The 57671-nt window shown below is 60.8% G+C and carries 50 protein-coding genes (1 of these 50 running past the window's edge); 35 read left to right on the top strand and 15 right to left on the bottom strand.

Annotated features, from left to right (window positions below; translation table 11 throughout):
• Positions 1-1368: the 5' portion of a class I adenylate-forming enzyme family protein gene (locus AC1DCM_RS23865; RefSeq protein ID WP_477519955.1), read on the bottom strand. Its footprint begins 201 nt before the window's first position; the window shows 1368 of its 1569 coding nt (coding positions 1-1368); the start codon lies at positions 1366-1368; the stop codon falls past the left edge of the window.
• 246 nt (positions 1369-1614) lie between these two features.
• Here AC1DCM_RS23865 and AC1DCM_RS23860 point away from each other — a divergent pair, with 246 nt between their 5' ends.
• The 13 genes from AC1DCM_RS23860 (at position 1615) to AC1DCM_RS23800 (ending at position 17320) form a co-directional block, all read left to right on the top strand.
• The gene (locus AC1DCM_RS23860) at positions 1615-2760 is read left to right on the top strand and encodes an acyl-CoA dehydrogenase family protein (protein WP_477519954.1); all 1146 of its coding nucleotides are present in this window, start codon (positions 1615-1617) and stop codon (positions 2758-2760) included.
• Entirely contained in the window at positions 2757-3659 is a 903-nt protein-coding gene (locus tag AC1DCM_RS23855) for an acyl-CoA dehydrogenase family protein (RefSeq protein WP_477519953.1), read from the top strand. The genes AC1DCM_RS23860 and AC1DCM_RS23855 overlap by 4 nt, the downstream gene beginning before the upstream one ends.
• Positions 3660-3932: 273 nt before the next feature.
• The gene (locus AC1DCM_RS23850) at positions 3933-4781 is read left to right on the top strand and encodes an enoyl-CoA hydratase-related protein (RefSeq protein ID WP_477519952.1); all 849 of its coding nucleotides are present in this window, start codon (positions 3933-3935) and stop codon (positions 4779-4781) included.
• The gene (locus AC1DCM_RS23845) at positions 4778-5686 is read left to right on the top strand and encodes a cyclase family protein (RefSeq protein ID WP_477519951.1); all 909 of its coding nucleotides are present in this window, start codon (positions 4778-4780) and stop codon (positions 5684-5686) included. The genes AC1DCM_RS23850 and AC1DCM_RS23845 overlap by 4 nt, the downstream gene beginning before the upstream one ends.
• Before the next feature lie 63 nt (positions 5687-5749).
• A complete protein-coding gene (locus AC1DCM_RS23840) occupies positions 5750-7807 on the top strand; it encodes a 3-hydroxyacyl-CoA dehydrogenase NAD-binding domain-containing protein (RefSeq protein WP_477519950.1) in 2058 nt (685 codons plus the stop codon).
• Between the two features lie 178 nt (positions 7808-7985).
• The gene (locus AC1DCM_RS23835; RefSeq protein WP_477519949.1) at positions 7986-9596 is read left to right on the top strand and encodes a bifunctional 3-(3-hydroxy-phenyl)propionate/3-hydroxycinnamic acid hydroxylase; all 1611 of its coding nucleotides are present in this window, start codon (positions 7986-7988) and stop codon (positions 9594-9596) included.
• A gap of 44 nt (positions 9597-9640) precedes the next feature.
• On the top strand, positions 9641-10624 hold the full coding sequence (locus tag AC1DCM_RS23830; protein WP_477519948.1) for an alpha/beta hydrolase: 984 nt from the start codon (positions 9641-9643) through the stop codon (positions 10622-10624).
• Positions 10625-10644: 20 nt separating this feature from the next.
• The gene (locus AC1DCM_RS23825; RefSeq protein WP_477519947.1) at positions 10645-11562 is read left to right on the top strand and encodes a VOC family protein; all 918 of its coding nucleotides are present in this window, start codon (positions 10645-10647) and stop codon (positions 11560-11562) included.
• A gap of 26 nt (positions 11563-11588) precedes the next feature.
• A complete protein-coding gene (locus AC1DCM_RS23820) occupies positions 11589-13202 on the top strand; it encodes an SMP-30/gluconolactonase/LRE family protein (protein WP_477519946.1) in 1614 nt (537 codons plus the stop codon).
• Between the two features lie 109 nt (positions 13203-13311).
• Complete coding sequence (locus tag AC1DCM_RS23815) at positions 13312-14073, top strand: SDR family NAD(P)-dependent oxidoreductase (protein ID WP_477519945.1); 762 nt, start codon at positions 13312-13314, stop codon at positions 14071-14073.
• A 75-nt stretch (positions 14074-14148) separates the two neighbouring features.
• On the top strand, positions 14149-14925 hold the full coding sequence (locus AC1DCM_RS23810) for an electron transfer flavoprotein subunit beta/FixA family protein (protein WP_477519944.1): 777 nt from the start codon (positions 14149-14151) through the stop codon (positions 14923-14925).
• Between the two features lie 10 nt (positions 14926-14935).
• Positions 14936-15904 (top strand): electron transfer flavoprotein subunit alpha/FixB family protein, encoded by a 969-nt coding sequence (locus AC1DCM_RS23805; RefSeq protein WP_477519943.1) that lies wholly within the window; start codon positions 14936-14938, stop codon positions 15902-15904.
• 324 nt (positions 15905-16228) lie between these two features.
• Positions 16229-17320: a cytochrome b/b6 domain-containing protein gene (locus tag AC1DCM_RS23800; protein WP_477519942.1), complete on the top strand. Its 1092-nt coding sequence runs from the start codon at positions 16229-16231 to the stop codon at positions 17318-17320.
• A 495-nt stretch (positions 17321-17815) separates the two neighbouring features.
• On the opposite strand, the gene AC1DCM_RS23795 is transcribed toward AC1DCM_RS23800, so the two are convergent.
• The 3 genes from AC1DCM_RS23795 to AC1DCM_RS23785 form a co-directional block, all read right to left on the bottom strand.
• On the bottom strand, positions 17816-18304 hold the full coding sequence (locus AC1DCM_RS23795; protein WP_477519941.1) for a transposase: 489 nt from the start codon (positions 18302-18304) through the stop codon (positions 17816-17818).
• Positions 18305-18977: 673 nt separating this feature from the next.
• A complete protein-coding gene (locus AC1DCM_RS23790; RefSeq protein ID WP_477519940.1) occupies positions 18978-19376 on the bottom strand; it encodes a nuclear transport factor 2 family protein in 399 nt (132 codons plus the stop codon).
• A gap of 376 nt (positions 19377-19752) precedes the next feature.
• Positions 19753-20685, bottom strand: a complete 933-nt coding sequence (locus AC1DCM_RS23785; protein ID WP_477519939.1) for a zinc-binding dehydrogenase — start codon at positions 20683-20685, stop codon at positions 19753-19755.
• A 545-nt stretch (positions 20686-21230) separates the two neighbouring features.
• Between AC1DCM_RS23785 and AC1DCM_RS23780 the strand changes: the two genes are divergently transcribed.
• The 13 genes from AC1DCM_RS23780 (at position 21231) to AC1DCM_RS23720 (ending at position 36577) form a co-directional block, all read left to right on the top strand.
• Positions 21231-21707 (top strand): nuclear transport factor 2 family protein, encoded by a 477-nt coding sequence (locus tag AC1DCM_RS23780; RefSeq protein WP_477519938.1) that lies wholly within the window; start codon positions 21231-21233, stop codon positions 21705-21707.
• 153 nt (positions 21708-21860) lie between these two features.
• Positions 21861-22496, top strand: a complete 636-nt coding sequence (locus AC1DCM_RS23775; RefSeq protein WP_477519937.1) for a TetR/AcrR family transcriptional regulator — start codon at positions 21861-21863, stop codon at positions 22494-22496.
• Between the two features lie 277 nt (positions 22497-22773).
• A protein-coding gene (locus AC1DCM_RS23770) for an IS3 family transposase (RefSeq protein ID WP_477519936.1) occupies positions 22774-23921 on the top strand; the annotation gives its coding sequence in 2 pieces (ribosomal slippage) (positions 22774-23047 and positions 23047-23921; 1149 coding nt in all).
• Between the two features lie 163 nt (positions 23922-24084).
• Positions 24085-25425, top strand: a complete 1341-nt coding sequence (locus AC1DCM_RS23765; protein WP_477519935.1) for an FAD-binding oxidoreductase — start codon at positions 24085-24087, stop codon at positions 25423-25425.
• A gap of 1243 nt (positions 25426-26668) precedes the next feature.
• The gene (locus tag AC1DCM_RS23760) at positions 26669-27835 is read left to right on the top strand and encodes a sugar ABC transporter substrate-binding protein (RefSeq protein ID WP_477519934.1); all 1167 of its coding nucleotides are present in this window, start codon (positions 26669-26671) and stop codon (positions 27833-27835) included.
• A 159-nt stretch (positions 27836-27994) separates the two neighbouring features.
• Complete coding sequence (locus AC1DCM_RS23755; protein WP_477519933.1) at positions 27995-28834, top strand: SDR family oxidoreductase; 840 nt, start codon at positions 27995-27997, stop codon at positions 28832-28834.
• 62 nt (positions 28835-28896) lie between these two features.
• On the top strand, positions 28897-29364 hold the full coding sequence (locus AC1DCM_RS23750) for a VOC family protein (RefSeq protein ID WP_477519932.1): 468 nt from the start codon (positions 28897-28899) through the stop codon (positions 29362-29364).
• A gap of 197 nt (positions 29365-29561) precedes the next feature.
• The gene (locus tag AC1DCM_RS23745; protein WP_477519931.1) at positions 29562-31217 is read left to right on the top strand and encodes an FAD-binding protein; all 1656 of its coding nucleotides are present in this window, start codon (positions 29562-29564) and stop codon (positions 31215-31217) included.
• Positions 31218-31474: 257 nt separating this feature from the next.
• Positions 31475-32902 (top strand): NAD(P)/FAD-dependent oxidoreductase, encoded by a 1428-nt coding sequence (locus tag AC1DCM_RS23740; RefSeq protein WP_477519930.1) that lies wholly within the window; start codon positions 31475-31477, stop codon positions 32900-32902.
• Positions 32903-32914: 12 nt separating this feature from the next.
• Entirely contained in the window at positions 32915-34090 is a 1176-nt protein-coding gene (locus AC1DCM_RS23735; RefSeq protein WP_477519929.1) for an epoxide hydrolase family protein, read from the top strand.
• A gap of 438 nt (positions 34091-34528) precedes the next feature.
• Entirely contained in the window at positions 34529-34846 is a 318-nt protein-coding gene (locus tag AC1DCM_RS23730) for a 2Fe-2S iron-sulfur cluster-binding protein (protein ID WP_477519928.1), read from the top strand.
• Between the two features lie 14 nt (positions 34847-34860).
• On the top strand, positions 34861-36105 hold the full coding sequence (locus AC1DCM_RS23725; protein ID WP_477519927.1) for an NAD(P)/FAD-dependent oxidoreductase: 1245 nt from the start codon (positions 34861-34863) through the stop codon (positions 36103-36105).
• A gap of 304 nt (positions 36106-36409) precedes the next feature.
• Complete coding sequence (locus tag AC1DCM_RS23720; RefSeq protein ID WP_477519926.1) at positions 36410-36577, top strand: hypothetical protein; 168 nt, start codon at positions 36410-36412, stop codon at positions 36575-36577.
• A 218-nt stretch (positions 36578-36795) separates the two neighbouring features.
• Here the strand turns inward: AC1DCM_RS23720 and AC1DCM_RS23715 are convergent, their stop codons facing one another.
• On the bottom strand, positions 36796-37275 hold the full coding sequence (locus AC1DCM_RS23715) for a flavodoxin domain-containing protein (protein ID WP_477519925.1): 480 nt from the start codon (positions 37273-37275) through the stop codon (positions 36796-36798).
• A complete protein-coding gene (locus AC1DCM_RS23710) occupies positions 37272-37781 on the bottom strand; it encodes an HtaA domain-containing protein (protein WP_477519924.1) in 510 nt (169 codons plus the stop codon). Before AC1DCM_RS23710 ends, AC1DCM_RS23715 begins: the two co-directional genes overlap by 4 nt.
• Positions 37782-38282: 501 nt before the next feature.
• On the opposite strand from AC1DCM_RS23710, the gene AC1DCM_RS23705 reads away from it, so the two are divergent.
• Positions 38283-39476 (top strand): NAD(P)/FAD-dependent oxidoreductase, encoded by a 1194-nt coding sequence (locus tag AC1DCM_RS23705; protein WP_477519923.1) that lies wholly within the window; start codon positions 38283-38285, stop codon positions 39474-39476.
• Positions 39477-39855: 379 nt separating this feature from the next.
• Here the strand turns inward: AC1DCM_RS23705 and AC1DCM_RS23700 are convergent, their stop codons facing one another.
• The 5 genes from AC1DCM_RS23700 to AC1DCM_RS23680 all read right to left on the bottom strand — a co-directional run bounded on the left by AC1DCM_RS23700 (position 39856) and on the right by AC1DCM_RS23680 (position 45772).
• Positions 39856-40728: a 3-hydroxyacyl-CoA dehydrogenase family protein gene (locus AC1DCM_RS23700; RefSeq protein WP_477519922.1), complete on the bottom strand. Its 873-nt coding sequence runs from the start codon at positions 40726-40728 to the stop codon at positions 39856-39858.
• Positions 40725-41528 (bottom strand): enoyl-CoA hydratase/isomerase family protein, encoded by an 804-nt coding sequence (locus tag AC1DCM_RS23695; RefSeq protein ID WP_477519921.1) that lies wholly within the window; start codon positions 41526-41528, stop codon positions 40725-40727. The genes AC1DCM_RS23700 and AC1DCM_RS23695 overlap by 4 nt, the downstream gene beginning before the upstream one ends.
• On the bottom strand, positions 41528-42751 hold the full coding sequence (locus tag AC1DCM_RS23690; protein ID WP_477519920.1) for a thiolase family protein: 1224 nt from the start codon (positions 42749-42751) through the stop codon (positions 41528-41530). The genes AC1DCM_RS23695 and AC1DCM_RS23690 overlap by 1 nt, the downstream gene beginning before the upstream one ends.
• Before the next feature lie 130 nt (positions 42752-42881).
• A complete protein-coding gene (locus AC1DCM_RS23685; RefSeq protein ID WP_477519919.1) occupies positions 42882-43772 on the bottom strand; it encodes an SDR family oxidoreductase in 891 nt (296 codons plus the stop codon).
• A 773-nt stretch (positions 43773-44545) separates the two neighbouring features.
• Positions 44546-45772: a cytochrome P450 gene (locus AC1DCM_RS23680; RefSeq protein WP_477519918.1), complete on the bottom strand. Its 1227-nt coding sequence runs from the start codon at positions 45770-45772 to the stop codon at positions 44546-44548.
• 432 nt (positions 45773-46204) lie between these two features.
• On the opposite strand from AC1DCM_RS23680, the gene AC1DCM_RS23675 reads away from it, so the two are divergent.
• Positions 46205-47761, top strand: a complete 1557-nt coding sequence (locus tag AC1DCM_RS23675; protein WP_477519917.1) for a sugar ABC transporter ATP-binding protein — start codon at positions 46205-46207, stop codon at positions 47759-47761.
• Complete coding sequence (locus tag AC1DCM_RS23670) at positions 47751-48788, top strand: ABC transporter permease (protein ID WP_477519916.1); 1038 nt, start codon at positions 47751-47753, stop codon at positions 48786-48788. The genes AC1DCM_RS23675 and AC1DCM_RS23670 overlap by 11 nt, the downstream gene beginning before the upstream one ends.
• 489 nt (positions 48789-49277) lie before the next feature.
• Here the strand turns inward: AC1DCM_RS23670 and AC1DCM_RS23665 are convergent, their stop codons facing one another.
• A complete protein-coding gene (locus AC1DCM_RS23665) occupies positions 49278-49805 on the bottom strand; it encodes a MarR family winged helix-turn-helix transcriptional regulator (RefSeq protein WP_477519915.1) in 528 nt (175 codons plus the stop codon).
• Positions 49806-49972: 167 nt separating this feature from the next.
• Between AC1DCM_RS23665 and AC1DCM_RS23660 the strand changes: the two genes are divergently transcribed.
• The 3 genes from AC1DCM_RS23660 to AC1DCM_RS23650 all read left to right on the top strand — a co-directional run bounded on the left by AC1DCM_RS23660 (position 49973) and on the right by AC1DCM_RS23650 (position 51989).
• Positions 49973-50350, top strand: a complete 378-nt coding sequence (locus AC1DCM_RS23660; RefSeq protein WP_477519914.1) for a DoxX family protein — start codon at positions 49973-49975, stop codon at positions 50348-50350.
• Between the two features lie 84 nt (positions 50351-50434).
• Positions 50435-51307 (top strand): DODA-type extradiol aromatic ring-opening family dioxygenase, encoded by an 873-nt coding sequence (locus tag AC1DCM_RS23655; RefSeq protein ID WP_477519913.1) that lies wholly within the window; start codon positions 50435-50437, stop codon positions 51305-51307.
• 106 nt (positions 51308-51413) lie between these two features.
• Complete coding sequence (locus AC1DCM_RS23650) at positions 51414-51989, top strand: NADPH-dependent F420 reductase (protein WP_477519912.1); 576 nt, start codon at positions 51414-51416, stop codon at positions 51987-51989.
• 741 nt (positions 51990-52730) lie between these two features.
• Here the strand turns inward: AC1DCM_RS23650 and AC1DCM_RS23645 are convergent.
• Entirely contained in the window at positions 52731-53366 is a 636-nt protein-coding gene (locus tag AC1DCM_RS23645; RefSeq protein WP_477519911.1) for a TetR/AcrR family transcriptional regulator, read from the bottom strand.
• A gap of 584 nt (positions 53367-53950) precedes the next feature.
• Between AC1DCM_RS23645 and AC1DCM_RS23640 the strand changes: the two genes are divergently transcribed.
• A complete protein-coding gene (locus AC1DCM_RS23640; protein ID WP_477519910.1) occupies positions 53951-54289 on the top strand; it encodes a hypothetical protein in 339 nt (112 codons plus the stop codon).
• A gap of 60 nt (positions 54290-54349) precedes the next feature.
• Here AC1DCM_RS23640 and AC1DCM_RS23635 read toward each other — a convergent pair whose 3' ends face one another.
• Together AC1DCM_RS23635 and AC1DCM_RS23630 are read right to left on the bottom strand one after the other, a co-directional pair.
• Complete coding sequence (locus AC1DCM_RS23635) at positions 54350-54514, bottom strand: hypothetical protein (RefSeq protein ID WP_477519909.1); 165 nt, start codon at positions 54512-54514, stop codon at positions 54350-54352.
• 364 nt (positions 54515-54878) lie between these two features.
• Complete coding sequence (locus tag AC1DCM_RS23630; protein ID WP_477519908.1) at positions 54879-55280, bottom strand: hypothetical protein; 402 nt, start codon at positions 55278-55280, stop codon at positions 54879-54881.
• A 13-nt stretch (positions 55281-55293) separates the two neighbouring features.
• Here AC1DCM_RS23630 and AC1DCM_RS23625 point away from each other — a divergent pair, with 13 nt between their 5' ends.
• Positions 55294-56016 carry a (Fe-S)-binding protein gene (locus tag AC1DCM_RS23625; RefSeq protein ID WP_477519907.1) on the top strand — a complete coding sequence of 241 codons (723 nt, stop codon included), beginning with the start codon at positions 55294-55296 and terminating at the stop codon, positions 56014-56016.
• 58 nt (positions 56017-56074) lie between these two features.
• On the top strand, positions 56075-57499 hold the full coding sequence (locus AC1DCM_RS23620; RefSeq protein WP_477519906.1) for an IS1380 family transposase: 1425 nt from the start codon (positions 56075-56077) through the stop codon (positions 57497-57499).
• The last annotated feature ends 172 nt before the right edge of the window (positions 57500-57671 follow it).

The raw sequence follows: 57671 nt of genomic DNA, 5'->3' as shown, positions 1-57671 counted from the left end.
GACGACGGCGCACTCTAGCACTCCGGGAATCTGAAGAAGTACGCGCTCGATCTCGCTGGGGTAGATGTTCATACCGCCGGAGATTATGAGATCTGTGCGTCGGTCCAGCACTTCGATGTAGCCTTCCTCGTCTATCCTCCCGACGTCGCCGGTGTGATACCAGCCATCGCGAAAGGATTTGGCTGTAGCTTCTTCGTTGTTCCAGTACCCGTCGGCGAGAGAGCCGGAGCGCATGATCAGCTGACCGACGGAGCTGCCGTCGTGAGGAAGCTCGTTTCCCTGTTCGTCGATGAGTCTGACGACGGTTTCCGGTACGGGCCGACCGGTTGAGGAGAAGATTCCTGGTCTACGTTGGGAGTAGTCCAGTGCCGTAGTGGCAGCCACTAGTCCTCCTGAATTTTCTGTCATTCCCCACCCCTCGACCAGACGGGGGCCGATGGCATCAACAAGGAGTTCGAGATGTTCTTCGGGGGCCTTCGCGGTGCCGTGGAGCAGACTTTGCAGGGATGGCAGGGTGCGCCTTTGCTCGCGAACAATCGTGCAGAACTCGACGATTGGTGGGCCAGGCAGGACAGTGAACGTCGCGTGGCGCCGATCGATCGCATCAACGAGTCGCGGCGTGTCGAAACTGCTCATGAGAATCGTGGTCCCTCCCACTGCCAGATGGGGAAGCACGTGGGCGGGAATACCCGCAGAGGACGACATCGACAGCGCAAATATCTGGGTGCTCCCGATGCCGTAACGATTTGCGACTTGATTTGTGTGGATGATCGATCGAAGTGAACGGTGGGTCAACCTCGCTCCCTTAGCGAGACCTGTGGTGCCGCTCGTGTAGGCCAGAACTGCCAGGTCGTCAGAACTCGGGAAGGCCAGGGTCGGCGACACCGGCCGTCCGGAAGCGAGAAACTCCTCGTAGCCGTGTGAAGCGCAATCAAGGTTCGCTCCCGTCGTCACGGTCAGCTGAAGTGCTTCACGGTTTTCCAGCGCCTCGACCCGTTCTGCTGTGCTGTCGTCGAAGAAAAGAGCGACGGCGCCGGAGTCGTTGAGCATGTGCTGCGCCTCGAAGGATGTGTGCCGCACGTTGCACTGGACAACCACCATCCCGGCCTTCAGGCACGCCAAATATGCCTCCATGTATCGGATGTCATTATCCATCCAGATGGCTACACGATCGCCGGAAGTAATGCCTGAACCCAGCAGAGCATTCGCAATGCGGTTGCTGTTCTCATCGAGCTCGCCGTAGGTGACCCCGATGCCGTCTAGCATGCAAATCGCCATCCGGTTAGGCGTGCGTTGGGCTCCGATGCGCACAAGCGAACCGATGTTAAACGCGGCGGGATGAAGCAGTGGCCGTGTGGTGGTCATCATTGCCCTCCAAGCAGTGGTTCTGGTGTGAATGAGATAGAACGAATGCGATGATCCGATCCGCGTCATGCAGCAGAGCGGCGTGAATTCAACCATCATGTACCTCCGACTCGCTTGGATCGAAGATCAAGCAAGCCGGCTAGCAATTTAGGCTCTGCAATAGTGTATGCTACCAAACAACCATTCGGTTTGGAGAGCTCGCGAGTAATGAAGCGTTCGCGGGCCTGGCCGTGAGTGAAGGGTGACACTATGACGACCGTCAAACATGACGTTTGTGTAGGCGACGCGGATTTGATTGATTTTGCGCAGCGCGCTGAGGAATGGCTGCAGTCTGCGGTGCCCGAAGTCTGGCGCCAATCTCGCGGCGCTCTTAGCGCGGAAGAATCGGATGCGATCCGACGCGAGTGGGACCTTCAGCTGTGGCGCGGAGGATTTGCGGGCATAGCCTTTCCCAAAGATTTTGGGGGCCAGGGCCTAGGCCTGGCCGAGGACGTGATATTTCATGTGCTTGCCGCCAAGGCTCAGGCTCCAGACGGCTTTTCGCGCGTTGGTAAAACGCTGGTTGCCCCGATGGTCGTTCGCAGCGGAACCGATTGGCAGAAGGAACGCTATCTGCCGCCCTTGCTGCGCGGCGAGGAGTTGTGGTGCCAAGGGTTCTCCGAGCCCGACGCAGGATCTGATCTTGCGGGGGTAAAGACCCGCGCGGTGCGGGACGGTGACGGCTATCGAATCAGTGGGCGCAAGACCTGGACCACGTTCGCCCAGCACGCCGACCGAATCTTCGTTTTGGCAGTCACGGATTCGGATGCGCCGCGCTACAAGAACCTGAGCATGTTTCTTGTGGACATGCGTGCTCCCGGCGTTTCCGTCACTGACATCCGACAGATTTCCGGCGCGATCCACTTCGCCGAGACCCACTTCGACGGCGTATTCGTTTCGGAACAGGATCGTGTGGGGGGCGAAGGTGACGGGTGGAAAATAGCCATGGAGCTGCTCGGCGATGAACGGGGTGGCTCCGAGGCCGCTGCCCGGTATGTGGAAATCCGATCCGACCTGGATCTGCTTATCCGCACCTGCGGCGATCGGCCGGAGCTAGCGAACACTCTCGAGGAGCTCGACGAGCGTACCGAGACACTGCGCTGGCAGCTAGCAAAAGTCATTGATCTCGAGAGCATGGGCGGTGAGGCATTCGCGCGGGCGGTGTCAGTTCTCAAGGTCTTGTGGAGCGAGCTTTGGCAAGTTGTGGCGCGGGTGGGTTTCGAAGCTCACGTGCCTGCCGACAGGGAGCACTGGCGGTATCAGTTCTTCGAGTCGAAGGCCGTCTCTATCTACTCCGGCACGAATGAGATCCAGCGCAACCTCATTTCGGAGCGAGTCCTGGGGCTGCCGCGATGAACGTCCTCATTGACACGAAGGCCGGAGAAATCGGAGAGCTTGCGTCTGAGGCGATAGGCGAAATCATCGGACGGGCCACGGCTGGAACAAGCATCGCTGGCTACGCCGAAGGTGAATCGCCTCTGCGCTGGAACGCCCTGGAGGAAGGAGGATGGGACCTCGTCGGGATCCATGAGGACGGCGAAGGCGCCGAACTGCGCGACATCGTCGCCATCGCTCAGATTTGGGGAACCCGGCTGATCCCATTGCCGTTTTTGGAGACCGTGATCGCGAAACGTCACTCGGAGGCAGCCAGAAGTTGGGATGGCCCCGTGTCTTTCGCATTACCCACCTCGACCCTCGGGCTCGGGCAGCAGCGTTATGTCCCGTTCGGACAGTTCGAACGGCTGCGCCTCGTTACAACGCTTGGGGGCGGCTCTGATCAACTGGTTGCGGTGCCGGAAGGTCGTCCGGCCGGACTGGACCTTTGCGCCCGTGGTCTAGAAGTGGATGAGAGCCCGACGCAAATTTCCGAAACTGCTGCGCGGGAGCTCGCCGTCGTCTATGCGGCAAGCTCTGTCGGAGCCGCGAGGCGGCTGCTGGAACTAGGTGTCGCCTTCGCGAAGGAGCGAGAGCAGTTCGGCCGGCCTATCGGCTCGTTCCAGGCGGTCAAGCACCATCTGGCCGATGCTCTGATCGCCGTAGAAGAGGCCGACACGGCAGTCATTCGAGCGAGCTTGTCCGCTGAAGGTGTGAGGCAGACTACGGAATTCGTGGTCAAGCGCTGCATCGATGCGGCCGAACTCGTCCTTCAGGTGCACGGAGCACTGGGGTTCACCTGGGAGATGGGCCTGCACCACTACCTCCGCCATATGCTCATGGCGCAAGAGATCATCGGTGGCCTTCGCAGCCATCTGTGACCTCCCGGTTCGGGTTGTGCTGAGTCCACGAACGGTCCCGAACCGGCCGTGAGCTGGAATTCGTATGGCCTTTGCAACCCCCCGGCATCGACCGTGTTCTTTGCTGAAAAACCAATCGGTTGGTTGATTAGCTTTCTACCACTGAAGCCGTGGACAACCTGTGTGTTGGTCACTGTAACTGCCCGTTGTGGCCATCCTGGGCCGAACACCGACGGGTTCTTTGAAGAGGCCCAGTCAAGGGCGCCACCTCAACCCGGAGACGGGTCCCGACCTATGGGATTCACTGTGTCATATGAATGCATTCTGCTAGAGCAAGATGGGCCCGTTGCGTGGATTACGCTCAACCGGCCACAGCGCCTCAACGCGATGAACGATCAACTTTTGGCCGAACTCGATAGTGCGCTGCAGAGCCTCCGCGGAACGGCGAATCGGTTGGTTGTCATACGTGGCGCCGGACGCGCTTTTTGCGCGGGTTACGACGTGGCGCCCGATGCCGAAGAGATCGGATACGCATCTTCCCGCGGACCTGTGCAAGACCGTGACCGGCTACTGTCCAATATCGAACTGTGGACGCGGATATGGCGCCATGAGCAGCCGGTCATCGCCGCAGTCCACGGGCACTGCATCGGCGGTGGCACCCAATTGGCATCCCTATGCGACATAACGATCGTCGCCGAGGACGCATCGATCCAGTCATCTCCATCGCTGCCAATCGGTGGCGGATACCTCTCGCCACTGTGGGTGCATCTGGTGGGACCAAAACGCGCGAAGCTCATGTCCTTCGACGCGGGTCGGCGCATCTCGGGCACCCAGGCCGTGGAGTGGGGGTGGGCTACAGAGGCCGTCCCGGCGGACCAACTTGAAACATACGTCCGGGAGTTGGCCCATTCGATAGCCCGGACTCCGGGGAATCTCCTCCGCTTAAAAAAAGAAGCGATCAATCGAGTGGTCGAAATGGACGGACTGCTGACCTATGCGAGGACGGGAGCCGAGACCGATGCGCTGCTTCACCTCACTCCGGAGGTCACTCTCGCCCAGACCTGGATCAAAGAACTTGGACTTAAGGGCGCGATCCAGCGGTTCCGTGACAACGGCCTGCCCGATATCGAAGACCTGCAGTGAACACACCATATTTGGATCTTCCGGAACTTGGCGGGCTCAACGTCAGGCATTCCTGGGAGGTTCTGCCCTCGCCGGTAGGGACTCTTTCGTTCGTTGAGCCGGGCGATGTCACACGCGCCGCCAGGCTCGTCTCCACAGGCGCCACAATACCGCTGAACCTGCCCATCGACGCATTTGATCCACCGCTCTTCGGGCGGTCGCCAATGACGCATACCTTGTTGCATCCCAGCGGTAATGACGCCGAGGACCTGATCGATTCGTTCAACCCGCAGGCCTCATCCCAACTCGACGGCCTGGCGCACGTTCGTGCTCGCGAGTTCGGCTACTTCGGCGGAGTCCTTGAGCTATCCCAAGCCCGGGAGCGTATCGGTATCCAGCATGTCGCAAAACGAGGCATAGCTGCTCGCGGAGTTCTGCTGGATCTTGCCGAACGCGACATCAGCGACGGCATGTCGCCGTTCGACGGGCGCATGTACGACACCGGTCTCCTCAACGACGTGGCCGATGTGCAGGGGGTTGAGATCCGAGCCGGCGACGTTCTGCTCATCCGGACGGGCTGGGCGTCAAGCTATCTGCAGTTGCCGGTGTCCAATCGGATAAACCCCTCCAGCTGGAACGGCCTCAGAGCAGATGAGACCATGGCCGCATGGCTCTGGGATCACCGAATCGCCGCAGTGGGAGCCGACAACCCCGCTGTAGAATGCGCCCCCGGCGCGCGAGACATCGGTTCTTTGCACCGGCGCCTCCTACCTGGGCTCGGAATGTCGTTGTTCGAGCTGCTTGATTTGGACCGACTCAGCGAAATGTGCAGGCGACTGGAGCGATGGGAGTTCTTCTTCGTCTCCGTACCCCTGCATGTCGAGGGAGGCGTCAGCTCGCCAGCGAATGCGATGGCAATCCTCTGACTTAGTTGAACCCCAACCCGCGGCAGTTTCCCCGCGGGCCCTCAACGTCTGGAAAGAAGCACAATGCCTGTTGAAACCTCATGGTCGGGGTCGACCGCGATCCTGACATTAAGCAACCCGCCTGTGAATACCGGCGATGCCGCGCTCCGCCGTGACCTTCGAGACGCTCTGCTCAGCGCCGCGGCTGTTGCCGACCTTAGCGGGGTGGTCATCGAATCGTCGGGGCGCCACTTCTATGCGGGGTCAGACATCGGCGAGCTTGACGGTCCAATCGAGGAGCCGCAATTGACCGCGGTCATTGCCGTCATCGAAGCGATGCCAGTGCCGGTCGTCGCCTCGATCAACGGGCTTGCGCTCGGTGGCGGACTCGAGCTCGCCCTCGCCTGCGATGCGCGCATTGGGGACACGAGTGCGATCGTGGGATTTCCCGAGGTGACCCTCGGCATTATCCCGGGCGCAGGAGGTACTGTCCGAGCTGGACGTCTCATCGGTCCGGCTGCAGCGATCGATCTCGTCGCGTCGGGTCGGCGGGTCGACGCCAAGGAGGCAAAAGAACTGGGAATCCTCGACCGGGTCGTGGAGCCCGGCATGCTGCGCTACTCCGCCACCGAATGCGCGACCAGCCTGCTGGGCGTCAAGCGGCGCATCCGTGATCTTCCCGTTCCCACGTTCGATCCGATAGCCGTAGACGGCGTGGCCCAACGCGCTGCTAGGCGCGCGCGGCCGAATGTTCTCGAAGCCATCGCCATGGTGCACCGCGGCCTGACCCTCGGGCCGGATGAGGCACTTATCGAAGAGCGAGCCGTTTTCAACCGACTTCGACAGAGCGCCGAGGCCGCGAATCTTCGCTACTTGTTCTTCGCCAAGCGAACGGCCGCCAGAGCTCTATACACCTCGAGGAGCGGAAGAAAAATCGAGCGGATCGCAGTGGCCGGGGCCGGCACGATGGGTGCGGCGATCGCGCGGCTCCTTGATGCTTGCGGATTTTCCGTCACCGTCTTCGACCTGAACCCGTCCGCGCTGGAGCGAGTCGCGGCAACGAGCGCTATTACGACGACGAACCAACTCGACGATCTCGCCGATGCCGACCTCGTCATCGATGCAGTATTCGAGGACATGCAGGTTAAGCGGCAGTTCTTCACAGATCTGGAACCGCTGGTATCCGATGAAACGGTATTCGCCAGCAACACCTCGTATCTCGACCTCGAGCAGATTGCCAGCGTTCTCAAGTCTCCAGAGCGGTTCGCCGGTTTCCATTTCTTCAACCCAGCTGATCGCAACCCGCTGGTCGAGGTGGTTCGCACGGGGTTATCGAGTGAAGAGACCATCACCACACTCGCAGCTCTGGCACTCAAACTGGGAAAGACGGCGATTCCAGCGCGTGTGGGCGACGGATTCATCGCGAATCGTGTCTACGCAGACTACCGCTGCCAAGTCGAGTTCCTGTTGGAGGAAGGGGCGAGCCCGGAGGAAGTCGACGCGGCGATGCTCGATTTTGGCCTGCCGATCGGTCCGTTCGCCGTTGGCGACATGTCCGGCCTTGATATCGCCTGGGCGCGCCGGAAGCGCCTCGCAGCGACCCGCAACCCCGATCAGCGCTACGTCACGGTCCCCGATACGCTTTGCGAGCTGGGCCGCTTTGGCAAGAAAACGGGCGCCGGTTGGTATCACTATGCCAACGGCGCGGCTCGAGGGACCCCTGATCCACAAGTAGGCGCCATCATAGATGCGGCCCGGGCTGAAAAGGGGATCATTCCGCGGGCGATCACTGCCCAGGACATCCAATTACGGGTGCTCGGATCAATGGTGTGCGCTGCGGCGCTCGTGCTGCGCGCCGGCGTGGCTGACCGAGCCAGCGACATCGACATCGCGCTGACGGAAGGGTTCGGCTTTCCCCGTTGGCTGGGTGGCCCTCTCCGCTACTTTTCAAGCTTTAAGGACGAGGATGTCGTTCGCATCCTCAAGGCCGTCTTTGAATCGGATCCGATTGTGTTTGCAATCGCCGAACCCGCGCTTCTTGGCGAGGTGCCTCAGGACATACGCGTCGCGCTCGATGCCGTCGGAACGCCGAACCGCTGGGACCGGACCCCTGACGCTCCGCGTCGCCATGGTGGAAACTGAAGGAATCGCGCGGGCAATCCGCCGATCATTACGCCCCTGAGGTCCAGGTTTGACGAAGTATGGAACTGTCTCAATTTTGATGCTAATCTAACAACCAGTCGTTTGGTGAGCCGGGCATTGCGGCCCACGCGAAACGGCAATTGACAACGGCGTCTAGCTCCCTGAAGGAAGCGCATATATGGAACCCTTTGACGTTATCGTCTCTGGCTACGGCCCGACCGGGCAGGCCTTTGCATCGTTGCTCTCCAGGCTCGGGCATCGTGTTTGTGTCATCGAACGGTGGCCCTCGCTGTATGGACTTCCGCGCCTCTGCACCATCGACGGGGAGTCGGCGAGGATCGTCCAGGCCGCCGGCGACGTCGAGGAGGCACTCCGCGACTCGCACCAGCTCAAGCGGACACTGCTTCTGAACGAGGACGAGCAACTCATCCTGAAGATGGACCACGATCGGATGGCGATCAGTGGGTACCCGAGCCATATTTCGATGTACCAACCACACATCGAGGACGCGATGGACGCTGCGGCTCGTGAGCACGGTGCCACCGTCTTCCAAGGTTGGGAAGTGCAGTCTTGGACACAAGACGAAAACGGCGTCACCGTCGAAGCGCGACAGACCGGGTCCACCGATCCTGCGGACACTATGACACTCCAGGCCAAATATCTTATCGGCGCGGACGGAGCGCGAAGCGCAGTTCGCGAGTCCGCAGGCATCACGAGGGATGGTTCCGATTTTCGCAGCGCCTGGATCTGCGTCGACGCCGTGCGCAAACGCACTCTGCCGAAGTTCTGGGGCCTGTCAGAAGACATGCGGGAATCGGTAATCATGGCCGCACCTGAGGGGCGAGCATTCGCGGTGATCCCCATTGGTGACCGCCGGCTGCGGTTCGAGTTCTACGCCGACCCAGAAAGTACGCACGACGAACGGATGGGGTTCGACGCCGGCTATGAGGTGCTCGAGCGCGTGCACGGACTGACGCGGGACGACGTCGAGATCTACCGGACCGTGCTCTTTCCATTTGAGAGCAGGCTCGCCCGCACGTGGAAAAAGGGGCGAGTTCTGCTCGCGGGGGACGCCGCCCACACAATGACACCGTTCCTCGCTCAGGGGGCCTGTTCAGGGTTGCGCGACGCGGTGAATCTTTCGTGGAAGCTTGACCTTGTTCTGCGCGGCGTCAGCGACCCATCATTGCTCGACATGTACTTCGTCGAACGTTATCCGCAGGTCCGCGAGGTGGTTGCTGTTTCCGAGCAAATCGGTGCATGGGCGATGGAATTGGATCCGTCGAAAGCTCGAAAGCGCGATGAGCAGTTGTTGGTCGGAGCCGTGCTGCCGCCGCCACCGCCAGCCGCCGACATCGACGAGGGCATTCTCTTCAAGCAAGCCAGTGAGCCAGCCGTGGGCCAGCTCGCCCCACAGGGGCGCGTGTCCTTCGGGGGGCGGGAGGGAAAATTCGACGACGTCTTCAGCTGGGGATTCCAACTCATCGTGCGCGATGCTGATGTCTCAGCGACCTTCTCAGATGAGGACCGTGCATTCCTGGAAGCGATCCACTGCACCGTCGTCGGTGTCGGTGACGTGGAGAGAGAAGGAGTGGCTGCTGATCTCGACGGATCGTATGCCGCCTACTTCGACGAACACCGCATTGTGGGAATATTTGCTCGCCCGGATTTTTACGTATTCGCGGTTATGCACGACCTCGACGACGCGTCTGTGGTCGTCGGTGAACTGCGCCGGCAGCTGAGTGGATCACACGAACGCACCGTGCACGAAGCGGCGCACGCCAGCTAGGCACCGGAAGTTTCTCGATACTCAAAGAAGGAGACAACAGCGTCATGTCCAATCTGAAATCTGCGCTTCGCTACGACCCTACCGCGAGGTTCGAAGTCGACAGCCGCGACGTGGAATACCTCAATGTGGACGGGGTTTCACTCGTCGCTACGGTATTCCAGCCGCGCGGACACGGTCCTTTCCCCATGCTCATCGACGTCCATGGCGGTGGGTGGCGGCTTTTCAGCCGCACCCGGCAGCGCCCCATCGATCTCGAACTCGCCTCGCATGGCATCGTCGTCGTGTCACTCGACTTCCGCCAAGCGCCGCCGACGACAACATTTACCCGCGTGGACGGTCCATACGCCCCTTATCCAGCGACGTTCAGCGACGTCAATTATGGCATCCGATGGTTCAAGGCCCATGCTGCCGAGTTCAACGCCACTGCCGACAGTGTCGGCGCTCTGGGAGTCTCCAGCGGCGCGCACAACGTTCTGCTTAACGCAATGCTGGGCCAGCAGGCGCCCTTCGCGACGAGGCCTCTTCCAGGTGCCGATTCGATCGACGCCAGCCTGGCTTACATCATCTGTTCCGGATCCCCCGTCGACCTGGTCGACATGATGGTGGACGCGAATGTTACGGAAGCGGCCGCCGGAATCGAGGTCGGGGAACTCGATTTCTACGGCCTGCACGAGTACTTCGGAGGGGTGAAGGCTGTCACGGGGCTGAGCCCATTGCACATCGTCTCATCGCGCACCGACATCCTCACGCCGCCGCTGCTTCTTGTCCATGGTGATGCAGACGATATGGGCGGAGTCTCGACGGACCGCCAATTCGCGTTCGCTGGGGCGTACGCCAAGGCCGGCGGCGTCGTAGAGCTCGCAATCTACCCTGACGCTCCTCATATTTTCCTCAACCGAGGTCTCGCACCAGAGAGCGAAAACCTCGTCCGGGCCCTGGCAGGTATCGCAGGATTCATCCAACGCCAACTGGCTTACACCGACCACCCCTTTGACCCCGTGGCCGCTTCGGCTACGGATGCCGTTTAGAACCCATAGGAGTACATCACATGCTGATAGCCGACATCGGTCACATCGCCTTCCGCGTCCCGGACGTCGACGTGTCCGTCAAATATGTCACCGAAGTGCTAGGGATGCTCGAAGTGGAGCGCATTGGAGATACCGCGTACGTAACGCAGGGAAGCCCCTACCCATCTGTCTGGCCGCAGTGCAACCACCACATCATGGAGTTCACGGGCGGATCCGAGGGCCCCGAGTTCGACCACATCGGTCTCATCGCCCAGGATCAAGCTGCCCTGGACGAGATCCGTGCGCGGGCCATCGCCATCGGTGCGAAGATCGACGAGACCGTCACGAGCGAGCCAGGGATACCTGAGCTTCTACGCATCATCGCGCCCACCGGTCACGTCATCGACACTTATGTGGAGATGGAACAGGTTGAGCGGGACTACCAACCCAAGGGCGTCATGACACACCGGCTGGCACATGCCTTCATGTGGACGCAGGATGTTAAAGGGCTCGTCGAGTTCCTCATTGATGTCTTCGGATTCAAGGCCTCCGACTGGATCGGGACCCCGGAAGACCCCTACATCGGCTTCCTGCGTTGCCACCTTGAGCACCACACCATCGCCGTCGGCCGCGGACCCATCGAGGGGGTTCACCACTACGCTATGGAAGTACCCGGCACGGCTGACCTCGGACGCCTGGGAGACCAACTCGCGCGCTCGGGTCTGGGCTACATGTGGGGGCTTGGGCGCCATGGCGGCGGCGACAACATCGCCAGCTACCATGTGGCGCCCGACGGTCTACTCGTAGAGGTATATGCCGACATGCAGAAGATCGCCGGCGACGGATGGAAACCACGCCACTGGAGCGTGGAGGACCCCCGAGGCGGAAACCTTTGGGGGGAAATGCCGGGAGATTTCCAGAAGCTCATGGCACCGCATGCACCGATCGCTAAACGGTAGCCGTTGCCGGCCAGGGGTGCAGCGAGATGAACGGATTCACGACGCGATACGGCGGGCACATCGTCGGCGAACTCACGGTCGCACCAGGGTGGTCTTGGAGCCAAGTGGTGCCTCCAAGCGCCCTTATCGGTGCAAATGGCCTGGTCTTCGGACCCGATGGCGACATCTATGTCGCTGAAGGGCACGGAAGCGAGATAAGTGCAATCGACAGTCACAATGGGACCGTACGAAACATCAGTCGCTCCGACGACCCCATCGAGTGTCCCGACGACCTCGCTTTCGACGCCGCCGGCACGATGTACGTCACGGAGTTCGCCCTCGGAAGGGTGAGCATGCGGCATCCCGACGGTGAAGTCCGGGTTCTGGATGCCGATGTACCGTCGGCCAACGGCGTGACGACCCACGGCGACCGGGTGTTCGTCGATGAGTTTCGTCCGGGCGGAAGAATCATGGAGCTGTACCCCGACGGGCGTGAGCGAAGGATAATCGCCGAAGGCGTGGACTGGCCCAACGGTTTAGCGGTGGGACCCGACTTCCACCTCTACTATCCGTCAGTCTTCGCGGGGGAACTGTGGAGAGTTGGCATCGATGAGGGTTCACCGGAGCGCGTCGCCGCAGGGTTAAGCACCCCAACCGCGGTCAAGTTCAGCCCCCAGGGCGAGCTTTACGCATCCCTTGCAGGCGGTGATGTGCTGCGGGTGGACCCACTGTCAGGTTCAACCGCCATCGTCGCAACCCTGCCGAACGGCACGGACAATCTGGCATTCCGCGACGACGGCCGGCTATTCGTGTCCAATCAGCTCAGCGGGAGCTTAGTCGGCATAGACCGCGACGGCATCGCAACGACTCTTGTCAGCCCTGGTCTCGTGGGGCCGTTCGGCATAGATGTCGCAGCAGATGGGAAAATTTGCGCCGCAGACGCTCTCAGTTACGCAATCCTAAGCCCAGGCGGCGTCGCCGATCGACCAGCCTCTGTAAGCACCCCCGGGTTTCCAGGAGTCCTGCGTTCGGTCACCTATCTCGCCGACGGGCGCCTCGCGCTCGGGACAACCACCGGCGGCATCGCACTCTACCGGCCAGGAAGTGAGGCCCAATTTCTGGCGACAGAAATCAAAGGACTGATGGGCATTACCAGCACGCCGGACGGCGCGATAATCGCCGCTGCATCCCTAAGCGGTGAGATCCTGCGAGTCGATAAGGCAGGCGTGGCAGTTCTCGCAACCGGCCTTGAGCAGCCTATGGGCGTCGCAGCAACCGCGGAGGGCGGAGTGATCGTGACCGAGTCGCGGTCAGGACGATTGAGGTATCTCAGCCCAGATGGCACCTCGAAAGTCCTGCTCGAGGGACTGAGTGAACCCCACGGTGTAGCCGTTTCCGGCGAGGACGTATATGTGATCGACCGCCGGGCACGGGCGCTGCATCATGCGTCGCTAAGTGGTCGGGTCCCGAGCTCGGTAATCGCGCAAAATATTCCGGTCGGACCCGCACCTGGCGTGGGCGAGACCATTGTCGCCGGGCTTCCCGGGCTCGCCCCAGGTCCGTGGCTTCCCTTCGCCGATCTGGCCATTGCCCCCGACGGCTCCATCGTGGTGGGTTGTGACGGCTCTGGCGGCATCATCGCGGTGAAGCGCGAAAACTGAAAAGCGAGATCAGAAACGCCGGAATCCGTCCTGCGTCTGACGCGACCTGCCCGCGACGAATTGTCGGCCGGCGGGGTGAGGTTCGTTCAATTCAAACGAAGGAGAAGCTATGACGTCGAATCTATTGACTGGGCGGGTTGCCCTCGTCACTGGCGCAGGTGAGGGAATCGGGCGAGCGTCCATGCTTGCACTGGTGCAGCATGGAGCCAGCGTGGTTGGCTGCGACGTGGATGAGGACACCCTCGCGGAAACTAACCGCTTGGCCAATGACCTCAGGCCGGGATCGTCCCGATATGTTCGAGGGGACGTAACCGATCCCGGCGATATCGGGGCCGCCGTAGCGTTCGCCGTCGCAGAGTTCGGCAAACTCGACGTCGTCCATGCAAACGCTGGTGTTACTCAGACGGCCTCGCTCGCCGGAGATATTCCCCTGAATCTCTGGCAGCGGGTACTCGAGGTCAACCTCACGGGTCTGTTCGTGACCTTCCAGGCGGCGGCTCCCGAACTGGTGAAGTCCGGGAACGCGTCGTTCATTGCGACAGCCTCGGGACTTGGCATCATTGGCGCCCCGGGTCTCGCCGCCTACGTCGCGAGCAAGCACGCTGTCCTCGGCTTCATCAAATCCGCCGCTCTTGACTACGCCCCCCGCGGGCTTCGCGTCAACGCGGTGGCCCCCGGCATGACCGACACCCCAATGCTCTCCTCGTCTACTACCGCCGAAATCCGATCGGACATGGCCGCATCCATCCCTGCCGGCCGATTGGGAACCCCTGGTGAAATCGCAAACGTGGTCGTCTGGCTCGCATCTGAGCTTTCCAGTTACGTCGTCGGTGCCACGATTGTCGCCGATGGGGGAGACTCGATCTCTTGAAACATTTGTGCCCCACGAAACTTAACAATCAACCAATCGTTTGGTAGTCTGGGTGGAAACCAGTAGGGGAGCACAATGAAAATCGTCGTCTTGGTCAAAGAGGTCCCCGACACGTACGGGGACCGAAAGTTGAATTTGGACACGGGCCTGGCGGATCGTCCTGCCGGCGGGATGGTCATGGATGAGGTCTGTGAGCGTTCGCTCGAGCTGGCGTTGAGCTATGCCGATAATAAGCCGGGCACGGAAGTCGTGGTGCTTTCGGTGGCGCCGTCGGATGCGGATGCGACCCTGCGTAAGGGCTTGGCGATGGGCGCGGCCTCGGCCGTGCAGGTAGTCGATGATGCGTTGGTGGGCGCTGACTTGGGCCTGACCGCCGAGGTAATCGCGGCAGCACTAACCCGGATCGGGTTCGATCTGGTTATTGCAGGCAACCAGTCCACGGACGGTTCGGGCGGTGTGATCGCCGCCATGATCGCCGAGTTGCTCGATGCGCCGCAGCTGTCATCGTTGAACTCGGTCTCAATATCGGAAGGTGCGGTGTCCGGCTTACGTGTTTCTGACGGTTCGACCATGCAGGTCTCCGCCGAGCTGCCGGCGGTAATCTCAATCACTGAAGCCCTGCCGGATGCGCGATTCCCGAACTTCAAGGACATCATGTCGGCGAAGAAGAAGCCCTTCGAGAAGTTATCGCTGGACCACCTCGGCGTAAACGCGGAAGATCCGGAGGTATCTCGCTCGATCGTGATTGCCGTCTCGGAGAAGCCTCCGCGCGCGGCGGGCACGAAGATCGTCGATGAAGGCGATGCGGGCCAGCAGCTCGCCGATTTTCTCATCCAGAACCAGTTGACGTAAGGAGACCGATATGGCTGCATACGCGGAAGATTCGATCTTGGTGCATCTCGATGTAACGCCGACGGGGGAGCTTGCCAGTTCCAGTGCGGCATTGCTTGGGGTCGCAGCGGTTGTCGGCACCCCGGTCGCGCTGATTGTGACCGACGGGATCGAACTCGCCTCGGACGCCGCGGCGCTCGGCGCGGCTTCGGTCCTGATAGCCCCTGCGGGTCCTGGACTGACCGTACCCCGGGTTGATGCACTGGCTGCCGCGGCGGTTCTCATCCGCCCCGACGCCATCCTTGTGTCCAACTCAGTTGAAGGACGCGACGTCGCCGCCCGGTATGCAGCACGCACTCGGTCGACACTCGCGGTGGACGCCGTCGGTATCGCACGCGACGCCGAGGGGATCATCGTTCAACACTCGGTGTATGGGGGTGCCTACAACGTCGACTCCGCGGCAACCTGGGGCACGCCTGTAATTACAGTGCGCCAGGGTTCCATTGAGGCAAGGGCCGGGGCAATGCCAGCGGTGGTGGAGCAGCTGCCGGTTTCGTCGTCGGGGCGACGGTCGGCGTCCATCGGGTCAGTGGACGTAGCGGTGGTCAGCTCGTCCCGCCCGGAGCTGCGGGGAGCGGTCTCCGTGGTTTCGGGCGGTCGCGGGTTGGGGTCGAAGGAACAGTTTGTGCTTGTCGACCAATTGGCCGACGCCCTTGGAGCCGCGGTCGGCGCATCGCGAGCCGCGGTTGACGCGGGGTACGTGCCGCAGGCATTCCAGGTAGGCCAGACCGGCGTCTCAGTATCGCCCCAGCTGTATGTCGCTTTGGGAATTTCGGGCGCGATCCAGCACAAGGCGGGTATGCAGACAGCAAAGACGATCGTCGCTATCAATAAGGACGAGGATGCCCCGATTTTCGAGATTGCGGACTTCGGTGTCGTCGGCGATGTATTCACGGTGGTGCCCCAATTGATCGCTGCTTTGCAAGTACGGAAGGCTTAGAGTCCTGTGGTGACATATAGGGGAGTGATGCGCCGCGGCCTGCCACGGCGCACGGGTGGCGAGCCTTGGCCTCCGTCCGGGTCGGCAGCTGAGAGTGTCCAGCTCGGTAAGCATGTGGCAGTTGCAGAAAATAGGCCAGCCTCGGGTTCCTCGGATACAACGATTGATTTCTCCCCGGTGGCCTCAACTATCGCTGCGATGCCGGGCGCCGGGTCGGCAATCTTTTCTCTCCGTCGGGGGCTCCCACGCGTTCCGGGGGGCGAACCCTGGCCTTCAGCACCCCGTGCCGTGGCCCCGACTCCGGGAGTAGTCGAGACAGGCTCAGTGACGCCAAAAACCTCGGCACCGGAACTGCTTACCCGCGACCCCGATCAAGGGTCTGTCAAAGAACAACGTGCGGCGACTCCAACGGCTTCCCTCGTCGCCGCAGAGGGACCGCGCACCCCAGTGAAATCCACCCCGAAAACGTCCCCAAGCAGCAAGCAGGTTCCGCCACAGGAGCCGAACCGCCGCGGATCCCGCCGAGGTACTCAGCGTGCGCAGACGGGCATTGTTCGTGGCGTGGGGTTACTTGTCGCCGCGGCGACGCTGGTGCTTGCAGCGCGATGGCTCGTCTCGCTGAACGACATCCAAGATTTCCTCACCACCTATCCAGGGACGTCGTATCTTTCAGACTCCGCGCCTGTAGGGATTCCTGGGTGGTTGGCTTGGCAGCATTTCTTCAACACGTTCTTCATCGTGCTGATGATCCGTACCGGGTGGCAGGTGCGTACGGATAAGCGTCCACGCGTCTTTTGGACATCGCGATGGTCCAAAAACGGCGCCGCCAAGATCAGTCTTTCGCTGTGGTTCCATCAGTTCCTAGACATCTTGTGGCTGGTCAACGGTTTTGTCTTCGTCGTGTTGCTCTTCGCGAGCGGTCAGTGGATGCGAGTCGTTCCCACCAGATGGGATGTTTTCCCGAACGCGGTTTCGGCGGCGCTACAGTACCTGTCCCTGGACTGGCCGACGGAGAACGGATGGGTCAACTACAACGGACTACAGCTGTTAGCCTATTTCACGACGATCTTCATAGCTGCACCGTTGGCCGCGATCACCGGTGTACGCATGTCAGGGCTCTGGCCCAAGAATGCCCGTCGGTTAAGCAAGGTGTACCCGGTCGAATGGGCACGCGCGCTGCATTTCCCAGTGATGCTCTACTTTGTGCTTTTCCTCGTCATTCACGTCACCCTCGTGATCGCGACCGGTGCACTTCGCAACCTCAACCACATGTATGGCGGCCAAGACTCCGTGAACTGGGTCGGATTCTGGGTTTTCTTCGGCTCTATCGTGCTGATCGCAGGTGGATGGTTCGCCGTTAGGCCCCTCGTGCTAGCACCCCTCGCTCGAGTCTTTGGCAAAGTCAGTGGGCGCTGAACGCGCTGCCGACACTCGCACCAGGCTTGGGGGCGCGCAGACTGAAACGAATCTGCCAGCCTTTGCTGGCTCAGGTTCTATTTGTCGCGTTTGGTAACGCTGGAGTTGGTGCCTGTGGGCCCTAGTTTAGAGTCCCAGGACATCGACGTGCGGCACCGCTCGCCAAGGGGCCTTGTGTTCGTACGGCGGGCCGGTTCACCAGTAATTCGGTCCATGTGGCGCCTTTTGAACCGGCAATGGACCAGACCGCGGGTTCCCTGCCGAGGCCGGGCGGGATGGTTGATGTTCCGTGCCTCGCGCCCGTGTTTGAGTAGCGGCTAACCCAGCGTTTCGCCGTCGGCCAGGACACAATGAACCCCTTGACTCCTTCCGCGATCGTTTGGCTGTGTTTGACGACCCGTTCGGCGGCTCGCTGGCTTCCAATTAGTCGCGTTGCTCGACGAGGATGTCTGGGAGCCTGCGGACGGCTGCTTCGTTCGGGAATACCCGATGACATCAGGTCCTCCTTTTGGTCTCTTTATTCACTTGTTCCATGGGATTCGCTGACCAGATTTGGCGCCAGTGCGTGGCGGGGAACCTGGCGGATGCGAGCACGTCAGCCCGTGCGTCGTCGAGCATCGCCGCGACCCTTCGGGTGACCTCCTGGAACTGGGTATTGACGGCTCCCGGCGCCGGGTTGGGCGAAGACGATGCGGATGATCGAGCCGACCATATTTTGGGATCCCTTGGCCACAGTCGAGAGCACGTTGCGCACGACGTGCACCCGGAGCAGCACTGCCAGGATGCGCCGTCGGTGCGGGCTCCGATGGTTTTCTTCAGCCCGGGGTGGGCATCTGAGATGACTAGCTTCACGCCGTCCAGTCCGTGGGTCTCCAACGACCGCAGGAGCGACGTCCAGAACCCCTCGTTCTCAACATCGAAGCCCAGGACTTCCCTCAGACCGTCGGCGGCGGCGCCGAAGGGGACCGCGACCGCCTGGGCCAAGACCCCGTGCCGACGCGGAGCGTGCAATTGGTGGCATCGAAAAACCCGTACGGGCAGCCCATGGCGGAGAGGTCACGGTCTCTCGAACGCACCGACTTCGTCTTCCAGATCCGGGACTCTTCGGACTTGGAGATTCCGGTTTCCGCACCGAGTGCTTGACTTTGCTCTCGACCTTGGGCGGAGAACCGGCGTGCATGTAGGCCTCCATCACGACGGCGTAAAGAGCCTGGTCCACGCGGCTCCAGGAGGCCCGCGAAGACCGACCATGTCCGCAGCGTGGGGATCTTCAGGTTCAGGCCCCGGCGGTGGTCGTCAGCGCCTTTGGCCGGCTGCCGTTCCGTTGGGCCCACGGTCCCGGGGCCGCTCGAACGGGGCGGTCCCGACGAACGCCGTCGTCTCCGCTCGATGAACTGCTGGTACAGCGTTTCCGTCGCGGAGCGGACCCGGTCGGAAACATCGATGAGTTTCGGTTGGCAAAGGAGGTCAAGCGATGGCTCACCGCGTTGGCGAGCAACGCGCAACCGCGGGGGAACTACACCACGGCAAGGGACGTAACCTCACACACAGACCAGACGTCGATGGGACCGGTTTTCATGTCAAGAATCCATTCCTATCTGGTCCGAGAACGGCAGACGCCGGCGCCCCGGGAGGATACCCCCACGAACCCAGCGGGTTACGGCTGGAAAGCTTCGAATGCTGCGTAGCTGTCTAAATGCTCACGGAAGAGATTGATCCTGTCTCCCTCGAAGCGGAAATACCAGTGATAACGATTGGAGTACTGCTTTCCGAATCCTGTAACCGTGTCGCAGCTTCCCTGCATTGAGGCATGGATGCCGTCGGCAAGAGCGTGGCCACACGTGTAATTGAAACCGTTGGGAAACATTTCGCGGAGCGCTCCAGGCAATACTTCGAGAAATTGTGCTCTGTCAAGCCGCTGCGAGCTTCCAGGGGCGGAGTTGACGATTTCAAATTCGAAACCTGGCGCGATCATGTCAGCCAACTCTCGGGTAGCGTTCCGGTCGAGTGCTGCGATGAACTCTCGGATGCGCACTTTCTGCTGGTCAGGGGTCATTATTATTTCCTCTCGGAACGTAATTGCGCTTGTCTATGCGGGCGGTGATGGAGCAGAGCAGCCGGCTGTCCCACACACGTGCAACTCAAGGCCATCTCCGTAGGCCCAACGTACTATAACTTTAGCTCCGCGTAGAGCCTTTTTCAAACATATGTTTGGAAGACTGGCCGCGAAATGTATCAGCTGATTCAAGGCGGACCGACGGGGGCTGCGATGGGCAGAAGGGATGATCATTGGCCGTACGTACATTGATACCGGGGCCGGCTCGGGTATAGGTCAGGCCACCGCCGAGAGTTGGCTTGCGCGGGGAGGAGCGCATCGCGCCCTTCCGGGAAGGCATGACGACACGCGCTTTTTTGCTACCGTCGCGAGGCGCTCAATAGACCGCGACGAGGCGCCCCAGGACCTCACCTTTGGCGAGCCGGCTGATTCCGTCCGGGATACCGTCGAAGTCGGTGGGGGAGATCACCGGCTCAATGTCACCGGAAGCAATCCATGCGAGCACCGCTTCCATATCGCTTTTGCTGCCACCACCGCTGCCCACAAGGGTGACATTCTTCGAGACCAGCTGGTAGGTGTCGAGCGTCGCTTCCAAACGGCCCATCCCGATTAGAACAACTCGTCCGCGCTCGCGCACAGCACCGATCGCACCTGCTGTAGTGGAACCAAACCCGGCGAAGTCCACGATGACGTCAAGCTTGAGGTCCGCCAATTCGGATACGTCGCTCACCACGCGGCGCGCGCCGATCTCTCGAGCGGCCTCCCACACGCCCTGATTTACTTCGGCGACGTAAATCTCAGCGCCACTGAGCACAGCGATCCGCGCGCCGATCCTTCCGAGCGCTCCAAAGCCGATGATCCCGACGCGTTGCCCGGGCTTCACCTGTCCGGCGCTGACGATGCCTGCATGGGCGGTCATCCCAGGTTCGGCGAATACCGCACGGTCGAGCGCGACGCTATCGGGGATACGAACAAGGTTCTCGGCGCGGGCCACTATGTACTGTCCGAACCCCCCATCCCTGAGGTAACCGTGGAGCTCCCCAATTGACCACACCACGACGCGGTCTCCCGTGGAGAAGTCGGTGACGTCTGAACCGAGGGCGACAACGTTACCCGCGATCTCATGACCGGGAACGACGGGCAGATTCATCATGCCCAGCCATTTACTGTCTTCGAACAGCCCCACATCGGAGTGGCAGATGCCGCAAGCACCCACGGCGACGAGCACCTCTCCTGTGCCCGGCGCGGGGTCGGGCAAATCCACCAATTCGAGGGGGGCATGCGTATCGCTAAACCGCCATGCTTTCATTATTCTCTCCTTCTGCTCGGCCATCAGCTCGAGCCGTAGACGCACCGAGAACGGTCCGCGTCTTCATGGTTTTCGGTATGAGTGAGGGGTGCGCGCGGCGTGGTGAGGGCGGTTCGTAAAAACTGCGCTTGAGTCCGCGACCAGAACGAAAGGCAGGGAGGCCGACCAGCCGCTTGCACCGAACCAGCCTGAGGAGATCGATCACGCCGGCATCGGCCTGATCTGCTCTCCCTTGTACAAATCAGCTCGAATTCCGCATCGGACATCCAAGCCATGTTCTTGTCGCCGGGCGACAGTGCCCAACGAGCGCGAGACTAGCACGCCATGGTGCTCCTTCGCCAGCAGTCGACCACACCGCAGACTCCGTCACCAGCGCCCCGGGCCGTCCATGGGGTAACACACTGAGCGGCACCACTACGCCTGGCGAAGCGGATCTGGCACGAAGATCACCGATCATTCGGACGTTTGTTTGACAAGGGGTGGAACATTCGATAAAATCCGAATTATACCTCCCGATGTTGGGGAAGCATCGAATGGAGAAGCGCGTGAACGAACTTCAACGACTCATTGCAGTGGAAGAAATCAAAAAGCTGAAGTCCCGGTATTTTCGAGCACTCGACAAGAAAGACTGGGACGCGTTTGCTGCGAATTTCACCGACGATGTCGTCTTCGACTTCACGGAGTCGGACACAGGGGAAGACGTCGACAAAATTGTTCAGCACGTCTATCGGGTCGAAGGCGCTAAACAAGCGGCAGACTGGGCGAGGGATGCTCTTGGTGACGCCGTAACGTCCCATCACGGGCACGTGCCGGACATCGATATTTTGGATGATGAGTCGGCTACCGGCATATGGTCCTTAAACGATCAGATTTGGTTTCCAGATGGCACGGAATTCCGCTATTCCAAACTCGAGGGCTACGGTCACTATGAGGAGGATTACAAAAAGGTGGACGGTGCCTGGAAGGTCGCCAGGGCGAAGTTTATTCGCCATCACGCTGTTTGGACTGTCCGCGGGGATTAAGTGCAACTTTCTATCTCCCGTGCGTCGACTGGTTCACAACAAATTACCGAGTAGCAAAGGTTCGTTGGGCGTGCTGGTGAGGGCCGGTTCCCGCCCGGCGAACTTCGGCAAAGTCTCCGCGGTGCGAGTTGCCCGGAGAATCCAAGGAGGAAAATGCTGACCGCCAAAACTGGTCCAAACTCAACAGCCAAGCCGGTGAGAATCCGGGAGCGCTTTAACCGGGACGACAACGTGATCGCTGCAGCCGTATCGGTCATGTCCGAGAAGGGCTACGCTTCGACGTCGATACAGGAGGTCGCGGACCGGGTGGGTGTCCTCAAGGGCAGCCTCTATCACTATTTCAACTCCAAGGAAGAGCTTCTCTACCGCATCCTCGAGGAGTCCCACGAACAGTCGAGGGAGATCCACCGTGAGGTGATCGAGCTCGACCTGCCGCCGGTGGAAACCCTGCTCCTCTACGTTCGCCGGTTAAGCGAGTGGTACTTGGCGAACATCGAACGAGCGAATATTTTCTTCACCGAGATGAAGCATTTGAAGGGAGAGCGCCAAGTGGCCGCTGCGGGCTGGGGCCGCGCTTTCGAACGCGATATCAGTGACCAGGTGATCGCGGGTCAAGCCGATGGAAGCATTCGCGAGGACATTGATCAGCGGCTGCTGACGCGCTTCATCATCGGTGCCGTCAATAACGTCAGGTTCTGGCCAAGCCGGCGTTCGAGCCGCCAGTTCGACAACGATTCTATTGTCGACGCGCTTGTAACGCTCGTCGGCGCCTCCACTCAGGCCTCATAGCTAGGCGCAAGCCGGGCTTTGTCACCAAGTCCGCCTTCATGAGATGTTCCGGTGCCGACCGCATCTGTTGGTGCTAATCCTTCGCGGGAACCGTCGCGAATTCCTGCACGCAGGAGCACGATGCCCTTCCCTATGATTTGTCAGCCGCGGTTTTCTTGCTGGAATGTTCCGAGGACAAAACGCCGCGACCGCGCAACTGGTTGGGTCCCCGGGTAGAAGTCCAGTGTTTGTGTGAGTTTCGTGTCCGAGAATGGACACAGGAGGAAATTCACGAATCATGGCACGCAGACATACCCCCGAGCAGGTCATCGCAAAGGTCCGGCAGGGCCAGAAAATGCTCAACGAGGGAAGCCCGATGGTCGAGGTCATCAAGGAGCTCCAGATCACCGAGGCGACCTGGTACCGCTGGCTGAACCAGTACGGTTCCGAGAAGAACGCCGAGGCGTCCAGACGGACGAAGGAGCTGGAGAAGGAGAACGCCCGGCTCAAGCGGCTGCTGGCGGAGAAGGAACTGGCCATCGATATCCTCAACGAGGTGGCGAAGGGAAAATTCTGAGCCCCGAACCGCGTCGCCGTGCCGTGCGCATGGCAGTGGAGAAGTTCGGGGCATCAGAGCGCCTTGCCTGCAAAATTCTGGGCCAGAACCGGTCCGCGTTCCGCAAGAAGAAACCCGACATGGGATTCCAGGAGGCGCAACTGCGTGCGGACCTGAGGGCCGTGGCCGTGAAGCATCCCGCGTGGGGCTGGCGGAAGGCCCGCTGGCACCTCCTGGCCCAGCCTGCGTGGGACGGGGTGGCGCTGAACAGGAAGCGGGTCCGCCGGCTCTGGCGCGAGGAAGGCTTGGCCTGCAAACCCAGGGCACGGAAGAAACGCCGCACCGGGCCCGGAGCCGGGGAACAGAAGCGCCTCACCGCCGAGTATCCGATGCACGTGGTCAGCTTCGACTTCCAGTCCGATGTGACCTCCTGCGGGCGGCACATCCGGTTCTTCAACGTCATCGACGAATACACCCGCACCGCGCTGGCAGTCATTCCGCGCCGGTCATTCAAAGCCGTGGACGTCGTCGCGGTGCTGGAGGACATCATCGCCGAAACCGGCGCCGCCCCGGCCTACGTCAGGTGTGACAACGGACCGGAATTCACCGCCGCGGCACTGATCGAGTGGTGCAACACCGCCAGCGTGGAGACCGCGTTCATCGACCCGGGATCGCCCTGGCAGAACGGCTTCATCGAATCATTCAATGCCCAGTTCAGAAGGGAGCAACTCTCCGGAGAAATCATGGACACCATGGTCGAAGCGCAGTATTTGGCCGAGGAATGGAAAGCTATCTACAATCATGAACGGCCCCACGGATCCCTGGACGGCATGACGCCGAAACGCTACTGGGAAAACTGGACGCAGGAAAACACATTAGCTATCGCATAGACGCTGGACTGCTAACGGGGGCCCAACCACAACAAAATGCAAGCTACCAATGGCAACTAGGCCATCTGCTATTGACGGATTCACGGTCCTTTTTCAAGCGACGGTGGGGTAGAGTGAGCGCCTGTATGGGACTTCGTTTCCTCGGTCAGAGAGGACCTGATGGATGAATGACGTGAAGCGTTTGGTGGACTTCGCGGTCGCTCGTGGCGAGGACGGCTATGAGGACGCGCGTCAGGCTATTGTGTGGCAGGAGAACGTTCCAGACCGATTTCCTGACGTGATAGTCAAGATAAAGAATCAAGCCGAGATCGCCCGGGTCGTTCGATGGGCTGCCGCTAATGATTTGAAAGTCTCCGCCCGCTCGGGTGGCCACGCTTGGGCCGCCTCTAGTCTGCGTGACGGCGGCGTGCTCATCGATCTCTCAGCACTGAACTCGATTGAGCTTGATGTTGAATCCAACATTGCCCTGGTAGGACCTGGAACTAAAGGAGAACAACTGAATGCCGCGTTGGCTCCTCATAATCTCTTCTTTCCAACCGGTCACTGCCCGTCAGTGGGTCTGGGCGGATTCCTGTTAGGCGGTGGCTATGGTGTTGCCGGAGGTAAGCGCGAGTCCTGCATGAGCGTGCGCGCGATCGACGTAGTCACCCCCCAAGGCGAACTGATTCGCGCTGACGAGACCCAGAACGTTGACTATTTCTGGGCGGCACGGGGTTCCGGCGCAGGGTTCTTTGGCATCGTTACTGCCTTCCACCTCAACGTCTACCCCCGACCGAACGTGGGGATGAATTTATCCCTCACTTTTCCATTGTCGCGATGGGAGGAGGCATTAAGGTGGAGTTTGACCATCTCAGACAAGCTCGACGACGATGTCGAGTTGTATCTGCTGATCGGCGGCTATCCTGACATGGAAGATCCGTCGATTATCAACGTCGGCGTCTTGGTCGCAGCCACGATATTTGGCGATAGCGAAGAAGGCACACGCGCCGCTCTCCAGCCGCTGATGGATTGTCCCGTGGAGGAGGCGGCGATTGGCGACGCCATGCCCACGACGATCGAGGAGATCTACGCACTTAATGATTTCATCGACCCCCCCGGCTACAGGTATGCGGTCGATAACATGTGGACGAGTGCAGCGATCGATGACCTCATTCCTGAACTGACACCAATCATCGACAATCTGCCGTCGCCCAGGTCGTACCTTCTGTGGTGGCTGTGGACCGCCGACGACGAGGAGACTGCTGCCGTTTCCTCTCCTGGGCCCTCGTTCTATTCCGCGTACGCGATCTACGAAGACGCCGCGGACGATGAGAGGGCTGTGGCGTGGGTAACGGACAATATGCGCGCGCTTGAGCCGTGGTCCAATGGTGTGCAGCTCAACGATGAGAACCTCGGGCGCCGCTACTTCAGACCGCTCTCAGAGCCGAAGCTCAAGAAGCTGGAGGAGCTCCGCGACAAGCACGATAGGTCGAGGCGATTCTTCGCATTTCCCGGGGTTGAATAGCCAAGGACATAACCGCACCTACTCTTCACGAAGGCACTACACCGCTATCACAGGCGGTCGACTTCCGCGGATCCTCGCGTGGATGACGGCTCATGAACCCGACGAAGGGCGTCTGGGTGTGGGAATCCCTGACGTAGAGTGGCAACACCGTCAAAACCTGCCATGTGGATGGGGCGCTCGTCTGCCAACCCGAGGTGATTTCTTACGCTGTGCTGGCCGATAGTAGGTGCCCGGGGCATTGTCGAAACCTACAGCCACCGGGCTGCCCGACCGGTGGTGGCGTGGCATCGCGGCCGAATGAGCGGGGTCTGCAGCGGATCGGGCATATTCCCGTCGCCGGGGCCTTGGAGGTCCCTTGGTCCAAGGATCGCTACTACAAGGAACCTTCTTGCCACGGCTGTCGTTCCTTGAATCCATCAGCCAGTCCCGCGGCGGCCGCGCCGCGACCAGGTCGTTGAGGCCGTGATCCGCTCGGACGGGCGGGCTTCGAGACGGTGGCCGCGTTCGGATCCACTGGTCGGCAGTTCGGGCCGCTTTGAAGGAATGCATGCCTCCTCACTCCGCCTCCCCGACCTGAACGGACTCCGCCCACGTATGCTCGGGCATTTATGAACGGCGGTTCCGGTCGCTCCTGTTCCTTTCGCGAGCTGGATCCGGGCACGAAAGCCCCGACAAGCACGCCATCTGGCCGGAGCGTGAGGACGAAGTCCTTACCCGTCTCCTGGACAATCGACAACCCAAACTTAAGAACGGCCTGTCGTTAGTGAAATATATCACGATTTTAACTACCGGACGGTTGTTTGACGCAAGTTTCGATGCTAGCGTGCACAGAGCTTGGTAGTCACGACAGCAAGGAAGCTGGGAATGCCGATCGACTGCAATGTGCCTCGCCGCAATACCTGCAGCAAGGCAACTGCGGGAGGACAACAAGGACTATGACCGAGACCAGAGAACCCATTAGCACGCCCGCGCTGACGGCGCGGCCGTTGCCGATGACACCGTCGAGCGGTCGATGGACCACCCCATCCGCAACCACGGAGAACACGCAGTGCTGCAAGCGTTGGACAGACAGCGTGAACAGGCGACAACCCGACTGCCGTTTCGCAGCCCGGGGCGCGGTGCCCGGGTGCCGTTCGACACCAAATTCATCCACAAGCCGGCGAGGTCCAGGGAATAGATGGACGTGAACCCGGATAGCGGACCTCACCCGGCACCTTTTCAATACTCAGAGATTGGAAGCAAGATGCGATTCACGAAAGCAAGGAGGCTGTCCGCGGCCGTCGCGGTAATGGGCGTGCTCGCCATGCTGCTGGCGGGCTGCTCATCAGGCTCGCCTGAAGCAGCCACTTCCGGGCCACCCTCCTCCGGCGGCGCCATGGCCGGCTTCCCGTCGCTCGCCGAACTCTACAAGGGGACCTCCGCAGAACCACCCTCCGACGGCCCCGCGGCCGCGAAGGGCAAATCGGTGTGGGTCGTCAACTGCGGGTCCCCGTGCAATTCGGGTGCCGGGGCAGTCAAAGAAGCTGCCAAGGCATTGGGTTGGAACTACAACTATGCGGACGGAAACCTGAACATCGCCGGCGGGTATGCCACCGCGATTCGCACGGCATTGGCGTCCCGTCCTGATGCCCTTTATATCCAAGGTTTTAGCTGCACGGTCGTACAACAGCCGTTGCAAGAAGCGAAGGACCAAGGCGTTCCCGTCATCAGCGTTGACGGAGTGAATTGCAATGGCGCCGATGGAACTCCGTTGTTCACGGTCCCGAACGCGATAAATAAGTCTGTCGGTGACAACATCGAGGAATTTTGGAAGGACGACGGTAGACGGGCAGCGTGGTACCTCATCGCAGCAACGAACGGGAACCTCAAAGCGATCTCAACGGACGGGCCGGACCCACTGGAACATGCGATTGCCATGGGCTTCCAGGAAGAGGTCGCGAAGTGCAGCGGATGTAAGATTCTTCAGTCGATCAACTCTCCGGGCACAGACCTCATCCCTAACGGTCCATGGATCCAAAACTTCAGGACCTCCCTCATCACCAACGCAGATGCCAATGGCGTGTTTCTACCGTTTGACTTCATGTACGGCACCCTCGGGGGAGCCGCAGCGATGAACGAAGCGGGCAGCAAGGCGACCATGGCCGGAGGACTCGGGATCGCAGAAGCCACGGACCTTGTCAGCAGTGGCAAGCTGACATGGCCCGGCGCTGCTGATGACACATTCAAGGGATGGGCGGCGATGGATAACCTCAACAGATATTTCAATGGGGTCCCTGCTGCTCCACAGGGGGTTGGTCAAGCCGCTGTAAACACCGACAATCCGGGTGCCATTCCCGCGGCCGGAAAGCCATATCAGGTGCCGTTCGACTACAAAGCCATCTACAGGTCTGTGTGGGCGGGGAAAAAGTAGCTCCAAAACGCAGGGGAAACCGGGTGCTACGCGCGCTTGTTCTGCGTCATCCGGTTTCCTCGCAACGAGTCCGGGGCAGTCAATTCCCGCAGCGAGCTCAGCCCCAAGATTGTGAGCCAAGACGAAGAGGCGGGTTTGAGGCCTCCAGAAGGGATGATCATGGGCCGTACGTACGTTGTTACCGGGGCCGGCTCGGGTATAGGTCAGGCCACCGCCGAGAGTTTGCTTGCGCGGGGAGCGACCGTTGTGGGAGTGGATCTGCAAGGCGCTGAGGTCCAGGGCGATCTGTCAACGGCCGCCGGCCGGGAGGCGGCTGTTGAGGCGGCCGTCGAGGCAGCGTCGGGATCCGTAGATGCGGTTATCGCTTGTGCAGGAATCGCAATGCCGAAGCCACTGACGGCTTCGGTGAACTATTTTGGCATGTCGGAGTTCCTCACCCGGATCCGTCCCGTGTTGGCGCAGTCGCCGGCACCCCGTGCGGCGCTTGTGTCCTCCGTGTCGTCTGTTCACCCGAATCACCCGCGATTGGTAGAGGCGCTGTTGAATGATGACGAGTTCGCTGCGCTCCGGGTTGCCACGGAGATGATGTTGGACGGGCACTTGGCGAATCTCGTCTATCAGTCCACCAAACGCGCGATATCCCTGTGGGTTCGTCGTGAGGCCCCCACCGCTGCATGGGCAGGCGCAGGCATTCCTCTCAATGCCGTCGCCCCAGGCATAGTAGAGACTCCGATGACGGCAGGACTACTCGGTACAGCGGACAGCGCGGCGATGATGGACGCGATCGTCCCCACACCGCTGAACCATCACCAGTCGCCCGAGTCCATTGCGGACCTGCTCATCTGGCTTACGTCCGAGCAGAACAGCCATATGTGCGGTCAGATGCTCTACTGCGACGGCGGCGCGGAAGTGCTGCTACGCGGCACAGATGCGTACAGCTGGGCTGACGACGCCATCAACGCCACCTTCGCAGCGATCTTCACCAAGCTGGCCCGCTGACCTCAGCCTTCACACGGCTACCGGGCTCATCAATCTAAACAAAACAAGTGATTGGAAACTTTATGCTGCAGATGCCATATCACGCTGGATTCATTGTTGCTGACATCCATGAGGGCATACGGGATCTCGAAGAACGTCTCGGATATCAATTTAACGAACCCACCCAGGTGAGAGCGCAGGATATGGAAGACCGCATAAGCGGATTCAGAGGTCCGGTGGACCTTCACATTGCATATACCCGCGACTCCCCGTTCAGGCTGGAGGTCATCGAGAGTACGGGCGCGGGCATCTACGGGGAGAAGTTCCTGGGGCTGCATCATTTGGGAATTTGGGAGCCGGATCCCACTGCACGCCTGCGGGCGTTGGAGAAAGCCGGTGATCCTGTCGACGCCGTATTCCGTGAGGAGGACGGTTCTGTATCCATCATCTATGCTCGCTCGACCAGTATGCACGGGGCGCGGATTGAATACGTTGTTGATGCCCAGCGCGCGTCATTCGAGCATTGGTTCGACACAGGTACCTTCGCCTGAACTCTGTTCGATCCGCTCCGCGCATGAACTAACAGCCGGCCGCGGCCAGTGACCCACGATACCAAACGGGCCGTCATGCTTGCGCTCAGCCAAAACCGAATCTACCATACAGTTGGTAGATGAAACCTCTAGGGCACTGCTGAGGCGATTCAACGGGATTACGCCCTAAGGTATGCCAGTCTCAGAGAGGAGACATTGTGTTCGACGCAAATTTTGATTTCGTGGTGATCGGCTCTGGGGCTGGGGCTTTCGCCGCAGCCATTGCCGCTCGCAAGCAGGGAATGAAGACCCTCATACTGGAAAAAACCGACAAGGTCGGCGGCACGTCGGCCATTTCTGGGGGAGCGGTGTGGATTCCGAATAACCACTTGCTCCATAGGGCGGGACAGAGCGATAGCCGCCAGGACGCACTCACCTACATCAATGCTGCTGTCGGGCCGGAAACGCCCGCGACCAGCATGGATCTTCGGCTGGCATTCCTCGACAGTGGCCCAGAGATGGTCCAGTTCCTCGAGTCCGAAGGCATGCACTGGCGTGTAATGATTCCGTATCCCGAGTATTACTCTTCGTTGCCCAAGGGCGAGGTCAAAGGGCGATCCTTGGAAGTCGACAGTTTTGACATGAGGACCCTTGGCCCTTGGGAGCAGCGCGTCCGTGGAGCCCAAGGCATGCCGGGGCTTGTGCTCTATAACACGGAAGCCAGGGATTTTTTGATGATCCGGCGGACCATCCGTGGCTTTTACACCGCAGGAAAGGTTGGTCTTAGGTCCTTCGTCCAGAAGATTATCGGCAGGCACACTGCTGCCGTGGGACAGTCACTCATCGGTCAGCTGCTGAAGATCACATTGGATCGAGGAGTTCAGATTTGGCCCTCGAGCCCTGTGCGCGAGCTGATCGTCGAGGGCGGGAAGGTCGTCGGAGTGGAGGCTGAACGTAACGGCAAGATGATTCGGATCGGCGCCAACCATGGCGTACTGATTGCGTCGGGAGGCTTTTCGCGGAACACGGTCATGCGCAAGGAGTTCCAGCAGGGCCCCGTTGACTTGGACTGGAGCCTCGTTCCGGAGGGTGCCGATGGAGATTCCTACCAGTGGGTGACGGAGCTTGGTGCGGCGACGGCGCAGATGGACCTGGCCTGGTGGATGCCGACGATGATCGATGACAAGGGGGTCACACGGTTCAATATCTGGGAACGGTCGCATCCCCACGCGATTGTCGTTGATTCGGCCGCCCAACGCTTCGTAAGTGAGTCCACCGGTTACCTGGAGTTCGGAGCCGCTATGGAGGAACGGAACAAGACCGTTCCTGCCGTCCCGTCGTGGCAGATTATCGATAGTCAGCATCGCCGGTCATACCCGTTCGCGTACATGCCCCCGGGAGTGACTCCTCAGGCCGCGATCGATGGTGGCTTCCTGATCCGCGCGGAGACCATTGAGGAGCTTGCAACCAAGATAGGTCTCGATCCCGGGGCCCTCCGCACTACCGTTGATCGCTTCAATGGCTTTGCCAAGTCCGGGATCGACGAGGACTTCAACCGGGGATTCAGCGCCTTCGAGCGGCACTACAGTGATCCGCGTCAGAAGCCGAATCCCACGCTGGGAGCGATTGAGTCCGCCCCGTTCTATGCCATTAAGATCGGGCTGGGCGACCTTGGAACAAAGGGCGGCGTCATAACCGACAGTGACGGCAAGGTGCTGCGTGAAGACGGCACCACGATCCCCGGGCTGTACGCCTTGGGCAACGCCACGGCATCTATGCTGGGGGACTCCTACCCTGCAGCCGGCGCCACTATTGGCGCGGCTATGGTATTCGGATATCGAGCCGCCCTCGCAGCAGCTAATTCCGCTCAATAAGCACGGGCCACGGCGACGGTCGTTCACTGTGGCGCCAGGACTATGTTCAGCCGCGCATTTCCCGATGTGCTGTACCAGGGGTCTTTTCGCAAATGCCGGGGCCTCCACTTGAAAAATATAGGGAAACAGCCGACTAAATCGATCGGCCGTTTGGTAGTATGAAGCGACGTTTGTCGGGCCTGTGGGAGGGCAGCGGAACGACGTCCAGACAACAAGCCGGGCAATGTCGACCGGCAGACGAAAGGATTCCGATACTCATGACCGCAGATCAGAATGTCTCGACCGGAGGACTCGGCACCGCCGTAGTCATCGGTGCAAGCATCGCGGGCTCAAGTGCAGCGGCGGCGCTCTCATCCCGTTTCGACGAGGTGATCGTCATTGACCGAGACACTCTCCCGGCGGACCCGACGAAACGACGGGGGGTGCCACACTCAGGTCAGTTCCACATACTTAGCGCCGGGGGCAGGTTGGACCTCGAGGAGCTCTTCCCCGGTCTTACCGAAGATCTGAAGGCAGCTGGCGTGCCGTATGCCGATCCAACCGCTGTCTTCCGATATGGGTCGAAGTTTGGATGGTTTCCGCGGCATTCTTCCGACATGCGTATCCTGCTGGGGACCCGTCGCTATCTGGAATGGTATCTCCGAGGCCGTGCCGCGAGACTTGGCAACGTAACCTACGTGCAGCGTACCCCCGCCAGGGGCCTCGTCATCGAGGACGGCCGGGCTGTCGGTGTTGAGGTTGAGGACCTTGACACCAAAGAAATCCGTGTTATTCGTGGCGACTTGATTGTGGACGCGAGCGGCCGTCCTTCGATCGCGCCCGATTGGTTCGCCGCAGCCGGTTACGCTAAGCCCGTCGAAACGGTCATCAATGCACGGTGGGGGTACGCCACCACTTATGTGCGTGTGCCCGAGGGCTGGGACCCGGGTTGGACCGCCTTTTACGTCGGTCCAACAGTCAGTGGCGAAGGCTATGCCGCGACGCGTGGCGCATCCATGTGGCGCCAGGAGGACAACCTCATGGTCGTGACAGCTCAGGGCTGTGCCGGCGACCTGCCGCCTAGCGACGTCGACGGCTTCCTCGATTTCATCTCCAGCTTTGGTTCATCAGAGTTCAGGGACTTGATCGAACAGTTCGGCCGTGTGAGCGGCATCGAGGCTTGGCAGAATACCTCGAACCGGCTCCGCGACTGGTCAAAGCTCGAGGAGCGTCCCGAGAACTTTGTCGTGGTCGGTGACGCAGCAGCAGCATTCAACCCTATCTATGGGCAGGGCATGACTGCTGCTGCGCGCGGCGCGCGCACGCTGGAGTCTTCCCTCACGGACTTTCTTCAGGAAACCACGCGGGGGTCCGGGCTGGACGGCTTTGCCGAGCGTTTCCAAAAGGACCTGCAAGCGGTAATTGCGCCGTGTTGGACGTTCTCGACTACTTCGGACTACGGCATTCCAGGGGTGGAGATCGATGGCGTGACCATGGATTCCCCCAAGTCGCCCGAATCCGAATACGCCGACCGTGTGATCGCCCTTGCCACAGAAGACGAGTCGATCTCGCTCAAGTTCATGGAGACTATCAACATGGTGCGGTCGACGGACTGGCTGGGCGATGAGGAACTCCGGGATCGTGTGCTCGCGGACTGGGACCGGCTCGGAAACCTTCGACGCACTGACGTGCCGACCAACGCTTGAGATGGGACAGTGATGATGGAGTTCACACCTTTTAGTGTCAACGTATCCGACGAGGTCCTCGCCGATCTTGACCGCCGCCTCGCAAACATCCGATGGCCCGACGCAATCCCCGGAACCGGCTGGACCTACGGTGCGGACCTCGGCTATCTGCAGGAACTCATCGCGCACTGGAAAGACCAGTTCGACTGGCGTGCGGTGGAGGACCGGTTCAACAAATTCCCGCAGTTCACCACGATGATCGACGGGCAGAACATGCACTTCGTTCACGTGAAATCGCCTGAACCTGATGCCAAACCGCTGATACTACTTCACGGCTGGCCCAGTTCTCCTCTGGAGTTCCTTAAGGTGATAGGACCTCTAAGCGACCCGGTAGCACACGGCGGGCGTGCCGAGGATGCCTTCGACCTCGTTATCCCGTCGCTTCCCGGCTTCGCCTTCAGCGGGCCGACGAACGACGCGGGCTGGCATCCCGGCCGGATCGCCGATGCATTCGCTGAGCTCATGACGGGACTCGGCTATGACAACTACTTCGCGCACGGCGGCGACTTCGGCTCGGTGCTCGCCGGGCAGTTGGCCGTTCGCCACCCCCACCGGGTTTCCGGTCTGCACCTTACGTTTTTGGTGACGGGTGGACTGCGGCCGGAGGATGGCGATCCTACGCCAGAAGAAGCGCAGCTCGCTGCCGACCAGGCAGTCTACAACATGGTGGAGACGGGCTATTTGGCCCTGCAGGCGAGCAAGCCGCAGACGATCGCCTATTCGCTGGTTGACTCTCCGGTCGGACTCGCGGCATGGATCGTCGAGAAGCTCAATACGTGGACCGACAACGGTGGTGACCTTGAATCAGTACTCAGCAAGGACGAGATCCTGGCTAACATCATGACGTACTGGGTCACGGCTACCGGCGGATCCTCGGGCCGCCTCTACTTCGAGACCGCGGTCGCAGGGATGATGGGCCCATCCGCAGAGCGGGTGGATGCGCCCGTAGCGGTGGCGATCTTCCCACAGGAGCTCTATCGCTCGACGCGACGGGTTGCGGAGCACCACTACAACGTCGTGCGGTGGACTCCGCAGGCAAAGGGCGGCCACTTCCCGGCCCTGGAGCAGCCTGAATTCCTGGTCACCGACATCCGAGACTCGCTTCGTGAAATGTCGGGCGTGCCTGCCATCGAGGGAAGCGCCGGGTAGAGGTGAACCTCGCCCTCGCGCATAAGGGCGGTCAATGAAGGCCAAACAGCGGCGCGGAGCAGCCGGATCCGCGCCGCTGTTTGGCCTGCATGTGCAGTTTCGGGCATTCCCGGCAATGCGAACCACGCCGGGGCTTTCAACTCTGCTTGCCTGCGCTTTTTGGCTGCGGGATCCCGGTTAACTATCTGCTGAGTGGCGGAGCTCTGGGCCGCCTCCTCAACATAGCAAGATCTCCGACGAGGATTTCCACTCGCCGATCTCTGGCTTCCTAACAATGTGCGAACTATCCAACATATCCCTAATCAACCAAATGAATGGTAGACTAGAGCCACTCTCGAGCGCAACGGAGCGACCAGTTCACCACGGCGTACTCGCGGGACGCGCTCGGCTCCCCCAGCGGGCAGTTGTGACCCCGACCTAAACGAAGAGGACCGAACCATGACGCAGATAACCTATGTGTCACCCGACGACACAGAACACACAGTGGATGCCTCCGATGGTGAGTCACTGATGCGGGTTGCCCTTCAACACGACGTGCCTGGCATCGTTGGCGAATGCGGCGGGGAACTCACCTGCGGCACGTGCCACGTATACGTGTCCGCCGAGTGGAGCGACCGGATCGAACCTCAATCGGAGGGTGAGCGTGAGCTTCTTTCGATGATGGACGACGTGCGGCCTGAGAGTCGGCTCGCCTGTCAGATAAGCGTCGGGCCCGACATGCACGGCTTCACCTCACGTATCTCCGATCACCAATGAGCGGGGGGTCTCCAGTGAAGGGTGCCGGATCCTACGAGGTGCTTATCGTCGGCGCCGGGCAGGCCGGAGTGCAGACAGCAATGTCTCTTCGCCAGGGCGGATTCGAAGGTTCCATCGCGATCGTGGGCGACGAGGACGAGCTGCCGTACCAGCGGCCCCCGCTTTCCAAGACATACCTGCGCGGCGATGCCGAGGTGGGAGAGTTCCGCTTCCGGTCCGACGATTACTGGAAAAAGAACTCAATCGAGATGATTACCGGCATCACAGTTGAGTCGGTCGACGTCGATGCGCATGAAGTCCTGACCGAAAACGGTCTCCGGATCGGCTACTCGCGCCTCGTCTGGGCCGCAGGCGGCCGGGCCCGCACGATCGCAGTCCCGGGAGCGGACCTTTCTGGGGTCTTCAGCTTGCGCAACCACGCCGACGCACAGCGGCTCCGCGTGAGCATCGAAGATGCTCGCAATGCGGTTATAATCGGCGGAGGCTATATCGGCCTGGAAGCCGCGGCAGCCCTCGCTCAGCGAGGTGTTGCGGTGACAGTAGTCGAAGTGCAGGAACGTCTACTGGCCCGTGTGACTTGCCCCGCGGTGTCCGACTTCTATTCCGACCTCCACCGGGCTGTAGGCACCACCGTACTTCTTAGCTCGGGCGTGGAAACGATTTTGGGCGAGCACGATCAAGTAGTCGGTGTGCAACTTAGTAACGGTGAAATCTTGCCCGCCGACTTGGTCATTGTAGGGGTCGGGCTTATCCCCAACGTCGAACCGCTTGCCGCGGCCGGCGTTGTCTGCTCCAACGGCGTTGAGGTAGATGGCGAATGTCGCACCTCGGCTCCCGACATTTTCGCAGTCGGGGACTGCGCCAACTTCAAGAGCCCGTTCGCCGGCGGCGCGCGCGTCCGTCTGGAATCGGTGCCCAACGCTGTCGAGCACGGCAAGGTCGTTGCAGGCGTCATCTTGTCGGTGCCGAACGAGAGCACGGCTCCACCGTGGTTCTGGTCACACCAATTTGACACCAGGCTCCAGACGGTGGGACTGCAGGCCGGTCACGATGAGGCAATACTTCGTGGAGAACCAGCTGCGTCGAAGTTCAGTATCGTCTACCTTCGCGATGGACGGGTGATCGCTCTCGACTGCGTGAATTCAATCGCGGACTTCGCCCAGGGCAAGCTTCTGGTTGAGCAGGGCACGTCTGCGACCCGCGAGGAACTCGCCGACACTTCGATCGAGCTGAAGAGGTTGGCGACCCGGGTGAGGTAAGCAGCGGTGGGGGAGTTGCAGGTGATCCAGGATTTCCGGGGCAGTGTCCGTCCTGTGGCAGGAGCAGGCGGCCTTAGATCTATGCTTCCGTGTGTGACTCCCCGCCTCCTAGGGCCCGGGAGTTGTGCTCACACCGCTGTTTCCCCGGCGGGATTGCCTCCCGTTCGTTGGCCAGGGGTATGAGATTCTATGCCTTGCTAATGACCCACTGGATCGGATCGGCGCACGTGATTGCCCGCTGATCGTAGACGGTTGCCGCACCGAAGTGTCCTCGCCCGTTCGAACGGCGCCCGCTAGGAACAGTATGGATTCAATTCAATGGAGCCAGTTCCCGTCCCGCCATTCGTTCTTGCTGCAGAAGAACGGTCCGGACACCGCCGGTGAAGGCCCAGGCGCTGGTCGGCGACAAAACCGTGGATCGAACGGAACTACGATCGGCGACGACGGCGTTCCCGGCCACTCCCTCCTGTAGCCCGGTTGGCTCCTGAAACGAGACACTAGGCGTATACACATTCGGCGGCCTGGCGGGCTTCGATCCCGCCCTTTATCGGCGGCCCGTACCGGGCGCGTTCTGGTGGTGTCGTAGGCGTTGACCATAGGCCGCTCCGAAGGTCCTGGAGCGGGCCCCGTTAGGCAGAGCTGATCTGTCAATGACCGAGGTAGGCACTATAAGAGGACTGGCAGCGGCCATTATGACGATATTTTGTCCATAGTGAGAATCTCGATAATTCCGCCGGCCCACTCGACGGCGAACTCGTCGTTGATGTTCCAGTCGCTCGCGTCGTGATGGCAGACTTCACCGACGCGTTCTGCACCCAACTCCGTGAGCAAGCTATCGATGATTGCGCTGCCTTGTGCAAAGGTCTTGAGGTAGGTTTTGTCCCCGCGGCCGAAGACCGCATATCTCAAGCCCGTCAGATCGGGTCGCGCAGATGTCAGCGCCTCGTGGAACGGTTGGGCGCCCATGGGGAGTTCCCCCTCCCCATATGTTGAACAAATGACGAAGAGAAAGGCCCCGTCAGTTAACGTTGCGACATCCACGTCAGCCATGCTTTCAACCCGCGCTTGGAAACCCTCGGGGAGCGATTCCGCGATGTCTTCTGCGGTAAGTTCTCCACCACCGGATTCGGATCCAAAGATGATGTGAATGTCCTTAGTGGTCTGAGTCATTGTTGGTTCTTCTTTGCTCTCGGCGTGGGTGTTGACAGGGGACTGTGCACGACTCGGACCGCATCAAGAGGCTCACCCGCGGCGTAAGCGCCGCCGAAAACCTGGACTCCGGAGGATGCCAAAGTCGCATCGAAGGTGATCGAGCCGTCCTCGGCACTCTCGCGTTCGATGAGTTCGGCGATAACCGTTGGTTTCCCGGAAGATCCCGAGTATCCCCCCGTGACGACACTGAGCAAGATCTGATTCTCGGTGCGTTGAATCCACGGGTCCGCGAAAATGACGTTTAGTAAACCGCCGTGTGCAATGAAGTGGACGTCGCCTTCAAACTTCATCTCGCCTGGCCCGGTGGCCGGTAGGGAATTAGCTCCGGCTGCTGCCGGGAACATGAATCGATTATTGGCCGTAGCAGCGGCTCCGCCGCCGATCGAGGCTTCTGTGCCGTGCTGCATGGCGAGGTACCGTATGAAGCTCGCTTTAATGCCCCATAGACAAGCGATCGAATTCACATCGCTACCTTTCGACGGTGGCCAACTTCGACGTCCACAAACTGTGGCTCTTAGCAATACAAGCTGATTGTTTCAACCAACCGACCGGTTGTCAATGAGGAATGGCGGCCGCCCCTGGCATCTGGAAGCTGGCCGCGCTTAATGCCTCCGACTCGCTTACCCTTGAGACGCGATGGGCCTCCTGCGTGCGCAGGACGCTTGCGCAGAGCCCGTGATATTTGCTTGCCGCCAAGCTTCCCGAAGCCCCGCTTTAAGAAGCATTAAGGTATCTTATGAACCATACAGTTGTTTGATTCGCGGCTTGGTGCTAGTTTTCTAGCATGCGTCAGAAGGCGCGACACAGTGATGTTATCGATCGGTCGGATCTCCCGGCCGGTCATCCCATGCCGCTCACGGTGCGTAGATAGGAGACCTTGTGTTTGGTGTTGAAATCCATTCCGCTCCGGTTAGAGACGGAGCGCTCGACAGCGTGACGTGCACCGCCGGCTTAGTGGGGACGCCATGACCATTGTTATCGCCGGCGGCGCTCTAGCTGGTCTCCGCACGGCCGAGAATCTCCGCGCCGGCGGGTGGACCGATCGCATTGTGGTTGCTTCTGACGAAAAGGAGATGCCGTACAACCGGCCGCCCCTATCGAAAGAGCTCCTCTGGGGGACGATGGAGCGTGATGACCTGGTGTTCGCCTTGAGTGACAGTGTGGCCGATGTCGACTGGCTGCTCGGATCGCCCGTAGTAAGGGCTGACCTCGACGCGCGTGTCCTAACCCTCGGATCTGGTGATGAGCTAGCCTTCAGCGGTCTCGTCGCCGCAACCGGGGTCTCCTCGCGACGCCTGTCAGCGCCCGGTCCTGTGCAGGGGCGAACCGTCCTCCGTACGCTCGAAGATGCCTCCGCCCTTAGGGCAGCATTGGTCCCCGGTGCCCACATCGTCATCCTGGGAGCAGGCTTCATTGGGTGTGAGGTCGCGGCCACTGCCCGAAAACTCGGCTGCGAGGTAGACGTGGTCGCGATGGACCCTTGCGCGATGTTCATCCCTTTGGGAGAAATGGTGGGCGCCGAAGTTCAACGCCGACACGAGGCGATAGGTGTACGCTTCCACATGTCACGGACGATTCTCGCGACTGAGGGTGACGGGCGGGTTAACGGTGTGCTACTCGACGACGGAACGCGTCTGCGGGCTGATGTTCTCCTTGAAACGATCGGTTCCGTACCTAACGCCGACTGGCTCGACGGAAACGGCCTCGATCTCACCAACGGAATTCTCTGCGATTCTCAGCTGCGCGCAGGAGGTAGATTGGGCGTCGTAGCCGTCGGCGACGCAGCGCGATTCGCGAATCCTGTCTTCGATGCCCCTCCGCTTCGCATCGAGCACTGGCAAACAGCCATCGACACTGCTGGATTCGCGGCGCGAACCCTTCTCTACGATCTCGGAGTCTCCAAAAACACTCCACCCCCGGTTGCCCTCATGCCTTGGTTCTGGTCTGATCAAGGCGAAGTGCGCCTGACCTCGTACGGAATGCCCGGACTTGCCGACCAGATCGAAATTCTCGAGGGTGAACTCTCCGGCGAGTGCGCCATCGCGTACCGACGAGCTGGTTCAGCAGTGGCCGTTGTTCTAATCGGCATGAAAGAACGAGCAGCGCGTTTCAAGCGATGGCTCAGCAACGAGCGCAAAGCAAGCTCGCCGCCAGCTTAGCGTCTTGCCATAACCGCTGCAGGTTGAAGACCGGCGCGGCGGCCGCGCCGGTCTGGTGGTCATTGCGGATCTTATGCAGGAGAAGAAGACACTAAACACATAATTGGAGTCGAGGTGGAACACTCGAGAGTTGCCCGTTACTCTTCAGTGTCATTGCCTCTCCAACCAGACACCCGACCAACCAAGCTAATGCAGTGAAGCACCCCTCAGCTACGTCCGCCGACACTAACCACTACGAAAGCTAGCCCCGGCCTGGAAAACAACAGCAATACGCAACAATCACCCGTGAGCTTCAACAACCAGCGTCATCGCCATGCAGCCTGTGACCTACGTTCAGAACTTCGAGCCCTGACTTGTAAAGGCACTTCGCGGACGCACGCTAGTCAGTCCAGTCGAAAAATCCCTTGCCAGTCTTGCGTCCCAGTTCGCCGCGGGCAACCTTGTCGCGCAGGATCTGGGGCGGCGCGAAACGCTCACCCAACGTGGACTGCAGGTATTCGGCGATTCCCAGCCGCACATCCAGGCCCACAATGTCCGTGGTCCTGAGCGGACCGGTCGGGTGCTTGTAACCGAGCACCATCGCGGCGTCGATATCCTCCGCCGACGCCACACCTTCTTCCACCATCCGCATCGCCTCCAGGGCGATCGCGACACCCAGCCGGGAGGAAGCAAAGCCGGGAGCGTCATTGACGACGACGGCGGTCTTGCCGAGTGCCTCGGTCCAGCTTTTGGCCGTGGCAGCGAGTTCGGGTGACGTTTCGTTCGCCAAGACCACCTCGATGAGCGTGGAGGCAGGCACGGGATTGAAGAAGTGCAGGCCCACGAAATTGGCCGGCCTGCGTAGCTGCGAGGCCAGGCCGGTCACGGAGAGCGAGGAAGTGTTGGAAGCCAGGAAAGCGTCGGCGGAAAGGTGCTCCTCCACGGCTTTCAGGGCCGCGACTTTCAGCTCGTAGTCTTCCGGGACGGCTTCGACCACGAGCCCGCAATGCACGAAGGAGTCGTAGTCGGTGGAAGTGCTGAACCGGGACAATGCTTCCTCGGCCGTTTCTCTCAGGGTGCCCCGGGCCTCGGACTTCGCGACGGCGTCGGCAACACGGCCCTGGGCACCTGCAGCGGCTTCGTGGTCACGCTCAACAACGATCACTGTGGCGCCCTTGATAAGGAAGGCGTGCGCGATCCCGGCACCCATGCGACCGCCTCCGAGAACACCGACAACGTGTGGAATGGCGGGCAAAGCGGATACTGCTGTCATTTCCGGATCCTGTCTGGGTTGTCGCTGGAGTTGTCGCTGGAATTCTTGTCGCTGCTCTTCTTATCCAGGAACGCCTGCATGCGATCGAACTTTGCCTGCGATTCAAAGAGCATCCCCTGCGCCAGCGTATCGATCACGGGGTGCGCCTCGGCCGGTGCATGAAATACGGATTTGGTAATCCGCACCGCCAAGGGATCTTGCCGGCCGATCCTGGTAGCCAGCGCGTGTGCCGCGTCCATTAGCTCTGGAGCTTCGTGGATCTGTGTGATGAGGTTGATCCGGAGTGCTTCATCGGCCCGGAGGACAGCCCCGGCGAGCAGGATTTCCTTGGCTATCGGCTCCCCCACGAGCTCTTTGAGCCGCCAGGTCGCTCCGGCCGCGGCCAATATTCCCAGGCCCGTTTCCGGATTCCCGATCCGTAGGCTCGGCGTGGCGATCCGAAAATCCGCGGCATAGGCGAGCTCCGCGCCGCCACCCAGGCAATAGCCGTCCAAGGCTGCGATGACCGGCATCGGAAGCTTGGCGATCCGCACGAAGATTGTGGAGTTGATGCCGCGCAGGGCGTCGTCGCGGCGGCGCTCGCGAAGCTGGCCAATGTCCGCACCGGAAGCGAAAACACCTTCGACGCCGGCAATGATGAGGATCTTGGGCTCGCGTTCAAGGTACTCGCAGACCTCGTGGAGTTCGTCCACCATCTGCTGGTCGATCGCGTTGCGGACCTCGGGCCGGTTCAAGAGCACTGTAACCCGGTCGTCACGTTCCTCGACCAGCAAGGTAGCGAAGTCGCCTTTCAGTGCCATTACACGCCTTCCAGGAGGATCGCCGCACCCTGCCCGACGCCGATACACATGGTCGCGAGGCCGATCTTCCGCTCGGCGGCGCCCAGCTCGCGCTCCATGCGACCCAGCAAAGTAATCGCAATACGCGAGCCGCTGGAACCAAGCGGGTGCCCTAAAGAGATTGCACCGCCGTCGTTGTTCACGATGCTCGGGTCCAAGCCCAGACGCCGCATGCTCGCGAGCGATTGCGTCGCGAAAGCTTCATTGAGTTCGACGGCGCCAAGGTCACCGACCGTGAGTCCGGAACGGTTGAGGATCTTTTGGGAGGCTGGAACCGGCCCTATGCCCATGATTTCGGGCTCGCAACCGGCCGAGCCGCCGTCGATGATCCGGGCGCGCGGCGTGAGTCCGAACTTTTTGATCGCAGCTTCCGAGGCGACGACGATTGCCGAAGCGCCGTCGTTGAGGCTGGACGAGTTGCCCGCCGTAACAACCGAGCCACCGGCAACCACGGGACGAAGGCCGGCGAGGACCTCCATGGTGGTTCCTTCCCGCGGGCCCTCGTCGGTGTCCACAACCGTTTCGCCCTTGCGGGTCTTCACGGTCACTGGCACGATTTCTTCCTTGAAACGGCCGCCGGCGATTGCAGCGAGAGCGCGTTCATGCGAGCGGACTGCGAAGGCATCTGCGTCCTCGCGGGAAATGCCGTCCACTCGTGCAACTTCCTCGGCAGTTTCCGGCATCGAGTAGGTCATTTTGCCATCGCGGGAGAGCTCGCCCTTGGTGAAAAGGGGGTTGGCGAAGCGCCAGCCGATGGAGGTATCGAAGATCTGGCCGGGCTTGGCGAACGCCGTCGTCGGCTTTTCCTGGACCCACGGGGCCCGGCTCATGGACTCGACGCCGCCGGCCACCACGATGTCCGCTGCACCTGCCTTGATCATGTGGCTCGCCATGGTGATGGCACTCATGCCGGAAGCGCACAGGCGGTTGACGGTGATCCCGGGGATGTGGAGGGGAAGTCCCGCCAAGAGGGTTGCCATGCGGGCGACGTTGCGGTTCTCCTCGCCGGCGCCGTTCGCATTGCCGAGTATCACCTCGTCGATCGCGTCAGGGTCGACGCCGGCACGCGCCACTGCTTCGCGGACCACCAAGGCGGCGAGGTCGTCCGGCCGGACCACCGAGAGGGCGCCGCCATACCGGCCTACAGGAGTGCGGGCACCGCCAACAAGAAAAGCCTCGACCATGGGAACATCCTTCGCGAAAAGTGACGTGTAAAGGGACCGTGGTCGGAACAATTACCGACCGTTCGTTCTATAAAGAGTACACTGCGGCGCACTTCGATCAACCGAACGTGTCGGAATGTTGGCCTATGGGTCATCTGGCTAACGGGCGGGATGTATGGGGGATTGAGGCGACAGCCGAACGCACGGCCTCGGACATGGAGGTTGGGGGGCGTTCTATCAGCTTGGGCAGGTCGCCGCCGGTAACCAGAAGATCACCGCGCGCAATGCCGAGATCAGAATCGGCAAGGATCTGAGCAAAAGCTTCAGGTACACCGACGCCGGTCAGCAGGTCAACGTAGTCGTCGGCAGGAAGATCCTCATAGTTGATCGGTCGACCGACGGCGGCGGCGATTTCCGCTGCAAGCTCATCTAGGGTGAATGCTTCGTCCCCACCAAGTTCGTATACCTTGCCCGACTGGTCTTCTGCTATCAGCACGGAAGCGGCAGCGTGTGCATAGTCGACGCGGGAGGCGCCGCTTATCTTGCCCTTTCCAGCACTTCCCGCCAGTGTCCCTTGAGCCAGGGTTCCCCGCAACTGATCGGTGTAGTTCTCCAAGTACCAGCCATTGCGCAGGAGTGCGAAGGGTACGCCGGATGCCTTGAGAATTGCCTCAGTGGCCTGGTGTTCTGCGGCTAACTTCATTCCAGTGGTGTCGGCGTTCGCGATGCTGGTGTAAGCAAGCAGTTTTACTCTCTCGGCCGTGGCCGCCTCTATGACGGTGCGGTGCTGTTCCACGCGCTGGCCCACTTGACTGCTCGAGATCAGTAATACTTTGCTTGCTCCTTTCAGCGCTTCAGCAACAGAGGCAGCGTTTCCGTAGTCCATGGCCTTGACCTGGACTCCGAGATCGGCGAAATCCGCCAGTTTCCAGATAGAGCGACCCGTCGCGACGATCCGCTCAGGGGGGACACTGCGTTCCAGGAGCGCCTCGATGACGTGGCGGCCCAGCTGCCCGGTTGCGCCAGTGATGACGATTCTCATGTCCTTGTATCCATTCATAGATCCTCGTTCTGTTAAGGTGATCGTCCAGCAGTTTCCCAAATCATTTCCCGGCAGAAAGTACGTACCTAAGGTGAGGACGCTGGGGCGGACTGGGGCGGTTGGGCGGATGGCGCTGGCGAGAAAGTGCCGCCCCAGCACCCTGAAAACTCTGTAAAGTGTTAGCTTGCGTCCGGGGCTGCCCAGTCCACCATTCCGCTGCGGGTGATCCCAGGCTCTGACCGGCTGCGGCCGCTAGTGGGGTATGCCGATCGGTCCGTTCGCCACAGGGCCTCGACAAAGGGAAAATATAACCAGCGGCGCTCGAAGCCACAGCCAACGCCTCTGTTTCGAAGCGAAGCAGGGAAATTACACCTTGTTGTTTCGGTGCATTTAGTCTGGCCGCGGCCATATTGGGTTGGTCAGACGCAGACCGGGAGAGGCTGCAACTACTCAATGCCCTTGCGTTGCAGAATCCGGTTCATCCGCAATTCGGCTGCCCCGCCATCGGCCCGGAATGAGAAGCCAGTAATGCCACACCGCCGCCCTCGACTCTTCACGTCACCGATTCCGTCCTGCCCGGGAGCGACGGCGAGCGGACCGCCCACTGCCAAGGAACAGGTTGGCAATTGCCCGGGCAGCTGCAGCCGGGTTCATTCTTGCCGTGGTGAAGTACGATACGGCCGATGCCGCAATAGGTCTCGAACGAATTCGCAACGCGACTCGGATGACCAGACGGACTCAGCGCGTGCGCCCGTGTGGTCGCCGCTGGACTTCTACCATATGACTGGCAGTGTCCTTGTCGCGTAAAGCAAGTCCTTCTTGAGCCATTCAAGATCGTCAATTTTCTCTGCGAGTCGAAGACCAGGGTAGCGGTTGAAGAGCTTGCTTACCAGAATGCTGACTTCAAGCCGAGCAAGGTGCTGCCCGGGGCATTGGTGCATACCGTAGCCAAACGCAACGTGCGGTATGGGTTTACGTCGTAGATCGAGTTCCGGACGGTCACCGACCAATTCCGGGTCCCAGTTCGCTGCGAGCAATGAAACTTGCACGCGTTCACCAGCCTTCAGCGACTTCTCACCGATTTCAAGGTCCTCCGTGATGTAACGCCACTGGGCAGCAGGAGCGGGAGACAGGTAGCGTATGAGTTCGTCGATGTTCGCTTCTGTTATCCCGCCGGCTTCCTGCATGATGGAGCGTTGCTCGGCATTCCGGAGCAACGTCAGGATGACGAGCGTGCTGAACCTCGTCGTCGTATCCAGCGACGCCGTGATGACACTGAACACAAGGCCGGCCGACTCCGCATCGCTAAGGACGTCTGTGTGGTCGTGAACCAAGGCACTCAAAAGGTCACTGCCTGGATTTTTTCGAGCGTTAGCAACCTTCTCAGCCGTGAATGCCTTCAACTCAGTAATTGCATTTTGAACTTCATCGGCACTCACCGTCTGGTCTGACTGTTTACGCGTCCAGTGGTCAATCTTGCTCGCTTCGTCGTAGGGAATCCCAAGGAGGTGAGAAACCATCAAAGCAGGAAGCTGGGACGTGTATTCAGCTACAAGATCTACGGGCCCACCGTGCGCTTCCAACCGGTCCAGCAGTTCGTCAACGATGCGCTCGAGCTCGGGCCGCAGTTCCTGTACTCGCCTCGGGTTCAGGTGCCTAACAAGCACCGACTTAGCGCGCCGATGCTCCTCGCCCTCACCCACAAGTAGCATGCCCGGCATCTTGAGCGACTCTTCTTCCGCGTCAACCAGAATGCCCATGCGGGTACCAGGGGCCCGCAGTACTTCGCGCACTTCGGAGTAGCGCGTGATGGCCTTAGCGTCCCGGACACCGGAACCGCCGACCATAGGGTCGAAGAAGTCAAAAGAGGGCCACTCTCCGCTCCGACGAGCCTCGGCAAGCGTTGACGACGGTGCCACTCTGTCGACGGGGTCACGCTCAATTGGTAGCCGCGGTGGATACTGGTCGCCCAGGCGGGATGAGCTAGTCGCGTTCTTCATGAGTGTTCTTTCTGCTGGTCTTGATCCCGAAGCAGGCCATTTACTGCATGTACTTCGATCGCACTACGTTGTGCCATCGCGATTCTATTCGACCAACCGACCGATTGTCTATGCAACCTTCGGCCCATGGCCTATGGGTTTTGGCGGAACTTAGGGAGCGTTCCGGGCGTATGGACTTACGGTCCAGCGGCAAAAACCCGGGCGCCGACTGGCGATTAAGCAACCCTACGGTTGTTTGATTATACTTTCAATGCTAGCCTGCAAGACAGCTTTGATAGGGCACCCCAGCAAAGGAGCTGAAATGTCACTCAACCGTTATGCGCCAGGATGTGCTGCCTTCGGGCAGTTGGGGCCACCCATCGTTGCGGGCACCCTTTCGGTGCGTGCCTGCCCTAGGGGCAGCCGAACGGCTTGCTGGTTGAGGGGTCTGCGGTGATCGACAGCGACGAGGCGCTTCTTTCGGTGCGCGGTGTATCAAAGATGTATCCCGGCACCCGCGCGCTCGATGGGGTGGATCTAGATATTCGCGGGGGAGAGATTCACGCCCTGGTCGGAGGCAATGGATGCGGCAAATCGACGTTGATCAAGATTCTTAGCGGCGTCGTCGAAGCTGACGCGGGTGAAGTGCACATCGCCGGCCACACCGTAGAAGCGGCCCGTATCCACCCCCGACGCGCTTATGACCTCGGCATCAGAGTCGTCCACCAAGACCTTGCTGTCTTTCCGGACCTCAGCGTGGCCGAAAATCTGCGGCTCGGCACAGACTACCCAGCAACTCGGTTAGGGCAGGTTCGTTGGCGCGAGCTGCGTCGAGGCGCGCGGGATGCCATCAAGAAGCTGGATATAGCCGCTCGTCCCAGTGACCTCATTCGTGACCTACCAGTTGCTGTCCGGGCACAGATCGCGGCTGCGCGAGCAATGAGGGGCATGGATGGTCGCCACGGAATCATCATCCTAGATGAGCCAACTGCCTCACTGCCGAGACACGAGGTGCACGTACTTTTCAACGCGGTGAGACGAATGGCCTCAGAGGGCCATGCGGTCCTTTTCGTGAGCCATCGGCTTGACGAAGTCCTCGAACTTACACAACGCGTCACCGTTATGCGGGATGGAAGGGTGGTGAGCGAACACGCGACCGCCCGCCTGACCGAGCAGGACCTCATCGGATCGATTCTCGGTGAGCGGTCAATGCCAGAACAAACGCAGCGGGTGGCGCTCGAAGCCCCCTCAAATGGGCACGATCGCAGACCCCCTGTTCTGAAAGTTTCAGGTCTCGACGCCGGACCGCTGCGCAACATCGCACTTGAGCTGCACCCGGGTGAGGTCGTGGGCGTGGCCGGCTTGCTCGGGTCCGGACGGACGGAGCTTTTACGTGCAATTTATGGAGACCTGCGGCTAACGTCAGGACGCGTCGAGTTGAACGGGCGGCACGTCGCTTTCCGCGACGCGGGTCAGGCGATCGCGGCCGGGGTGATCATGGTCCCAGAAGACCGCGTCAACGGTGGCATATTCCCGGACCTCACCGTTGACGAAAACATGTCGGTAGGCGTCCTCCGTAAATATTGGCGTAGCGGCTGGTTCCGTCGAACCGCACTCCAACGTGACGCGGGTGTCCTTCGGAATCGGTTCAGGGTGAAAACGCCGTCCGGAGATGTAGCGATCCGGTCGCTGTCCGGAGGGAATCAGCAGAAGGTTGTGATGGGTCGGTGGCTGCGCCTCGACCCGGCGCTGATGCTTCTTGATGAGCCTACCCAGGGGGTCGATGTGGGAGCGAGGGCAGACATCTACGCGGCGGTGCGGGCTGCGGCGTCTGGAGGCAGCGCGGCACTGATCGTCACATCTGACTTGGAGGAACTCGCGCAGGTCGTCGACCGAGCGGTTGTGCTTCACGAGGGTCGGCTCGTCGCCGAGATGCATGCGTCTGAGCTCAGCGCGCAGGGACTCAACGAATTGATTTACCAACGGGGAAAGGAATCGAATGTTGTCTGAACTGGTCGACGCAAGGAACGATCGTGAAGCGATGGGGCGGGCGCGATTGAATCCCGTCAACTTCGCTGAAAGGTACGGGCTGGGCGGGCTGCTCGTCCTGATGGTACTGGTGTTCGGAGTGTTCGCACCGACGTCGAGGCTATTCTTCTCACCGGCCAACATTCAGAACATTCTCGCCAACCAGTCTGTGACGGGTCTCATCGCCCTGGCAATGGTGATCACGCTCGTGGCGGGATATTTCGACATTTCGGTCGCAGCCATTGCGGGTATTTCCAGCGTGACAATGGCCTCGCTACTGGCGACGCATCAGGTGCCCCTGGAAATTGCGATGCTGGTGGCCGTACTCTTGGCCCTGGTTGCTGGCATGGTAAACGCCACGCTCATCACGACATTGGATCTCGATCCGTTCATCGTGACACTCGGGACCTACGTTTTGATCAACGGGATTCTTCTCGCGTATACGGGGGGCAGGGTCGTTCAGGGCGTCCCGGCGTCTATCGGCAACTGGGGTGCTGGACAGTGGCTCGGAATCGCGCGCCCCTTCTGGCTGCTGCTCCTTGCCGCTGCGATCGTTTGGTATTTACTGAACCAGACCCCGTTCGGCCGCAAACTCGCTGCCATCGGCTCCAATCGGAGCGCCGCGGGGCTCGCGGGTATCGGGGTCAAGCGGCACGTCTTCATCGCCTATGCCCTCGGTGCGCTGGTGGCAGGCCTGGCCGGAGTTCTACTGACCGTGAGATCGGGTTCGGCCGATGCCGCTTCGGCTCCAAGTTTTCTATTCCCTGCCCTCGCTGCCGTATTTCTCGGCCAGACCACCATCAAGTCCGGGTATCCGAACGTCGTCGGGACCATAATCGGGGTCTTTTTCGTCGCCATCGCAGTGAACGGTTTCACTCTCCTAGGTGCCCAGAACTGGATCACGCAGGTATTCAATGGCGGCATTCTCGTGCTTGCAGTGGCTTTCTCCAAAGTCATGGTTAAGGTTCGCGACCGAAACGCCAAGAAGAGGAACGAAGCGGCGACCTGATTCAGGCTGGACATGGGCTCTAAGAGCTCATCCTGATGCGAGGCAGCCCTGTCCAACCCTACGAAACACCCGACACCCTTTCACCACGATGAGATTGGAAGCAAGATGCGATGCAAAAGGACGCGGATAGAGAAGGCTTGCTCACCGAGGGGAACGGATCTGGTTCGAGAAACTACCTCCACGTCCCCGAGCGAGGTCTACCCTGGCCAGATAGTTGTGTCTCCTTGGGTAGGAATGCACTACGCGGATGAGTACTCAAAGCACAGTATGGATGACTACGTGATGCCCCCACGACCCAGCTCCGTGCATGGCGGGCCAGGAAACCCGTAGTCCTGCCATCCATCGCGCACCCGCTTGCGCTGTTGATGGTCACTCCGATCAAGAACAAGACGGCAGCGCGAACCGCTCTCATCGCACAGCTTATAGACACAGCCCCAGCCGCGCATGCGATGCACGCCCAACCGGAACGACCGAAGAAGTCCGTAGCACCTAACGGAGGCATCGGTCTTCGGGGTCGATAGTGGTCATGATGCGACGGCTGATCTCGTTGAGACACTTTAATTGGGCCTTGGTAAGTGGGTCGAACGCGAGCCGGCGGACCTCTTCAACGTGCCCGGGTGCTGTTTCAACCACCTTGTCCCACCCTTGGTCTGTAAGCGTGGCCAAGATAGAACGGCCGTCGGTGGGATCAGCGGCCCTGGTAATCCAGCCCCTCTTTTCGAGACGTCCCACAACCTGTGAGAGGCGGGGCAGCCCCGACTCGGCCATAACGGCAAGGCTACTCATCCGCAGTGTGCGCCCGGGCTCTTCGGAGAGCGAAGACATAACGATGTATTCGAAATGACTGATACCAGCTTCGCGCTGTAACTGGGTATCCAGGGCTCCGGGAAGCCGCAAGAGCACACTGGCGAAGGCAACCCACGTGGCGCGCTCCTCCTCATTCAGCCACCGGGTCCCGGACATCGTGCCCCTCGCGTCGCCCCGGGCTGTCACTTCACTGCCGACTGACGTTTCCATGGTACGAGTATACCAACCCATCGATTCAGCATTTAACTAAGAAGCTGAATAGTTTACTTGCATCTTGAATCACTTGTGTCTATGGTTTAGTTCAAGCTTGAAGAGAATGGAAAGCCGACCACGCTAGGTGACACTACCGGCATTCACGCAGCAAAAGGATACCCGTCATGAACATCACCCTCTGGATCATCGCCTCCGTCCTCGCCCTGGGCTTCCTGGCCGCCGGTTCCATGAAAATTTCCCAGCCCCAAGTAAAACTCGCAGCCTCCGGCGGCATGGGCTGGACCGAGGCCTCCAGCCGTGCCACGATCAAGGCCATCGGCCTCGCCGAAATTCTGGGGGCCCTGGGCCTGATACTTCCCGGGGTCACTGGCGTCGCAACATTCTTGGTCCCCGTAGCCGCGACCGGCCTGACCATCGTGATGGTCGGCGCAGTCATCACCCACCTAAAGCGCGGCGAGAAGCAGATGGTAGTCATCAACCTCATCCTCGCCGCCCTGGCCCTGATTGTGGCCATCGGACGCTACGGACCCTGGGCCGTCTAGATCACCCACCCACAAGCAGTACCAGACACCTGATTGCCAGCACCCGCCTACCCCTGCGCGGATCCTTGAAGGAAACCCTTTGTCATGACAGACACCACTGACTTCTTCAACCCGAGCGTCCCCGCTGGCGCCTATGACGACCTGCTTGCCCGCACCCTGCCCCAGGCGAAAGCACAGGAACCGTGGCAACCCGAAGACGGCCCGCTCCCGGCATTGTTCGTCAGCCACGGCGCCCCGCCGACCCTGGATGATCCGGAATGGCTCACGGATCTGTTCAACTGGTCCCAATCGATGCCCAAACCACGGGCGATAGTGGTCGTCTCCGCGCACTGGGAAAACGCCCCGCTGGCAATCACCGGTATCACGGCAGGGACGCCCCTGTACTACGACTTCGGCGGGTTCCACCCCCGCTACTACACCCTAAAATACGCTAGCCCGGACGCAACGGCTCTGGCGCGTCGCATCACGGCTACACTCACCCACACGACCACCATCCACCACCACGCCGGCCGCGGCTTGGATCACGGCGCATTCATACCTCTTATGGCCATGTACCCAGTCGCGGACGTCCCCGTCGTGCAGCTCAGCATGCCCAGCCTTGACCCCCAAGCCCTACTCAAGCTCGGCCAGCGACTGAAGCAGCTCCGTGAAGAAGGTGTCCTGATCATCGGGTCCGGGTTCATGACTCACAGCTTCGCGGCCATGCGGCGACCTGACCTCATCGGGTACATACAGGAGTTCGACGAATGGGCCAACAAAGCCCTCACCCACGGAGACATCGACGCGCTCATCGACTACGCCGCCAAAGGCCCCGGTGCACGTATCGCACACCCGACCGCGGACCACTTCGTCCCGCTGCTCCTGACCCTTGGGGCCGCCACGGACCCTACCAGCGTCACCATGACCATCGAACGCATGCGCTTCGGCAACTCCATCCGCTCCCTCCAAGTGGCCTGACAGGGAAGTCCGCCCCTTGACCACGAGGGTCGGGCCATCGCGAATCTCGCCCAAGACATCCCCAACCAGGCACCCACGCGGTGCATAAAGATATAAGGAGATCATCATGACCAGCATCAGCATCCTCGGAACCGGCAACATGGGCAAGGCCATCGCCGCCATTGCCGAAAAGGGCGGCAACTCCGTGCAAGCCCTCAACAGCAAGGACACCGATCAGCCCGTCACAGGTGACATCGTCATCCTCGCTGTGCCCTACCCCGCGATCAGCGAGGTCCTCGCGCAGCGCTCCGACCAGCTCTCCGGCCGCACTGTCGTCGACATTTCCAACCCGGTGAACTTCCAGACCTTCGACTCCCTCACCGTCCCCCCGGACTCCTCCGCGGCCGCTGAGCTCGCCGCAGCTCTCCCGCAGTCCCGGGTCCTGAAGGCCTTCAACACCATCCTGGGCCCCACCCTCGCTATCGGTAAGGTCGGTGACCAGCCGACCACCGTCCTCATCGCAGGCGATGACGCCGACGCCAAAACCGAACTCGCCGACGTCATCACTGCCGGCGGCCTCCAGACCGTCGACGCAGGATCCCTCCGCCGCGCGCGTGAACTTGAAGCACTCGGCTTCCTCCAGATCACCCTGGCAGTTTCCGAAAAGGTCGGCTGGACAGGCGGTTTCGCCCTCGTCAAGTAGGACGCAGTGCTGCCGGGACAGCTTTCCCTCGACGCTCCCAATGTACGGGCTACCGACAGATCATCGAGACCTCGGCCACGCACCGCATCGGCACCCTTGCCGATGCGCTAATGCCGGCCCCTTCTTTTTGGCTAGACGGAACGTTCATCACGTTTTTTGATCGAGGGCTGTCTAATCGCGGCGATGTGCGCACGGGAGCACTCCAAAGATACCGCCGTCGGGGAATTCGCTGTGGTGAGGCGGCCGTAGCGCGGGCAGCCTGATTGACGGTGGACCAGGCGGTGTTTCAAGATCCTTTTGCCTCGACAGTGCCCGGTACGGTCGCCGTTCACGAGTTGAACGGCTGCTGGCCCCAACTTCCGTGAGATCGATTGATAGCGTCGTGAGTTCCGGAGTCAGCAGCTCACATTATGCACGACAGGTTCTCTTTCTGCTTATCATCTTTGAAGACCTGCTTTTCATCGTGGCAGCCATCGTTCTGCAGTTGGCCGGTGTCGCCTGCCCCAGTCAGGGCCAGTTGAAGCAAGTGGAAAGCTTCGGGCCCGGTGCGTGCCTGACGATAGCATTACTAGGCCCACCGACCCCGGGGGGAGCATTGGACCCGAATGACGCAGTTGTGCGCAGACTCACCCTTTACCACGCGGTGAGGAAGGTCCTCGACTCTTCCGCGGCACTCACGCTGTTGGGTTCCGCGGGATAAGACCGTTGTCCGCGCCGGTTGTTGGACGGCGAGCAGGTAAGTCAGGCGCGAGGTCGCACGGCGGAGTCGACGAGTTCCACCAGCGCATCGATGATCTCGAGATCTTCAAACTTCCGCCCGGATCGGCGGCTGGGCCAAAATCGCACATTGTTGACGGCACCGACGATGAAACGGGTGATCAGGCGCTGGTCGAGATCGGAACGGATGCTGCGGTCCGCCTGCCCCGCGACGACCTGCTCACTGATGGTGCGCTCGAAGGCCCTGCCCCAGCCCTGGGCCGCGATCAGCCGGTCTCCGGTGAGATGCTTCGTCTCGGTGAAGAAGATGTTGGCACGATCACGGTTGGTGAGGTACCACTCGCTTGAGCGGCGCACGTACATCAGGAGATATTCGACGGGAGGCAGATCCAATTCCGCGATTCCCAGTTCGATCGCCCGCATCTCCTCCTGTGATTCCTCGAGGATCCGGTACAGCAGTTCTTCTTTGGAGCTGAAGTAGTGGTACAGGCTGCCCTTTAAGACACCGACCCGATCCGCAACGTCCTGGATCGAGGTCGACGCGTACCCCTTAGCCGACATTACTTCGATCGCCGCCGCCATGACGTTATTGTCACGATTGAATCGTTCGCGCGTTCGTGTTGATTCCCCGCTCTGGGGTGGCAACTCGCTCGTCGTCATGGTGCGCTTCCTGTCGTTCCGAAGGATGGAGGCCAACCGTCCTGAGCTTCGCTTTTCAATGATACAGCCAACCGATTGGACGATACCACATGCCGTGAAGGCCCGGCTGCTTCGGGGAAGATCTGCGGCCCTGGCTGGCTCTACCTTGATGTCTGCGACCACGATGCGGAAACTACTCCTCAAGTATCCCTATTTGTTAACGCGAGGTTGACCCTATGCAAACCCGATGGCGAGATTGACGACACCACGGATCTATGGGCCGCACGGGGTCTCATCCCTGACACTCCCTTGTAACGTGCGTGTCCTTCATGCTGATTTATGCCAACCCACCCCACTCGACAACCAAACGTACGTTGGATAGAATTGCGATGTGTTTGGACCCGAAACACTTCGACATGTACAGCGCGCCGGACTCCCTGAACCGGGCCTCTTCCCGATTTCCATGGGTTCGATGGTTGTCATCACAGAAGGCTGGATTTTGCGGCCCGCCTGCGCCGGTCGCCTTCAGCCCGCGTCGAACGTTGACGCCCCAGCTGCAACGGCGCGCGCATCATATTCATCCGGGTTTGGCACGAAAGAAGAACATGAACCGAGTAACGGACAACGGCATCAACAACGTTTGGGTCGAACCCGTAGGGAGCCTCATCGGAAGGCCGGCAATTGTGCATGACTGGTCCTACCTCATCGGCTACCCTGTCCAGGTCAGACTCAACGGCCGGCCCCTCCGAAGTGGACAAGTCGAAGACGCCACCAATGATGGGCGCGCTTTATGGCTAGCGGCCGAGCCCGGGTTCGACAGACAACTCATCGATCAGGACTCCGGATACCAGGTGCTCATCGACTCGGACCAGCATTACTCGTTCTTCCAGCGGCTCAAAGCAATCATCTCCCTCCTCCGCTCGCCAGAGCAGGCTAAGGAGTAGACATGCGCGAACTGGACGTTTGCCGATCGGCAAGATGGATGAGCGCTATCGTACGTTAAGCTAGAGGTCTCGATTCGGCCGTGTTCGCTGCCATTGTCGAGAGTACGCCGCGATCGTCTTCTTCGCCGTCGCCACGTCACGACGCGAACACCCCGCCGCGGCAACAATCTCGTCATAGCTGCCACCTGCAATGGCCAGGGTCATGATGACCTTGAAATCAGCCATGCTGCCTCCTCCCATAGGAAGAGGCGGTGCCCAGTGCACCGCCTCACTCCTAGCACAGCCCCCGAAGACCACAGCAGTACCAACTCCACGGAACCGCAGTACCAACAACCCGGACTATCGGTACCAATTCACGCTATTCGCCAACAGCCCCCAAAGAGAGTGCGTGCAGGAAGTCCATCGCGGGAGTTGCGGACCAGGGTAAGACAGGACAATCAAGGTAGACTGAAATTAGTATGTATAGGCAACTATCAGACTACTTACTTTACGTAACATGCGTTATTTGAAACTCGGCATCTCGGGGAGCGGAGCAAGTGCTCTTGTGGATGAAACGCCGGTAAGGGCCCTAGTTCGTTCTGCCGCATCCTTAGCCGGCGACCGCAAAGGCCCGCGCTGCTGCAAGGACTGATTGTGGAGCCTCCTCCACATGGCCTTCACGCAGCAGCCGCGCCGGCGGAGCGTCATCCAGCTGAGGGTTCATGCCCTGGAACCAGGTTTGGACCACGGCCGCCGAGTCCTGCGCGGCAAGCAAGGCGGCCACGTGGTAGGCATGCCGGAGCCGGGTCATGACCTCAGCAGAGGGCTTCCGCTCACCATCGGCCCATTGGCGCACCGCCCGGGTTTCCTTCACCGAACCGATGTACGCGACAAGGTTCGCGCCCAGGATGTCTCGAAGGCCGCGGACCAGCTCGGCCTCGGGTAGCCGGATGGAATCTTGGTGCGCCTTCAGCCCGGCGCGGGCTCCTGCAGGTGGAGTCAGTGGTGTCATACCTTTTCCCGAGGTGCGTGAGGCTCTGGACCTCTGCCTGTCCTGTAAGGCGTGCTCCACTGACTGCCCCACAGGTGTGGACATTGCCGAAGCTAAATCCCTGCGGGTCGACGAGCACTACACGGGCCGCATCCGTCCCTTCACGCACTACTCGATCGGCTGGTTGCCACGCTGGTTGCCGCTGCTGACGAGGATCGCGCCACTGGCGAACCACGGCACCAGATTCCGTCCGTTCCGCTATCTCGGAGAGCGGCTGGGCATCAGCGCCCGAAGGCGCCTTCCCGCGTTCGCACCGTCGAGCAGAATTCGACGGCGGGTGACTGAAGCCGGGTTCGAGGACGGGGCGGACGTGCTCCTCTTCGCAGACAGCTTTACCCGTGCCTTCAGACCTGAGGTGGTGCCGGCCGCCGCGCGCGTGCTGCGCGATTCCGGACGATCGGTAGGGTGCAGCCCGGAGGCCTGCTGCGGGTTGACCTGGATTTCGACGGGGCAGCGCGACGGTGCCCGGCGCAGGCTCGCGCGGCTGATCACGAAGTTCGACGACGGCACCGACCGGGACATCGTGGTCCTGGAACCGAGCTGCGCTGCAACCATCCGGGACGAAGGCCCCAAACTCGTCGGTGGGGACGCCGCAAGAAGAGTAGCTGCCCGGATAAGATCCTTCGCAGTGCTAGCCCGGCGATTTCATGAGGGTTGGCTGTCTGGGGGCGTGTTAAACGACGAAAGGTGCTTCTGAGCTGGGAAAATAGTGTTGTTGACGCACTAACCCCCTGGCAGAAAGAAGCACCTTTCTGATGTCCAAGAATACCGGAGTTTTTCCCTCTGTTGCCGTTGCGCTCACGGGCCAGTCGCTGGTCTCCCACGCCGGCCTGAAGGTGCTGACCTCTTTCGTTGATGCACTCGGGTTCCGGGGCTTGTGCGAGGACCGGCTGGGCCAGTTCGTCCCGTCCGGGGCAAGGCACCGGCCCGGCAGCCTGCTCGGCTCGCTCGGGGTGATGCTGGCCGCCGGCGGCGAGCACGCCACGGACCTGGACATCCTGCGGTCCTCGCCCGGACTCTTCGGCCCGGTGCCCTCGAACGCGACCGTGTCCCGGTTTTTCGAACGCACCGTCGCCAACCCCGAACTGTTCAGCCACGGCTTCGAAACCCTCACCCGGGAACTGCGGGCCAGGGCCTGGGACGCGGCCGGGAACCGGAACCCTGCGGCCAGGGCCACCGCGGCCGATCCCTTGGTCCTGGACCTGGATGCCACGCTGGTGACCTCCCACTCGGAGAAGGAAAACGTCGCCGGCACCTACAAGGGCGGATACGGCTTTGCCCCGTTCATCGCCAGCGTCGATTACGGCACCTCCAACGGCACCGGGGAAATCCTTGCCTGCCTGCTGCGGCCCGGCAGCGCGGGCGCGAACAGCGCCGATGACCACATCCGCGTCTTCGACGCTGCCGTCTCCCAGCTTCCCGAGGCGTTCTTCCCCCAGGGCAGGCTGGACGGGCAGCGCCTCCTGGTCCGCACCGACAGTGCCGGCGCGTCGCGGAAGTTCCTCTGGTACCTGCACGCCGCGGGAGCACAGTTCTCTGTCTCGTACCCGGTCCCGGCGGGCAAGGCGCACATGGTCGACTGGATCAACGACAAACAGTATTGGCAACCGGCCCTGGACCAGCACGGGGCCGACCGCACGGACGCGTGGGTCATCAACGCCACCGAAGTGATCCCGCTGAAGGACTACCCGCCGGGCACGAACATCTACCTCCGGGCCGAGCCGCTGCACCCCGGCGCGCAACCGACCCTGCTGGACCTGGACGGGCACCGCATCACCGCGTTCCTGACAAACGCACCGCGCTGGCACGGCCCGTTCCTGGACGCACGCCACCGTGCCCGCGGCCGGTGCGAGAACCGGATCAAGACCCTGAAGAACACCGGTCTGGGCAAACTCCCGTTCTACGACTTCGCCGCGAACCAGGCCTGGGCCGACATCGCCGCGCTGGCGTCCAACCTCGTCTCCTGGCTCCAGCTCACCGCGCTGCCCGACGGCCACCAGGCCAAGACATGGGACATCAAGCGCTGGCGCTACCGCTTGTTCGCGACCGCCGGAAAAATCATCACCCGCGCCCGCCGCAGGCAGCTGCTGCTCCCGGAATCAGCACCGGAAAAAGGCCTCCTGAAGCTACTCCTGGAAAACACCGGGCGCCTCAAACAGCCCCAGCCTGCCCCGGGATGAACGGGCACGACCCCGTCCCGACGACCAGCCCCATCACCGGAAGTGGAACCGGCGCCAACCCCGAGCGATCCAACGGGCCACACCATCCTGCCCGGAAACAGAAAACAACCGCCCATCAACCCGCCCGCCCGAAAAAACGGCCAACCCCACCGTCATGAAAAATCAGGGCTAG

Source organism: Paenarthrobacter sp. 10N417 (assembly GCF_056394745.1).
This window is presented reverse-complemented; position numbering and strand designations above follow the sequence as displayed.

What these genes read in the sequence shown, in the direction of transcription:
- AC1DCM_RS23860 (WP_477519954.1), top strand. Translation starts at nt 1,615, where the DNA reads ATGACGACCGTCAAACATGACGTTTGTGTAGGCGACGCGGATTTGATT.
- AC1DCM_RS23855 (WP_477519953.1), top strand. Translation starts at nt 2,757, where the DNA reads ATGAACGTCCTCATTGACACGAAGGCCGGAGAAATCGGAGAGCTTGCG.
- AC1DCM_RS23850 (WP_477519952.1), top strand. Translation starts at nt 3,933, where the DNA reads ATGGGATTCACTGTGTCATATGAATGCATTCTGCTAGAGCAAGATGGG.
- AC1DCM_RS23840 (WP_477519950.1), top strand. Translation starts at nt 5,750, where the DNA reads ATGCCTGTTGAAACCTCATGGTCGGGGTCGACCGCGATCCTGACATTA.
- AC1DCM_RS23835 (WP_477519949.1), top strand. Translation starts at nt 7,986, where the DNA reads ATGGAACCCTTTGACGTTATCGTCTCTGGCTACGGCCCGACCGGGCAG.
- AC1DCM_RS23830 (WP_477519948.1), top strand. Translation starts at nt 9,641, where the DNA reads ATGTCCAATCTGAAATCTGCGCTTCGCTACGACCCTACCGCGAGGTTC.
- AC1DCM_RS23825 (WP_477519947.1), top strand. Translation starts at nt 10,645, where the DNA reads ATGCTGATAGCCGACATCGGTCACATCGCCTTCCGCGTCCCGGACGTC.
- AC1DCM_RS23820 (WP_477519946.1), top strand. Translation starts at nt 11,589, where the DNA reads ATGAACGGATTCACGACGCGATACGGCGGGCACATCGTCGGCGAACTC.
- AC1DCM_RS23815 (WP_477519945.1), top strand. Translation starts at nt 13,312, where the DNA reads ATGACGTCGAATCTATTGACTGGGCGGGTTGCCCTCGTCACTGGCGCA.
- AC1DCM_RS23810 (WP_477519944.1), top strand. Translation starts at nt 14,149, where the DNA reads ATGAAAATCGTCGTCTTGGTCAAAGAGGTCCCCGACACGTACGGGGAC.
- AC1DCM_RS23805 (WP_477519943.1), top strand. Translation starts at nt 14,936, where the DNA reads ATGGCTGCATACGCGGAAGATTCGATCTTGGTGCATCTCGATGTAACG.
- AC1DCM_RS23790 (WP_477519940.1), bottom strand. Translation starts at nt 19,376, where the DNA reads ATGACCCCTGACCAGCAGAAAGTGCGCATCCGAGAGTTCATCGCAGCA.
- AC1DCM_RS23785 (WP_477519939.1), bottom strand. Translation starts at nt 20,685, where the DNA reads ATGAAAGCATGGCGGTTTAGCGATACGCATGCCCCCCTCGAATTGGTG.
- AC1DCM_RS23775 (WP_477519937.1), top strand. Translation starts at nt 21,861, where the DNA reads ATGCTGACCGCCAAAACTGGTCCAAACTCAACAGCCAAGCCGGTGAGA.
- AC1DCM_RS23765 (WP_477519935.1), top strand. Translation starts at nt 24,085, where the DNA reads ATGAATGACGTGAAGCGTTTGGTGGACTTCGCGGTCGCTCGTGGCGAG.
- AC1DCM_RS23760 (WP_477519934.1), top strand. Translation starts at nt 26,669, where the DNA reads ATGCGATTCACGAAAGCAAGGAGGCTGTCCGCGGCCGTCGCGGTAATG.
- AC1DCM_RS23755 (WP_477519933.1), top strand. Translation starts at nt 27,995, where the DNA reads ATGGGCCGTACGTACGTTGTTACCGGGGCCGGCTCGGGTATAGGTCAG.
- AC1DCM_RS23750 (WP_477519932.1), top strand. Translation starts at nt 28,897, where the DNA reads ATGCTGCAGATGCCATATCACGCTGGATTCATTGTTGCTGACATCCAT.
- AC1DCM_RS23740 (WP_477519930.1), top strand. Translation starts at nt 31,475, where the DNA reads ATGACCGCAGATCAGAATGTCTCGACCGGAGGACTCGGCACCGCCGTA.
- AC1DCM_RS23735 (WP_477519929.1), top strand. Translation starts at nt 32,915, where the DNA reads ATGATGGAGTTCACACCTTTTAGTGTCAACGTATCCGACGAGGTCCTC.
- AC1DCM_RS23730 (WP_477519928.1), top strand. Translation starts at nt 34,529, where the DNA reads ATGACGCAGATAACCTATGTGTCACCCGACGACACAGAACACACAGTG.
- AC1DCM_RS23720 (WP_477519926.1), top strand. Translation starts at nt 36,410, where the DNA reads ATGGATTCAATTCAATGGAGCCAGTTCCCGTCCCGCCATTCGTTCTTG.
- AC1DCM_RS23715 (WP_477519925.1), bottom strand. Translation starts at nt 37,275, where the DNA reads ATGACTCAGACCACTAAGGACATTCACATCATCTTTGGATCCGAATCC.
- AC1DCM_RS23705 (WP_477519923.1), top strand. Translation starts at nt 38,283, where the DNA reads ATGACCATTGTTATCGCCGGCGGCGCTCTAGCTGGTCTCCGCACGGCC.
- AC1DCM_RS23700 (WP_477519922.1), bottom strand. Translation starts at nt 40,728, where the DNA reads ATGACAGCAGTATCCGCTTTGCCCGCCATTCCACACGTTGTCGGTGTT.
- AC1DCM_RS23695 (WP_477519921.1), bottom strand. Translation starts at nt 41,528, where the DNA reads ATGGCACTGAAAGGCGACTTCGCTACCTTGCTGGTCGAGGAACGTGAC.
- AC1DCM_RS23690 (WP_477519920.1), bottom strand. Translation starts at nt 42,751, where the DNA reads ATGGTCGAGGCTTTTCTTGTTGGCGGTGCCCGCACTCCTGTAGGCCGG.
- AC1DCM_RS23685 (WP_477519919.1), bottom strand. Translation starts at nt 43,772, where the DNA reads ATGAGAATCGTCATCACTGGCGCAACCGGGCAGCTGGGCCGCCACGTC.
- AC1DCM_RS23680 (WP_477519918.1), bottom strand. Translation starts at nt 45,772, where the DNA reads ATGAAGAACGCGACTAGCTCATCCCGCCTGGGCGACCAGTATCCACCG.
- AC1DCM_RS23670 (WP_477519916.1), top strand. Translation starts at nt 47,751, where the DNA reads ATGTTGTCTGAACTGGTCGACGCAAGGAACGATCGTGAAGCGATGGGG.
- AC1DCM_RS23665 (WP_477519915.1), bottom strand. Translation starts at nt 49,805, where the DNA reads ATGGAAACGTCAGTCGGCAGTGAAGTGACAGCCCGGGGCGACGCGAGG.
- AC1DCM_RS23660 (WP_477519914.1), top strand. Translation starts at nt 49,973, where the DNA reads ATGAACATCACCCTCTGGATCATCGCCTCCGTCCTCGCCCTGGGCTTC.
- AC1DCM_RS23655 (WP_477519913.1), top strand. Translation starts at nt 50,435, where the DNA reads ATGACAGACACCACTGACTTCTTCAACCCGAGCGTCCCCGCTGGCGCC.
- AC1DCM_RS23650 (WP_477519912.1), top strand. Translation starts at nt 51,414, where the DNA reads ATGACCAGCATCAGCATCCTCGGAACCGGCAACATGGGCAAGGCCATC.
- AC1DCM_RS23645 (WP_477519911.1), bottom strand. Translation starts at nt 53,366, where the DNA reads ATGACGACGAGCGAGTTGCCACCCCAGAGCGGGGAATCAACACGAACG.
- AC1DCM_RS23640 (WP_477519910.1), top strand. Translation starts at nt 53,951, where the DNA reads ATGAACCGAGTAACGGACAACGGCATCAACAACGTTTGGGTCGAACCC.
- AC1DCM_RS23635 (WP_477519909.1), bottom strand. Translation starts at nt 54,514, where the DNA reads ATGGCTGATTTCAAGGTCATCATGACCCTGGCCATTGCAGGTGGCAGC.
- AC1DCM_RS23630 (WP_477519908.1), bottom strand. Translation starts at nt 55,280, where the DNA reads ATGACACCACTGACTCCACCTGCAGGAGCCCGCGCCGGGCTGAAGGCG.
- AC1DCM_RS23620 (WP_477519906.1), top strand. Translation starts at nt 56,075, where the DNA reads ATGTCCAAGAATACCGGAGTTTTTCCCTCTGTTGCCGTTGCGCTCACG.